Origin of the sequence: Paraburkholderia silvatlantica (assembly GCF_003096715.1) — a bacterium.
Taxonomy (GTDB): Bacteria; Pseudomonadota; Gammaproteobacteria; order Burkholderiales; family Burkholderiaceae; genus Paraburkholderia; species Paraburkholderia silvatlantica.
Genome location: NZ_QEOL01000026.1, coordinates 57,672 through 113,086 on the forward strand (window position 1 = coordinate 57,672; position 55,415 = coordinate 113,086).

A 55,415-nucleotide genomic window follows, 5' to 3' on the forward strand; every position below is an offset into this window, starting at 1 on the left:
CAACAGCTCTATCAGGCCAACAGCAAGGTGATCCAGACGGCGGCGTCGCTGTTCCAGACCCTGATCGGCATTTTCCAGTGAGGCGCTGACCCATGCGTATCGCGACTTCCCAGATTTTTTCCTCCAGTCTGTCCACGATGGAGAACCAGCAGGCTCAGCTCCTTCAGGTCCAGCAGCAGATCTCGACCGGCGTGGCGATTTCGAACCCGGCCGACAATCCGCTCGGCGCCGCGCAGGCCGTGACGCTTTCCGCCACGAGCGCGACGCTCACGCAGTACTCGTCGAACCAGACCACGGCGCTCACCGCGCTGCAGCTCGAGGACACGACGCTCACGAGCGTGACGAGCACGATGCAGAGCATCCACTCGCTCATCATCGAAGCGCAGAACGGTTCGCTCACGGACCAGGCGCGCCAGGCGATCGCCCAGCAGATGCAAGGCGACCGCAACCAGCTGCTCACGCTCGCCAATACCACGGACGGCGCGGGCAACTACATCTTCTCCGGCTTCCAGAGCACCTCGCAGGTGTTCTCGAACAAGCCGGGCGGCGGCGTGACCTACAACGGCGACGCGGGCCAGCGCGTGATGCAGGTGGCCGGCACGCGCAACATCGCGGTGGGCGACACGGGCACCTCGGTGTTCCAGAGCGTGCAGGCCGTGGGATCGGCCAACGTGGCCTCGGGCAGTTCGTCGAACAAGGGCACGGGCGTGATCAGCGGCGTGACGGTGACGGATCCGACCCAGGCGACCAACAACGACCACTACTCGATTGCGTTCGCCAACGATCCGACCACGGGCGCGCTCACCTACACGGTGACCGACAACAGCGTCAGCCCGGCGACCACGACGACCCCGGCCACCTACACCGAAGGCAATGCGATCCAGCTCGGCTCGGGCATGAGCGTGACGATGTCGGGTACGCCCGCCGCGGGCGATGCGTTCTCGGTCACGCCCGCCACGGCGGCGCAGAATACGGACGTGTTCGCGAGCATCGACAGCATCATCGCTGCGCTGAACACGCCCACGAGCGGCTCCCAGGCTGCGGTCGCGAACCTCAACAACGCGCTGAACACCGGCCTCACGCAGATCGGCAACTCGCTCTCGAACGTGATCACGGTGCAGGCTTCCGTGGGCGGCCGCGAGCAGGAGGTGAAGGCGCTGCAAACGGTCACGTCGACCAACTCGCTGCAGGTCACCTCGAACCTCGCCGACCTCACGAGCACCGACACGGTGGCCGCGATCAGCCAGTTCGAGCAGCTCTCGAACGCGCTCACGGCTTCGCAGAAGAGTTTTGCGGCCACGCAGAATCTCTCGCTGTTCCAGTACATCAATCCTTGATCGCGGGGCATTGAGCGGGGAAAAGAGAGCGGACTTCGGTCCGCTTTTTTATTGCCTTGTCCGCGCTGGCTAGGCTGGCTTCAACCCGGCGGCCACGCGGCCCATCTGATCGATGCCGCTGTCGAACAGGCGCGCGAAGTAGGGAATCAGGTTCGGCATCATGAGCTGGACGAGCAGCAGGCCCACGAGCATCGTCAGCGCGAAGCCGATCTGGAAGATGCCGATTTGCGGGGCCGCGCGGTTCAGAATGCCGAGCGACAGGTTGGTGATGAGAAGCGCGACCACCACCGGCAGCGAGAGCAGCAGGCCCGAGGTGAGGATCGTCGTGCCGTAGTTGGCGATCAGCTGCCAGCCCGAGGCGCCGAGCACGCTCGCCGTGACGGGCAGCGTCTGGAACGTGGCGACGAGCGCGGCGATCATCTGCAGATGGCCGTCGAACACGAGGAAGGCGAGCATCGCCATCATGTTCAGCCAGGAGGAAAGCGCGGGCGTGCTGGTGTTGGCCTGCGGGTCGAAGAAGCTTGCGAAGCCGAGCCCCATGCCGAGGCTCATCATGTCGCCGGCCGCGGTCACGACCGCCAGCACGAGCTGCATCGTGAAGCCGAGCGCCACGCCGATCAGGAACTGGTTGACGAGGATCCACACGCCCTCGGCGGAAAACACCGTGACCTGCGGCATGGCGCCGAGCGTGGGCGCGACGATCAGCGTGACGAAGCCCGCGAGGCCGATTTTCACGCGCGTCGGCACGGAGCGGTTGCCCAGCACGGGCGCGACCGCCACGAGCGCCAGAATGCGCGTGAACGGCCAGAGGAAGGCCGTGAGCCAGGCGTTGAGCTGCGCGTAGGTGACCGTAAACATCGTGTGCCGGAAGGGGGGCGCCGAAAGCGCGGAGGAGGGGCGGCCCGGACCGCGCCTAGCCTGCAAGCTGCGGAATGCTCGTGAAGATGCGGTGCATGTAGTCGAGCATCGTCGTGAGCATCCACGGCCCCGCGATCACGAGCGTAACCGCGATGGCAGCCAGCTTCGGGATGAACGAGAGCGTGGACTCGTTGATCTGCGTGGCCGCCTGGAAAAGGCTCACCACGAGACCCACCACGAGCGCGACGAGCAGGAGCGGCGCGGCAAGCAGGAGCGCCACATACATTGCCTCGTGCGAGAGCGTCATGACCATTTCAGGCGTCATGTCTGTGTCCTCAGGTAAAGCTCTGTGCGAGCGAGCCGATCAGCAGCTGCCAGCCGTCCACCAGCACGAACAGCATGAGTTTGAACGGCAGCGAAATCGTCGCGGGCGAGACCATCATCATACCCATCGACATCAGCACGCTCGCCACCACCAGGTCGATGATGAGAAACGGAATGAAGACCGTGAAGCCGATCTGGAAACCCGTCTTCAGCTCGCTCGTGACGAACGAGGGCACGAGCAGCGTGAGCGGCACGTCCTCGGGGCCCTGCATGGGCGCTGCGTGCGAGATGCGCGCGAAGAGCGCGAGATCGGACTCGCGGGTCTGCCGCAGCATGAAGGTCTTGAACGGCGCGACGCCGCGCGCCACGGCGTCGTCCAGCGAAATCGTGCCGGCCGCGAACGGCTTGTAGCCGTCGTTGTAGGCCTTGTCGAGCACCGGCGACATCACGAACAGCGTGAGAAAGAGCGCGAGGCCCACGAGCACCTGGTTGGGCGGCGTGGTTGTCGTGCCGAGCGCCTGGCGCAACAGCGAGAGCACGATGATGATGCGCGTGAAGCTCGTCATCATCAGCACCATCGCCGGCAGGAACGACAGCATCGTGAGCAGCAGCATCGTCTGCACGCTCAGCGAGTAGGTCGTGCCGCCGTTCGGGCCCGGGCTCGTGCTGAAGGCGGGCAGGCCTTGCGGGCCGCCCGCGCTTTGTGCGTGCGCGAGGTGCGGCAGCGCAAGGGCGAAGGCGCCCGCGCCGAGCATCAGCGCGAACGGGAGCGCCGTTCTGGCGATCTTCGCAAGGGTAGCCGCGCGCGCGTGGACGTCGCCGCCCGCGCCCGGCGCATGAAGGGAACTGCCGTGCATTTACTGCGCTCCGCCGTCGTGACGCATGAAACGCGCGTTGATGCGTTTGTTCGCCTCGCTTTTCAGCGCGTCACGAAAGCGCCGTGCGAAGGTGCCCGGGAGGGCGGGGGCGTTGGCAGCGGCGGCCGCGACGCCTGCGGGTAGCTCGCCCGCGGGCAGCGTGTGGAGCAGGCGCACGTTGCCGGGCGCGGCGCCCAGCACGAGCCAGGTGTCGCCGATCTCGACCACGGCCACGCGCTCCTTGCCGCCGAGCGATGCGCCGCCCACGGTCTTCACGAGCGCGTTCTGCGGGCCGCCTTGCAGGCCGAGACGCCGCGCGAGCCAGGCGCAGCCGAACACTACGGCGATCACGAGCGCGAGACCCAGCACCGTCTGCACGACCGCGCCGAACCCGAGCGAGGGGACCGCGCTGCCGGCGATCGCGGCGGAGGCGCCTGACGCACCCGATGCCGAGCGCGCCGCTTCGTTGACCGCCTGAAGGTCGGCGGCCCGCGCGCTCATGACCGCGAAAACGGCGGCGCCGGCGAGCGAGAGATGCACGGCGAGGCGCCACGAGAATCGCAGTACGCGCGCGCCGCGGGATTTGCGCGTGCGCTGCGCGTCGGTGCCGCGAACGGAGCCACGAACGGAGCCAGAAGCGGCGCCGGCAACAGCCTGGGGTTTCATCGGTTCAGCTTCCGGATCCGCTCGGACGGCGTGATGATGTCGGTGAGACGGATGCCGAACTTGTCGTTCACGACCACCACTTCGCCCTGGGCGATGAGACAGCCGTTCACGAGCACGTCCATCGGCTCGCCGGCCATGCCGTCGAGTTCTACGACCGAGCCCTGCGCGAGTTGCAGCAGGTTGCGGATGGCGATCTTGGTGCGGCCCAGCTCCACGGTCATCTGGACGGGAATGTCCAGAATCATGTCGATGTCGTTGGCCGTCCGGGTCGAATCGACCTTCGAGAGCGGCTGGAACACGGCCGTCGGTTGCGCGGCGGGCGCTTCGTTGCTGTTCTGCTCGGCAAGCGCGCTCGCCCAGTCGTCCATGGAGTCGGCGCCCGCCTCCTGCGCCGCGGCGTCGAACCCCGGGTCGAGCACCGGTTCGTCTGCGCTCGTGCCGTTGATGTCACTCATATCCACCTTCCTTCATCGTGTCGGCTGCGCTGATCATCTTCTGGACCCGCAACGCGTATTGACCATTGAAAATTCCGTAGCCGCACTCCATCACGGGCACGCCGTCCACCTTGGCGGTGATGTGCTCCGCGATGTTCATGGGCAGCACGTCGCCCTTCTTCATGTTCAGGATCTGCTCGAACGTGACGGGCACCTGCGCGAGGTCGGCCGTGAGCTCGACTTCGGCGGCCTGCACCTGCTGCGAGAGCACGCGCACCCAGCGGCGGTCCACGTCGAGCACTTCGCCTTGCAGCGGCGAGGAGAGCACGTCGCGGATCGGCTCGATCATCGAGTAAGGCATGCAGATATGCAGCGTGCCGCCCGTCGGCCCGAATTCGATCGAGAACTGCGTGACGATCACGATCTCGTTGGGCGTGGCAACGTTTGCGAACTGCGTATGCATTTCGGAGCGCACGTATTCGAACTGCAGCGGCCGCACGCTTTTCCACGCGCTCGTGTAGTGCTCGAACACGAGATTGAGCAGCTTGCCGATGATGCGCTGCTCGGTCTGCGTGAAGTCGCGGCCTTCCACACGCGTGTGAAAGCGCCCGTCGCCGCCGAACAGGTTGTCCACGACGAAGAACACGAGGTTCGGGTCGAACACGAACAGCGACGTGCCGCGCAGCGGCTTCACGTGCACGAGGTTCAGGTTCGTGGGGATCGGCAGGTTGCGGGTGAACTCGCTGTACTTCTGCACGCGCACCGGACCGACCGAGATTTCGGCGGTGCGGCGCATGAAATTGAAGATGCCGACGCGCAAGAGGCGCGCAAAGCGCTCGTTGATGATTTCGAGGCCGGGCATCCGGCCGCGAACGATACGTTCCTGCGTCGCGATGTTGTAGGGCCGTACGCCCTGCTTCTCGGAGCCGCCGGAATCGGAATCGACTTCGCCGGTGACGCCTTTGAGGAGGGCATCGACCTCCTCCTGGGACATGAACTCGTCGTGACCCATCGTCATGATGACTGGCCCTCCATCGCGGGAATCATGTCAGCCGCGCTCACTGGACGACGAATTCGGTGAACAGCACGTCGTCGACGTGCATCGGCTTCTCGTTTGCGCCCGCAGGCTGCGAGATCAGCACGGCGAGCTCCGTGGCGAGCGCACGCTTGCCGTCGAGCGGCGCGAGGTCGGAAGGATGCTTGTTCGAGAGCGCGAGCAGCAGGCGGCTGCGGATCTCGGGCATGCGCGCGACGAGCGCGTCCTGGGTGGCCTGGCTGTCGAGCTTGAGCGTGAGGCCGATGCGCAGGTAGTGCGACTCTCCGTCGTCGGACTGCAGATTGACGGTCATCGGCTCGAGCGCATAGTACACGGGCACGGCCGCCGCCGGCGCCGCTGCCGGCGTGGCCGGCGCGCTCGCCGCGTGGCGCGACATGAAGAACCACGTCGCGCCGCCCGCCGCCGCCGCGGCGAGGATCGCAATGAGCGCGATGAGGAGAATGCGCTTCATCGGTCCGGGTTTCGCGCTTTGGGGCGCGGCTTGCTGGGATGCGGTGGTGGTCGCCATGTCGAAAAGTCAGCCAGGATGCTTGCAAGGGTCCGGGGCGCCGACCAGGTGGTCAGTCCGGGCATGCTGCATTGTTCCGGCTTTTGCCTTTCAGCGATGGGAGGAATAGACGGGGGAATTCCGGCTATCTCGTGGTTTTGTTGCGCGCCGCGGCAAAGCGGGCGCGTCATGCGAGCGTAGGCCGAACGCAGGCAGCCGCCTGCGCGGCTGCGTTGCCCCAGGAGGCCGGGCGGGTCCCGCCGGGGCGAACGGACCGGGAAAGGACCCGGCGCGGGTCAGGCGAACGTGTCGATCAGACCGACTGAGCGCTGTGTGGCGCTCGCGACACCGCTCGTGTCGTCCACGGCGTCCGCCGCGGCGAGCGTGCTGCCCGAGCCCGCACCGGAACCGCCGGAGCGGCCCGAACCGCTGCCGTCCTGCTGCGCCTGCTGGTTCATCTGCCGCGAGAAGCCGTCGCTGACGCTCGCGCTGCCAAGGCCGATGCCGTTTTGCTCCATGGCCTCGCGCAGCTTCGGCAGGGCCGCCTCGACGGCTTCGCGCACCTGCGGGTGCTGTGAGACGAAGAGCGCGTGCGCGTGGGTGTCCGAGACCTGCAGAACGACCTGGAGCGGTCCGAGATCTTTCGGATTGAGCGTGAGTTCCGCCGACTGCTGGTGCGCGTTGGAGAGGAACACGACTTTCTGGCTGAGCGCGTCTTGCCAGTCGTTCGTGCCGACCGGCGGCGCGATCGACGCGGAGGCGGCCGCCGCTGCCGCCGGATTCGCTGTTGCGCTGGCCGCCTGGGCGGCCTGGGCCTGCGCGGCCGTCGCGGCGGCGACCGCTGCGGCCTGGTTCGCCGCGAGCGCGTCGGTCGCGGCGGTGTTCGCCGTGGCGTCGGTCTGCGTGGCGGCGCCTGCCTGCTGCTGCGCCGCTGCCGTGAGCGCGTCGGCTGCGGCTTTCGCTGCGTCCGTCGCGGTCGGCGTGGCGCCCTTGGCCGCGTCGCCGCTCGCGGCCGTGCTGAACGCCTTGCTTTGGGCGGTCGCGCTCAAATGCGAGGCGAAGCTGCTGACGATGTTCGAGCCCGAGGCCGTGCTGGCCGGGGTTGCGCCATTCGCAGCCGAGCCAGCCGTGCCCGTCGCATGCGTGGCGAGCGTACCCGCGCCGCCGCGCAACTGCGCGAGCGCGGCCTGCAGGGCGTCGTGCACCGACTTCGCGTTGCCGCTCGCGGCGCTGCCCGTGGCCGTGCCGTTGCCTGCCGCACCGGCGGCTGCCGTGGCGGCCGCTGCTGCTGCGGCGGCGGCGACGCCGGCGAGCGTGCTGTCGCTGCTCGTCTGACTGCTCGTCTGACTGCCGTCGGCATTCGCGGCGGTGCTCGTGCCGTCCTGGGCCGGCTGGACCTGCTGCGCTTGCTGGGCCTGAGCGGCGGCGGCTTGCGCGCCTGCGTCGGCGGCCTGCTTTTGCTGGGCTCGCGCGGCGGCGGCGCGGTGATCGGCGCTCGACGCGCCCTGCGAGCCCTGGCTCGAGTTCGAGCTCGAAGTCTGCGTGCTGCCGGTGCTGCTGGTGCTGTTCGTGCTGCTGCTTGGCGGCGCGCTGCTACTCGGCGCGTTCGAGTTCGGCTGCGCGGACGCCTTCGCCTGCGCGCTTTGCGCCGCCTGCGCGTTCTGGTTCGCCTGTGCGCTTTGTGCGTTCATCTGCTGCTGCAGCGCCTGGGCGAAATCCTGCCCCGACGCGTCCGCCTGGCTGATGGTGTTCGACGCGCTGTTCGATGCCGTATTGCCCGACACCGCATCCGTGGCGGCGCCGAACAGCGAAGAAAGGGAAGAGAGGAGCGACATGGCGGCCTCGAAAACGGATGACGTGTTACGGATGTTGCGACGTGCGCGTGCGCAGCACGCGGGCGGCGTGCTCGTCGGCGTCGCGCTGTTCGCGGCGGGCGTCCTTGCGGGCCTGCACATCGTCGTGGCGCGTTTGCAGGACCTCGTACGAGCCGAGCTTCTGCTTGCTGCGCTGCCACTCGGGCTTTGCGGCCTCCACGCGCGCGGTGGCCTGCTCGAGCAGGCGGCGCTGCTGTTCGATCGCCGCGTCGAGCGTGTCGATGAACGCCTGGAAGTTGCGCACGTTGCCCGCGGCCATGCCGCTGCGCGCCGATTCGGTGAAACGCGTGTGGTACTCGTCACGGTAGGTGATGAGCGCCTCGAGCTGCTTTTCGACCTCGCCGCGCTCGCGCTGCACGCGGCCGAGCTTTTGCGTGGCGGCGTCGACGTCGTCTTGTGCGAGGCCGATCAAGGTTTGCAGCGCGGTCTGTTTCGTCATGTCCTGGCTCCGATCAGCTGGCCGAGCATCTCGACGCTCTGATCATAGTTCGCGGTTTCGCGAAAACCCTGCTGAAGAAAGGCCTCGATGCGCGGATACAGCGCGATCGCGCGGTCGAGCACGGCGTCGCGCCCACTCACGTACGCACCCACGTTGATGAGGTCGCGGTTGCGCTGGTAGCGCGAAAGCATCTGCTTGAGCGCGCGCGTCTGGTTCAGATGCTGGTCGTCGATCAGCGCGGTCATCGCACGGCTGATCGAGGCCTCGATGTCGATGGCAGGATAATGCCCCGCCTCGGCGAGCGCGCGGGAAAGCACGATATGGCCGTCGAGAATCGCGCGCGCCGAGTCGGCGATCGGGTCCTGCTGGTCGTCGCCTTCGGTGAGCACGGTGTAGAACGCCGTGATCGAGCCGCCGCCCGCGGGGCCGTTGCCGGTGCGCTCGACGAGCGCCGGCAGCCTGGCGAATACCGAAGGCGGATAACCCTTGGTCGCGGGCGGCTCGCCGATGGCGAGCGCAATCTCGCGCTGCGCCATGGCGTAGCGCGTGAGCGAGTCCATGAGCAGCAGCACGTGCTTGCCCTGGTCGCGGAAATATTCGGCCAGCGACGTCGTGTACGCGGCGGCCTGCAGGCGCAAAAGCGGCGAAACGTCGGCTGGAGCGGCCACGACGACCGAGCGCGCAAGACCCTCCTCGCCCAGGATCTGCTCGATGAATTCCTTCACTTCGCGGCCGCGCTCGCCGATCAGGCCGATCACGGTGACTTCCGCACTCGTTGCGCGCGCCATCGTGCCGAGCAGCACCGATTTCCCGACGCCCGAGCCCGCGAAAAGGCCCATGCGCTGGCCGCGCCCGACCGTGAGCAGCGCGTTGATCGCGCGCACGCCCACGTCGAGCACCTTGTGGATCGGCTCGCGGTTCAGCGGATTGATGACGGGCGCGGTGAGCGGCGCGTCGGCTTCGGTGTTCAAGGGGCCGAGGCCGTCGAGCGGGCGGCCCGAGGCATCGACCACGCGGCCGAGCATGCCCCAGCCCACCGGCAGGCGCTTCGCGCCCGCTTTCGGGTCGGCGATCGGCGCGCTTTCCAGCGGCCAGACGCGCGCGCCGGGCAACAGGCCCGCGACTTCGGTCGTCGGCATCAGAAAGAGCTTGTCGCCGCCGAAGCCGACCACTTCCGCTTCGGCCATCGGCAACGAGCTGCCCGGCGGCAGTTCAATCATCACCTCGGCGCCCACGGCGAGGCGCAGCCCCACGGCTTCGAGCACGAGGCCCGCCGCGCGCGTGAGACGGCCGCAGCCGCGCAGCGGCAGGGCGAGTGCATTGCGCTCGCGCACGCCGCGCAGTTGCGCGTTCCACGAGGTCAGGAACGGGTTGGCCGGGTCGTAGTTCGCCGGCGGCACATAGGGTGCGCTCGCGGCTTTGGCATCGCCCGGCGCGCCGGTCGCGCCGCGATCGGTCAGGCCTGGCGGCGCATCGGCCGCGTCCGCGGCGAGCGCGGCATCGATCGCGTCGATGGCGCCCAGTTCGCGTGCCTCGCGCCGGGCCGGGACGTCGAGGTCGCCCACGAGCAGCGCGCCGAGCTGTGCGGGGTCGCTCGCGAGCGGGCCGAACGACGCGAGCGCGAGCTCCTGCTCGAGCGGCGTGAGTCCGCCCGTGTGGATTGCCTGATGGCTCGGCGGTTGCGGGTGATTCACCATGGCCGTGCCTTGCCGAGCGCGGCCGTCACGCGCTCCCAGCGCGTGCGGATGCTGGCGTCGGTTTCGCCCGTCGCGGCCTGCGCGCGGCAGCCGCCGCGCTCGATCGTCGGGTCGGTGCGCACGCTCCAGCCGCGCGTCTGAAGATCGTCCAGCAGATAGGCCTCGACGATCGGCAGATCGGCGGGGCTCACCACGAGTTGCGGAGAGCCGGTGAGCTGCGGCTCGGCCGCAAGCACTTCGCGCGCAACGGCGACGAGCGCCGTGGGGTCGTGCTGAACGTGCTGGCGCACGACCTGCTGCGCGATGTCGAGCGCGAGTTCCACGAGCGTCTCGGCCACGCCGGCCTGCGCCGTTTCGAGCGCATCGCTAAAGCGGCTGGCGAGCGCCGCGAGCTGCGCCGCCTGCGCGCGCGCCTCGGCCTGGCCCTGCTCGAAGCCCTGCTGGCGGCCCTGTTCGTGTCCGGCCTGATAACCGAGCGCCTGGCCTGCCACGTGGCCGGAGCGCAGCCCCTCCTGATGGGCCGCGTCGCGCAGCGCGCGGAGCTGGGCCTCGAACGCGGCCGTTTCGTCGGGCGTGGGCGGCGGCGGCGGGGGAGGCGGCGGGTCGAACGAGGCCATCTCCCAGCGCTGATACGCCGAGCGATGGCTGTTCGCGGAGCTCGTGTCAGACATAAGCGTCTTCTGCCTTGCCGCCTAGAACGATCTGGCCGCTCTCGGCGAGGTTGCGCACGATCTGCAGGATGCGGCGCTGCTGCGCCTCGACTTCCGAGACGCGCACCGGACCGCGCGCGTCGAGGTCTTCGGCGAGCAGTTCGGCCGCACGCTGCGACATGTTCGAAAGGAACTTGGTGCGCAGCGCGGGCGGCGCACCCTTGAGCGAAATGATGAGCGACTCCGACTCGACTTCCTTGAGCAGCAGCTGGATCGCGCGGTCCTCGAGGTCGAGCAGGTTTTCGAACACGAACATCTGATCGATGATCTTCTGCGCGAGTTCCGCGTCGTACTGACGGACGTTCTCGATCACCCCTTCTTCATGCTGGCTCGTCATGAAGTTGAGGATTTCGGCCGCCGTGCGGATGCCGCCCATCGGGCTGCGCTTGAGGTTGTCGCTGCCCGAGAGGAGGTTCGTGAGCACGTCGTCGAGTTCGCGCAGCGCCTGCGGCTGGATGCCGTCGAGCGTCGCGATACGCAGCAGCACGTCGTTGCGCAGGCGCTCGGTGAAGCACGAAGCGATTTCCGAGGCCTGGTCGCGGTCGAGGTGCACGAGAATCGTCGCGATGATCTGCGGGTGCTCGTTCTTGATGAGTTCGGCCACCGACCCCGAATCCATCCACTTGAGGCCCTCGATGCCGCTCGTGTCGCCGCCTTGCAGAATGCGGTCGATGATCGCGCCGGCCTTGTCCTCGCCTAGCGCCTTGTTGAGCACGTTGCGGATGTAGTCGCTCGAGTCGAGCGAGAAGGCCGTGTGCTGCTCGGCTTCCTTCACGAATTCCTGCAGCACGACTTCGATTTCTTCGCGCTTGACGTTCTTGAGCGCCGCCATGGCGGCGCCGATTTTCTGCACTTCGCGCGGACCGAGGAACTTGAAGACCTCGGAGGCCTCTTGCTCGCCGATCGACATGAGCAGCAGCGCGCTCTTGGTTGCGCCTTCAGCGTTCATCGTTCACCCAGCTTTTCACGACGGTTGCGACGATCTTCGGATCCTGGCGCGCGATGTTGCGCGCGTATTCCAGGTTGCGTTCGAACTTGTTCTTCTCGTTTTCGAAGGCGAGCAGGGCGGCTTCGTTGTCCGCGCTGTCTTCGCCTTGCGCGCCGGCGCCGCCGGCGCGCAAGGCTTCGGGGATGCCGTCGAGCAGCAGCGGCTCGCCGTCGGCCATGCCGGGCAGCGCGGGCGCAACGGGCTCGGGCGGCGGAAACGCGCGGCGCAGCGCCGGCTTCACCATCACGAAATAGAGGAAGAGCGCCACCGCGCCGATGCCGAGCCACGTCGCAACCTGCCTGGCAAGGGCGAGGATGTCGGGCTGACGCCACCACGGCAGGTTCGCATTCGGGTCGACTTCGGTCTGGAACGCGGCGTTCACCACGTTTACCGAGTCGCCGCGTTTGGCGTCGTAGCCCATGGCGTCCTTCACGAGCTGCTCGACCTGCGCGAGCTTCTGCGCGTCGAGCGGCTGCATGGTGGCGTGGCCGCGGGCGTCCATCTTCGGCTGGTAGTTCACGATCACGGCGACCGACAGGCGCTTCACGTCGCCCGGCGCCTGGCTGTAGTGGCGCACAGTCTTGTCGAGTTCGTAGTTGGTGGTGGTGTCGCGATGATCGGAGACCGGCACCGGAGCCGAGGCGCCGTTCGCACCCGCCGGCGCGTTGACCGGCGCCGAAGCCGGCTGCGGCGGCTGGTTCGTGAGCGCGCCGGGCACGCCGCCCGCGCCGCTTTGCTGCATTTCCGTCGAAATGTTCTGCTGCTGGCTGCGGATGGCGGCGGCCTGCGGGTTGCCGTTCGGACCGTAGGCTTCGGAGGTCTGCTCGAGCTTCGAGAAGTCGAGGTCGGCGCTCACCTGCGAGCGCGCGTTGCCGGCGCCGAAGAGGGGCGCGAGGATCGCGTCGATGCGCGCCTGGGTGTCGTGCTCGACCTGGCGCACGTACTTGAGCTGCGAGGCGTCGAGGCCCACGCCCGTGGCGCTCTGGGTGAGGAGGTTGCCATCCTGGTCGACCACCGTCACGTTGCGCACCGGCAGGTCCGGCACGGCCGAAGCCACCATGTGCGTGATCGCGGCAACCTGGCCGTCGTCGAGAATGCGGCCCGGATACAGGTTCACGAGCACCGAGGCCGAGGGCGCTTCGCGCTCGCGCACGAACACCGAAGGCTTCGGAATGGCCAGATGCACGCGCGCCGACTTCACGCTCGCGATCGACTGAATCGTTTGCTCGAGCTCGCCTTCGAGCGCGCGCTGGTAATTCACCTGTTCGGCGAACTGGCTGATGCCGAACTTCTGGTTGTCCATCAGCTCGAAGCCGACCGAGCCGTTCTTGGGCAGCCCCTGGGAGGCGAGGCGCAGGCGCATTTCGTTGACCTGCTCGGCGGGCACGAGAATGGCGCCGCCGGCGTCCGAGAACTTGTAGGGAACGTTTGCGGCCTGCAGCGCGGTAATGATCGCGCCGCCGTCGCGATCCGACAGGTTGCTGTAGAGCACCTTGTAGTCGGGCGCGCGCGACCACAGCACGAGACCCGCGACGACGGCCACGAGCACCGCGACGGCAAAAATGAGCGGCGCGCGCGGGTTGCCGCGCACGTGGCGCAATGACGAGAGCGAGCCAAGGCGTTGTGCGAAGCCGCCGCCGAGGTCTTCCGCGCCGCCCAGGCCTGCGCCCGCGCCAGCGCCGGGCGCGGCGCCCGCGCCAGAGGTGGCGAGGCCCATGCGGGCGTCGGGGTTGATCAAAGAATTGGCAGTCGAATCCATGCGACGGGTATCTCCGGGGGCTTCCAGGTCTCGCCTTGCACGGCGGAGACTTTCACGTGACGCATTATCCGGGGCCGCTGGCAAGCCGATTGCGCGAATAGAGCCGGGTTTTCCCCCTAGTTTCGGGCCTGCCGAAATGGGCCCGCTGCTATGCTCTCCTCCAGATTCGGCGCCCTGTCGGTGCGCCGTGCCGGCCGGACCCGCGGCATTGCTGCGGGATAGCTGAAACGCCGGCCCTGGGGCTCGTCCCCGGCATACCCCGCATGTCCCCTTTTCGTGGAGCAAACATGACCGTGCCAGTATCCCCGCTCACGTCCGCCCTGGCCCAAATGCAGTCGATGGCGGCCCAGGCGGCCGGCGGCCCCACCGCAGCCGACGAAAAGTCGGGCGCGGCCACGGCCGGCGGGTTCGCGGCGGCGCTCAAGTCGTCGCTCGACCAGATCAGCGACGCCCAGCAGAAGGCCGTTGGCGAGTCGCAGGCGTTCGAGCTGGGCGCGAACAACGTGTCGCTCAACGACGTGATGGTCGACATGCAGAAAGCCAACATCGGCTTCCAGTTCGGCCTGCAGGTGCGCAACAAGCTCGTGGCCGCCTACACCGACATCATGCAGATCCAGGTGTGACGGTGCCCGTGGCCTTTGCCCAGTCAACGCGCTAAAGCTTCTTCCCCTACGTTCCGATAACCCGGCTAGAAGAGTCCGCCGCCCGTGCTTCGCGCAGGGGCCCGGACGACCGCATTCAAGTCAAACGTATCAAGGAGAAGCGCCGATGTTTTCCCCAGCCCAATCTGGAGCCAACGCCTATGCACGTGTGGGCGTCGAAACGGGGGTCATGGGTGCGAGCCCGCACAAGCTCATCGTGCTCCTGTACCAGGGAGCGCGCCAGGCCATCGCGCAGGCACGTATGCATTTGCAGGCCGGCAACGTCGGCCCGCGTTGCGAGGCGATCGCCAAGGCGATCCGGATTGTCGAGAGCGGACTTCAGCTCGCGTTGAACGTCGAGGCGGGCGGCGAGATCGCCCAACGCCTGAATGCGCTGTACAGCTACATGACGAGGCGCCTGCTGGAAGCCAATATTAAACAGAGCGAGACCATGCTGGTCGAGGTCGATCGACTGCTGGCTACGCTCGAAGAAGCCTGGTTGGGGATAGCGCCGGAAGTGGCGAGGATGGCCGAACAGGCATCCTCGTCAGCGCCCGGCTCATTGACGAGATGAGTTCAAAAGCAGACTACTTCGCCCGCTACGAAGCGATAGCGGCCGTGTCGGAGCAGATGCTCCATGCGGCGCGCGATGCGCACTGGAACGATCTGATCGGCTTGCAGGAGGAGTACCGGATCCTCGTCGATGCCTTGAAGGACGCCGAAGCCGCGGTGCGGCTCACGGTTTCCGAACGGGCGCGCAAGTACGAGTTGATCCGCCAGATCCTCGCCGACGACGCCGCCATTCGCGATCTCGCAAGCCCTTGCATGGCACGGCTTTCGGCGCTCTTTTACGGCACCGTGCAACCCGCGCGGGTCTTGCAGGAAATCTACGGAGCCCGCTAGCGCGGCGCGTGGCGCCTCGCGAGACAACGGCGCGCAACGCCCCATGAACCGGCGGGTCAGCGCCTTGCGCAGATCCGGAACACCATGAACGGAATCGACACCGGAGCCGCCGCGCTCCTCGCGAGCCGCATCGCGGCGCTCACGCCGGTCGGGCCGCAGAGCGCCTCGGGCGCCGCGCAAACGGGCGTCTCCGCGCTCGCAACGGGCCCCGCCGCGCTCGCCGACACCGCCGCCAACACCGGCACGACGCAGGACTCCGCGCAGACCGTGCTTTCGGCGGTTGCGCTCGCGCTCGACGCCATCATCCGCTCGGGCGGCGAAGCGACACCCGCCGTGGTGGGCCGCGCGCCGCTCTGGGCCAGCCCCGCTGCGGACGCTGCGCCTGGCGGCGCGGCCACGTTGCCGCTGCCGGGTCTCGCCGGCGAAGCGCAGGCAGCGCAAGCCGCGTTGCTCGCGGACGTGGCGCTCGCGGCCCAGGGTCTGGCCGGCGAGGCGCTGGCCGGGGCGGCCGACGCCGGGACCGGCGCTTCCGCGCAAGCGGCGTCCTCGCAAAACCCGCAAGCCGGACAAACGGCTCAGGCCGCACAAGCTGCGCAAACCGCCGCCGCACAGGCCGGCCCGGTCGCCGCGCTCGCTGCGTCGCTCGCGCAGACGGTGAGCACGAGCGGACTCTTCTACGAAGCCCACCTCGCGCAATGGCTGCGCGGCCTGCTTTCGCCCGCCGAACTTGCCGACGAACCGCAGAACCGTCTGCTCGGCGCTCACTCGCAATTGCCGCTCGACTGGAGCCCGGCCGACGACGACATCGCCGACGTGCAATGGACCGAAACGTTCTCCGACGCGCCGGGCGCCGCACGCGGCGAAGCGGGCAATGCCCGCAATTCTGCAAACGCGATGAATGCCGCACTGGCGCGCGCCTTCCCCGGGCTCGCCGATCTGCACGGCGAAGCGCCTGCGAGCCAGGCCGAGGCGCGCGCGACGCTTGCCGAGACCCTGTTGCCCGCCATGCACGAGGCCGCCGCGCAGGCCGCCGGCCCGACGGTTCATCCGGCCGTGATTCCGCTTGTGCGCCAGCAGCTCGATCTGCTCGCGACCGGCGAGTTTCGCTGGAACGGCGAGGCGTGGCCGGGCGTGCGGGTGGACTGGAGCATCCAGCAAGACGACTACGATGCCCGCGACCCGCACCAGGGCGCAGGCGGTGCAGACGCCGACGATATTCCATGGCGCACGCGGCTCACGCTTGCGCTGCCGAAGCTCGGTACCGTCGATGCGGAACTCACGCTGACGGGCTCGACGCTCGCCGTGCGCGTGCAGGCGAACGCGGGCGGCGCCGCGCGCCTCACGGCGCAAAGCGAGTCGCTGCGCGGACGGCTCGAGGCGCTCGGGCTCACGCTCGCGGGGCTCTCGATCCGCGAGATCGGCAGCGGCGCCGCGGCGAGCCCCGCCGAGGCCGCAAGGGCCGCGAACGCCGCGAGTGCCTACGCCGCACAAACCACATCCACGGCGCAGACCGCGCAGGCTGGCGCCGCGGCAGATGCGCCCGCCGCACGACCGGGCGCCGACGCGACCGATCAACGCAACCACCGCCTCGACCACGATTGGGAGTTGTGATGAGCCGCACGCACCGCAAGAGCGCCGCCGCGCTCGCCTACGACGCCCCCGAAGGCGACGGCGCGCCGCGCGTGGTCGCGAAGGGCTACGGCCTTGTTGCGGAGATGATCGTGCAACGCGCGAAGGAAGCGGGCCTCTACGTGCACGAAGCGCCCGAGATGGTCTCGCTGCTCATGCGCGTGGACCTCGACGCGAAGATCCCGCCGCAGCTCTATCAGGCGGTGGCCGAACTGCTTGCCTGGCTGCACCGCCTCGAAGCGGGCGACGACGCGAAGGCCAACGCTGCCGCGCAGGCGCAGGCGCAAACCGCCGCGCCGGCCGGCGCCGCCCCACGCGATATCAGCGACATTCGCAGGATCGGCGGCACGCGCCCCGCGCTGCCCTTCAACCCTTCAACATCAACCTGATCAGCCAGGCGACGCGCTTGCCGTAGGGCGGCGCGATGAGCCCGCGCGCGTTCAGCCGCGCCTGGGTGAAGACGGGCTTCATCTTCGAGAACGTGACGAAGCCCTCGTAGCCGTGATACGCGCCCATGCCGCTCGCGCCGACGCCGCCGAACGGCAGTCCCTCGGCGGCGACATGCATGAGCGTCTCGTTCACCGACATCCCGCCCGCCACCGTTTCGTGCGTCACGCGCTCGACCGTGCGCGGGTCGTCGGCATAGAGGTAGAGCGAGAGCGGGCGAGGGCGCTCGTTCACGTAGCGCAACGCTTCGTCGAGCGTGTCGTAGGGCACGAGCGGCAAGAGCGGCCCGAAGATTTCCTCCTGCATGAGCGCCGTCTGTGCGCCGGCATTCGTCACGATGACGGGCGCGAAGCGCCGCGTGGCGGCGTCGTGCGCGCCGAGCGCGTGCAACTGGGCGCCGCTTGCCTGCGCTTCGTCGGCGAGGCGTTGCAGGCGCTCGAAGTGGCGCGCCGAGACGATCGACGTGTAGTCGCGGTTGTTCGCGAAGTCCGGATAAAGCTGAGCGAAGCGCGTGCGCGCGCGGGCGATGAACGCCGCCTCCTGCCCGCGCGGCAGCAGCACATAGTCGGGCGCGATGCAGGTTTGCCCCGCGTTCAGCGTCTTGCCGAGCAGCAGGCTGTCCACGGCGTAGTTCAGGCGCGCCGCTTCGCCGATGATCACGGGTGACTTGCCGCCCAGTTCGAGCGTGACCGGCGTGAGGTTCGCGGCAGCCGCGCGCATGACCTCGTGCCCCACGCGCGTCGAGCCCGTGAAGAGCAGATGGTCGAACGGCAGCGCGCTGAAGGCGGCGCCAACCGACGCGTCGCCGTTCACGACCGCCACGTGGTCGCGCGCGAAGGTCTTGCCGATCAGCGCCTCGAAGAGCGCGGAAGTGCGCGGCGTCAGCTCCGACATCTTGATCATGGCGCGGTTGCCCGCCGCGAGCGCGCACACGAGCGGGCTCGCGGCAAGCTGCAGCGGATAGTTCCACGGCACGACGATCCCCGCCACGCCGAGCGGCTGCGGCACCACCTTCGCGCGGCCCGGCAGCAGCCATTTGCCGACCGGTCTGCGGCGCGGCTTCATCCAGCGTGCGCCGTGCCTGAGCGCCGCATCGATCTCCTGCTTGAGGACGACGAATTCCGCGAGCGCGACCTCCGCCTTCGCGCGCTGGCCGAAGTCGGCGTTCATCGCGTCGGCGAGCGCGTCGCGGTGCGAGAACAGCACGTCGCGCAGCGCCTTGAGATGGCGCGCACGCGCGTCCCAGGACGGGAACGGGTCGCGCAGGAAGGCTTCGCGCTGCGCGGCGAGCAGCGTGTCGAGCGCGGCGCGCGGGTCTGCTGGCGCGTCGTGCGCACTGCGGGCGAAGTCTTCGGGCAGGTCCTGCTTCATGGTCGGTCCTCGTGGGTTCGCGCTCGCTGCGACGCGTGCGCGAACGGAAAAGTCGGCTCGTGCTATCGGATTAATGACATAAAACAAAGTTGTACAGTGCAATCGCTGAAAATATTGAATTTTTTGACTGACTTATATTGCAATCAACGAAGGTTGTATAGTGCAATCCTTGATTTTAAAGGGAAAATTCTAGAAATATCGTTTCGCATTTAATGCGGATATCCTCGCTCGCACGAGGATCTTCCGGGCAATTGTTAAATCGCGACGCAAGAGCGCGCCCGTATTTCGTGATGCTGCTTGAAGACGTGAAGATCTGCGGCGTCAATCCCGGCATGGCGAATTCGAAACTTGCTCAGGCGTCCACGCTCAATCACGTCGAGGCGGTCTCGATGATGTATGAGTGCATCACATGGCACTACCTGGACGGTAATATCAAATACACCGATTCATGGAATGAACGCGCATAAGCGGGGGGAGCAATGGCTGTCACCGGTAAATTCATTATCGATAACCAATGGCTGTCTCCGCTAACGATTAATGGCATTGGCACATTTCTGGCATATTCCGGGAATGATCAATACCGAAATAGGGGTGGCTGTACGATGATTCCTTCAAACGGTCCGATCCCTGCCGGAAAGTACTGGATCGTGGATCGCCCCACAGGCGGCTTCGGATCTCGCGCATGGGCCTCCATAAAGGACACGGTTAATTCAGCGATTGGAAGTCCGGTTGATCACGGTGAGTGGTTCGCACTTTATCGTGATGATGGTTTGATCGATGATTACACGTGGATCAACGGTGTGAAGCGCGGAAACTTCCGGCTGCATCCAGCAGGTGGCCAGGGTGTTTCGCTTGGCTGCATTACTCTGCCGAGCCGTGTCGATTTCCTGCGTATCCGCTCGGCGCTGCTGCGAACCGGGAAGATTGCGGCCGGTAAGCCGGGGATCAATGCTTATGGATCGATCGAGGTGGTCACATATGGGAATACTTGTCCGTAGGCTGTTGAAGGTCGCGCTGTTTGTCGGACTGTTCTGCCTGGCAGTGCCGTATATCCACACATACCCAATACCCATGCCAGCCAATCAGGCGCGCGCATGGCTGCACGCCGCCAACTGGCTCGGCATTCGTGACCCGGATGACCTGTACATCCCGATCATCCTGCTGGCTGATCTGATTGTGGCAACGCTTGTCTACTCCATGATCATGAAGCTATGGCGGCACTTCCGAAGTTAGCCTGAGTACCCCCCGCTCGCTGGGCGCCGGCAAACGCCGGGATCACGCCTGGCTCGACGCAAACGCCCGCTCGATGATGGCGGCATGGTCGAAGCGCGCCGGCAGCGTACCGAATACGCGGTCGCAGTCGGCGTCGTGCTCGTCGAGGCGCGTGGCGATGAACGCTTGCGCCATCTCCGGCGGAGCGTCGCGCAGCAGCATGGCCTGCGCGATCAGCACGATCTGCTGCGCGATGCGCCGCGCGCTCGCCTCGCGCGTGCCCGGCGCGCCGTTGAGCAGCACCGAGAGGCGGTCGAGCGCGGCGTTCAGAACCGGGTGAGTCTGCGCGTCGCGCCGCCACGCGAGAAAGAGCGCCTGAGCGGCATCGGCCTCGCGCTCCAGCGCACGCAGCACGTCGAGGCACATCACGTTGCCCGACCCCTCCCAGATCGAATTGACGGGCGCTTCGCGGTAGAAGCGCGCCATCGGCCCCTCTTCGACGTAACCGTTGCCGCCCCAGACTTCCATGGCCTCACCCGTGAACGCGAGCGTGCGCTTGCAGACCCAGAACTTCGCCGCGGGCGTGACGATGCGCCGCCACGCGCGCGCTTCGAGCGACTTGTCGTCGGTGTCGCCGGGTTGCGCGTCGGCGCTGTCCTCGAAGGCGCGCGCAAGACGCATGAAGAGCGCCGTCGCCGCTTCCGATTCGAGCGCGAGATCGGCGAGCACGTTTTGCATGAGCGGCTGCTCGGCGAGTACCCGGCCGAACGCACTGCGGTGGCGCGCGTGGTGGATCGCCTGCACGAGCGCCGCGCGCATCAGTGCCGCGCTGCCGATCACGCAGTCGAGCCGCGTGTAGTTCGCCATCTCGATGATGGTCGGCACGCCGCGGCCTTCGTCGCCGATCATCACGCCGTAGGCATCGAAGAACTCCACTTCGCTGCTCGCGTTCGAGCGGTTGCCGAGCTTGTTCTTCAGGCGCTGCACGTTGACCGCGTTTTTCGTGCCGTCCGGCCGGTAGCGCGGCACGAAGAAGCACGAGAGTCCGGGGACGCCCGAGCCGTCGTGCTCCGTGGTGCGCGCGAGCACGAGATGCGCGTCGCACTGCGGCGCCGAGAAAAACCACTTGTGGCCGGTGAGCAGATACGCCGCGCCGCGTCCGGTTTCGACGCCCGCCGCTCGCGCCTCGGTGCGGTTGCTGCGCACGTCCGAGCCGCCTTGCTTCTCCGTCATACCCATGCCGATCATCATCGAGCGCTTCTGCGCGAGTGGCAGATCGCGCGCGTCGTACTCGCGCGTGTAGAGCGGCGCACGCAGCGTTTCGAACAGCGCCGGTTCGCGCTGCAGCACGGCAATGCTCGCGAACGTCATGGTCAGCGGGCACAACGACCCCGATTCGATCTGTGCGTGCAGGAAGTAGCCCGCGCAGCGCGCGGCCATCGCGCCCGGCCGCGGGTCAGAATACGGCAGCGCGTGCAGCCCTTGCTCGCGCAGCAGCGCGAGCAGCTCGTGCCAGGCGGGGTGGAATTCGATCGCGTCGATCCGCTCGCCGCGCGGGCTGTGCGTGTGCAGTTCGGGCTCGTGGCGGTTGGCGAGGTCCGCGAGCGCGAGGGTTTGCGCCTTGCCGAGCGTCTCGCCGTGGCACACGAGCGTTTCGCGGTGCCAGTCCGCGCCCGCGCGCGCGAGGGCCTCGCCGAGTGCGGCGTCGGTGGTGAAGAGGTTGTAGTCGGCGAGCGGCGGCGCCTGGTTCGTCACTTCGTGAGTCGTGCCGGGGCGATGCGTGACTTCCGTCGGGTTCATCTGCTTGTCTCCGATGCAAGGCTGAACCGCCTTCCATCATAGGCTTCGATCCGCCGTCGGGTTTAGAGGGGAGGCTCTGACATAAAAGCTGACCTCGGAATCGGACGCTTCCTACAATGCGCCATTGAAGCCGAAAACGAACGAGCGTGCAAATGGCGCGCCAGGGCCTCGCACGGGGCAAGGGGCGGCAAGGGGCGGCCTCGCATGGGGCCGTAGTAAGCGCTAACCGCGGCCGACAGGACGGAGACGATGCCATACGACTACATCATCGTAGGCGGCGGCTCGGGCGGCGCGTCGCTGGCGGGGCGCCTCGCCGAGCGTTGCCCGCAGGCGAGCATCGCGCTCGTCGAGGCCGGACCGCACACCGCGCGCAATCCGTTCGTCAACATGCCGCTCGGTGTCGCCGCGCTCGTCCCGTTTCGAACGAAAAACAACTACGCCTATGAAACCGTGCCGCAGCCTGGACTCGCCGGACGGCGCGGTTACCAGCCACGCGGCCGCGGCTTCGGCGGCTCGAGCATCATCAACGCGATGATCTACACGCGCGGCCATCCGCTCGACTACGACGAGTGGGCGCAGCTTGGCTGCACGGGCTGGGCGTGGCGCGACGTGCTGCCGTACTTTCTGCGCGCCGAGGACAACGAGCGCGGCGCGAGCGCCTGGCATGGCGCGGGCGGCCCGCTAGGCGTGGCCGACCTGCACGAGCGCAATCCGGTGGCTGCGCGCTTCGTCGAGGCCGCGCGCGAGGCGGGCTTTCGCCTGAACGACGACTTCAACGGCGAGGAACAGGAGGGCGTCGGCTTCTATCAGGTGACGCAGCGCGGCGGCGAACGCTGCACGGTGGCGCGCGCGTATCTGTATGGGCGCGAGCGGCCGAACCTGGATCTGATCGCCGACGCGACGGTCCTGCGCGTGAGCTTCGACGGCGCGCGCGCGAGCGGCGTGGAGCTTGCGCGCGGCGGCGCGATCGAGAGGCTGCAGGCGCGCGCCGAGGTGATCCTCGCGGCGGGCGCGTTCAACTCGCCGCAGTTGCTGATGTGCTCGGGCATCGGCCCCGCCGACGAACTGCGCGCGCTCGGCATCGAGGTGCGCCACGATGCGCCCGAAGTCGGCCGCAACCTGATCGACCATATCGATTTCACCTTCAACAAGCGCGTGCATTCGAGCGACACCGTGGGCTACTCGCTGCGCGGCGTGGCGCGCATGACCGCAGGGCTCGTGCGTTATCTGCGCGAGCGGCGCGGCATGCTCACGACCAACGTGGCGGAGGCAGGCGGCTTCCTGAAGAGCCGCCCCGAACTCGACCGGCCCGACCTGCAGCTGCACTTCTGCACGGCGCTCGTCGACGATCACAGCCGCCGCCTGCATTGGGGCCACGGCTATTCGCTGCACGTGTGCGTACTGCGCCCGGCGAGCCGCGGCACGCTCACGCTCGCGAGCGCCGACGCGCGCGTGGCGCCCTTGATCGACCCGCGCTTTCTGTCCGATCCGCGCGACCTCGACGCGCTAGCGCAGGGCGCGCGCCTCGCGCGGCGCATCCTCGACGCGAGCGCGCTGGCGCAGCTGGGCGGCCGCGAACTCTACACGCACGCCGAGCAGAGCGACGCGCAGTTGCGAGAGACGATCGCGCGCCATGCCGACACGATCTATCACCCCGTCGCGACCTGCCGCATGGGCGGCGACGCGCGCTCCGTCGTCGATCCGCAGTTGCGCGTGCGCGGCGTGACGGGTCTGCGCATTGCCGACGCCTCGGTCATGCCGACACTCATCGGCGGCAACACGAATGCGCCGTGCGTGATGATCGGCGAGCGGGCCGCCGACTTCATCGCACAAGCGCGGTACGAGAGCGATCCGGCGCCTCAGTGCGTCGACGCCTGACGCTGCGCCTTTCCTGTCGCCCGGCCCTTGCTCATCGCAGCCTTCAGGCTGGCTTGCCCGGCTGCTTCTCCATCCCCGGCGGATGCACGAAGTCATCGAGAAACGTGAAGGGCTTGCCATACTCGGCGCGCGCGACGTCGAGCCACGCGCGCGCCGCATGCGAGAGATAGCCGCTGCGCTTCCAGCCGATCGCCATGTCCCAGGTGATTTGCGGCTCGCTCACGGGCAAGCAGGTGAAGCGCGCGGCGTCGAGCCGGCGCACGTACGGCGCGGGCAGCAGCGCGATGCCCACGCCCGCAAGCACGAGCGCCGCCATCAGGTCCCAGTGGCCGCTGCGCCCCACGACCTGCGGCACGAAGCCGGCCGTGCGGCACGCGCCCAGCACCACGTCGTTGAGCGCCAGGCTTTCGCCGTAGAACACGAACGGCTCGCCGGCCAGCTCCGCGAGCGGCACGGCGAGCTTGTTGTCCCAGCGCGAGCCGCGCCGCGCGACGAGCCACAGCAGCTCGTGCGAGATCGGCAAGACGTCGATGAGCGCGGGATCGACGGGCAGCAGCACGCCGCCCAGCTCCAGCTCGCCCGAGATCAGCGCGGCTTCGATGGCGCGCGAGCCCTGCTCGAAAAGCTTCAGCTCGATCTTCGGATAGCGCTGGCGGAAGGTGGCGATGGCGGGCGTAAAGAGCGAGCCGCCCATCGGCGGAATGCCGATGGTGAGTTCGCCACGCCCGAGCGTGCCGAGATCGGCGAGTTCGGCCTGCAGCTGCGCCTGCGCGGCGAGCACGTCCTGACCGCGCTGGTAGACGATGCGGCCGGCGTCGGTGAGCACCATCTGGCGCGCGTCGCGCAGCAGGAGCTGCGTGCCGGTCTCGTCTTCGAGCGCCTTCACCATCTTGCTGATGGTCGGCTGCGTGACATGCAGTTTTTCGGCCGCGGCGGTGAAGCTCTGTTGCCGCACCACCTCGATGAAATAGCGAAGCGCGCGCAGTTCCACGTTCGGGACTCCACAAATGGGCAAGAAACACGCTCAGCCGGGTGCTGAGTTGGTGCATTCCAATATGGAATGTAGCAGATGATTCCAAGTCATTATACTTATAATTAGATGGCCCCTATACTGACTTCCATTCCAGTGTCACTTAGGGTTTGCCATGACTTCACCGACCACGACCGCGAAAGTCTCTGAACGCGCCGAGCGCAACGTCGGCAACGTGGCGAGCCTCGGACGCCGTATCGGCCGCATTGCCGTGCAATCGGCGCTGCTCGCGGGCGTCTGGTACGCCGCCGACGCCCTCACGCGCTTCACGCACCTGCCGGTGCCGGGCGGCGTGGTGGGCCTCGTGCTGCTGCTCGCGCTGCTCTTTTGCGGCGGCGTCACGCCGCGCTGGGTAAAGGCGGGCGCCGACTGGCTGCTCTCCGACATGCTGCTGTTCTTTATCCCGGCCGCCGTCGCAGCCGTGAAATACGGCGGCCTCTTTCGCGCCGACGGCTGGCGTCTCGCGCTCGTCGTGGTCGGCGGCACGTTGATGGTGATGGTGGCCGTGGCGTTCGCGGTCGAACAGGCCGCGAAGCTCGAGAGGCGCCTAGCGCTGCGCCGCGTGCGCGATTCGCGGCACGCGCGCCATCTGGTGCGGGCTTGAGGCCGCAATGTCCTGAATAGAGTGAGGGTGATTGCGTCATGAACACGTTTTATTCGTCCCTGTTCGCCGACGACGCGGCGCGGCTCATCGCCGCCGGCTGTTTCATCCTTACCGTTGCGCTCTATTTCGCTTCGAAGGCCCTCTATGCGCGCTTTCGCTCGCCGTGGCTCACGCCGCTCGTCGCGGTGCCCGCGGTGCTCGGCGTGTTCGTGCTGGTGCTCCATATTCCGTACCCCGTGTACTTCCGGGACACGCGCTGGCTCATGTGGCTGCTCGGCCCGGCGACCGTGGCCTTCGCGGTGCCGATCTACGAGTACCGCGACCTGCTGAGGCGCCACTGGATCTCGCTCACCGTTGGCGTGACCGTCGGCATCGTGGTGGCGGTAGGCGGCTCGCTCGCGCTGGCCAAGCTCCTGCACCTTTCGCCCGATCTGCAGCGCAGCCTGATGACGCGCTCGATCTCCACGCCGTTCGCGCTCGCGGTGTCGGACAAGATCCACGCGCCGCGCGACCTCACCGCGCTGTTCGTGATCGCCACGGGCGTGTGCGGCATGCTGTTCGGCGAACTCGTGCTCGGCCTCGTGCCGCTGCGCACGCGGCTGGCGCGCGGCGCGCTCTTTGGCGCGGCGGCGCACGGCGTGGGCACGGCGAAGGCGCGCGAGCTGGGCAGCGAAGAAGGCGTGGTGGCGAGCCTCACGATGATGATCGCGGGCGTGGTGATGGTGCTGCTCGCGCCGGCGCTCGGGTTTCTGCCGGTTTGAAGTCCAGCGGGCGCGTTCGCGCCCGCTTTATCGCGTAGGCGCATATCGCCTACGCGCACGTCGCCCACGCGCATGTCGCCCACGCGCGGACGCCATCCCGATTTGCTACAATCTCGGCTCGCTTTCGAGGAGCGTTGCGACGGGTTTTCTGTAACCCGCCAGGCTCGAAAGTGCTTCAATCCGGTTGAATCCACTGAATCAACCGCACTGAAACGGCGCTCACGTCTTTAATTTCTAGTCACTTTTAGAAAGGAGGGCGTGATGAACGCCGCAGTTCCGCAAGATCAAGCCAAAGATTTCGTCGTCGCCGATATGTCGCTCGCCGGCTGGGGCCGCAAGGAGCTCGACATCGCCGAGACCGAAATGCCCGGCCTCGTGCAGATTCGCGAAGAGTACAAGGCGCAGCAGCCGCTCAAGGGTGCACGCGTTGCCGGTTCGCTGCACATGACGATCCAGACGGGCGTGCTGATCGAGACCCTGAAGGCGCTTGGCGCCGACGTGCGCTGGGCCTCGTGCAACATCTTCTCGACCCAGGACCACGCCGCCGCCGCGATCGCGCAGGGCGGCACGCCGGTGTTCGCGTTCAAGGGCGAGTCGCTCGACGAGTACTGGGAATTCTCGCACCGCATCTTCGAATGGCCGAACGGCGAGTTCGCCAACATGATCCTCGACGACGGCGGCGACGCAACGCTCCTGCTGATCCTTGGCTCGAAGGCCGAAAAGGACCGCTCGGTCATCGCGAGGCCGACCAACGAAGAAGAAGTCGCGCTGTACAAGTCGATCGAAAAGCATCTCGAGATCGACCCGGCGTGGTACTCGAAGCGCCTTGCGCACATTCAGGGCGTGACCGAAGAAACCACGACCGGCGTGCACCGCCTGTACCAGATGGAAAAGGACGGCCGCCTGCCGTTCCCGGCCATCAACGTGAACGACTCGGTCACGAAGTCGAAGTTCGACAACCTGTACGGCTGCCGCGAGTCGCTCGTAGACGGCATCAAGCGCGCAACCGACGTGATGATCGCCGGCAAGATCGCCGTGGTCGCCGGTTACGGCGACGTGGGCAAGGGCTGCGCGCAATCGCTGCGCGGCCTCGGCGCCACGGTGTGGGTCACGGAAATCGATCCGATCTGCGCGCTGCAGGCCGCGATGGAAGGCTACCGCGTCGTGACGATGGAATACGCTGCCGACAAGGCCGACATCTTCGTGACGGCCACGGGCAATTATCACGTGATCGGCCATGACCACATGAAGGCGATGCGCCACAACGCGATCGTCTGCAACATCGGCCACTTCGACTCGGAAATCGACGTCGCGTCCACGCGCCAGTACCAGTGGGACAACATCAAGCCGCAGGTCGACCACATCATTTTCCCGGACGGCAAGCGCGTGATCCTGCTGGCCGAAGGCCGCCTCGTGAACCTGGGCTGCGCCACGGGCCACCCGTCGTTCGTGATGTCGAACTCGTTCACGAACCAGACGCTCGCGCAGATCGAACTGTTCACGCAGGGCAAGAAGTACGAGAACAAGGTGTACGTGCTGCCGAAGCACCTGGACGAAAAGGTTGCGCGTCTGCACCTCGCGCGCATCGGCGCGAACCTGACCGTGCTGTCGGACGACCAGGCTTCGTACATCGGCGTCGACAAGAACGGTCCGTTCAAGCCGAACCACTACCGTTACTGATCGATACAACGCGGATGCTGACCCCAATCCCCGCACACGTAACGCGTGGGGACCGCGGGCGGCATCCGCCGCCGGCACCTGGCGACACAAAAGCAAAGACGCAAAAGGAGTCCTTATGACCGTGCTGCTGACCTGGCTGATCAACGCGCTTGCGCTCCTGATCATCACCTGGCTCGTTCCGTCGATCCATATTCGCAGTTTCGGCACCGCGCTCATCGTCGCGATCGTGCTCGGCCTCATCAACGCCGTGCTGCGTCCGCTGCTGATCGTGCTCACGCTGCCGGTGACCATCCTCACGCTCGGCCTCTTCATCCTCGTGGTGAACGCGTTGTGCTTCTGGCTGGCGGCGTCGCTCCTCAAGGGCTTCGAGGTGTCGGGCTTCTGGTCGGCATTTTTCGGCTCGATCCTGTACAGCATCGTGTCGTGGCTGCTTTCGGCGCTGATTTTCGGCAACCGCAGCCTCGGCTGATGCGGGTCCGGGCCGCCCACGTTCGCGGCCCGGCCTCACTGGCCTCATCAACATGAAACCGATCGAACTCTCATTCGAATTCTTCCCGCCGAAGACGCCGGACGGCGTGGAAAAGCTGCGCGCCACGCGCGCCCAGCTCGCCACGCTCAAGCCGAAGTTCGTCTCGGTGACGTTCGGCGCGGGCGGCTCGACGCAACAGGGCACGCTCGACACCGTCGTCGATATCGCGAAGGAAGGCGTCGAGGCGGCGCCGCACCTGTCGTGCATCGGCTCTTCGAAAGAGGACCTGCGCGCCATTCTCGGCGAGTACCGTTCGCACGGCATCCGCCACATCGTGGCGCTGCGCGGCGACCTGCCCTCGGGCATGGGCGCGATGGGCGAACTGCGCTACGCGTCGGAACTCGTCGCGTTCATCCGCGAGGAAACCGGCGACGCGTTCCACATCGAAGTGGCCGCCTATCCCGAGTACCACCCGCAGGCGCGTTCGCCGCGCCACGACCTCGAAGCGTTCGCGCAAAAGGTGAAAGCGGGCGCCAACTCGGCGATCACGCAGTACTTCTTCAACGCCGATGCGTATTTCCGCTTTGTCGACGACGCGAAGAAGCTGGGCGTGGAGATCCCCATCGTGCCCGGCATCATGCCGATCACGAACTACTCGCAGCTCATGCGTTTTTCGGAAATGTGCGGCGCCGAAGTGCCGCGCTGGGTCGCGAAGCGGCTGGAAAGCTTCGGCGACGATCGCGACTCCATTCGCGCGTTCGGGCTCGACGTGGTGACCGACCTGTGCCGCCGTCTCGTCGAGGCGGGCGTGCCGGGCATCCACTTCTACACGCTCAACGCGGCGCCGGCCACCAAGGCCATTTGCGAGCGGCTCGGGTTCTAGGGCGCCCGCTCCCGGCCCCGCAAGCGGCGACAAACCGCGCGGTTCCCGGACTCCCGGGCCGCGCGGTTTTCTTTTGGGCAGCGCGATCCGGACGATTGCGGGTGACGTGTCCCAGGCGCTCAGGCCCGCCCGGCAGCGCGCGTCATTTCGGCACGCTATTGTCGGGTTCCGGCGCAATAAAAAGGGGCAAGGTCACGCTGCATCGCACCATGCGGCAACAAATGAACCTGTCAACCCGGCGTTTTCCACAGGCGACGGGACTTTTTGGCTTGCTTGTGACCGCGGCACGTGCTCAAGTAAGATCCCGCTACGCTGGCGAAAGCCGGCATTGAACTGGAGGAAACATGAAAGAAAACAAACTGTTGCGAGCTGCCCGATTGACGTCTCTCGTGGCGCTCGCAGCGGCATCGATTGCCGGGGCCCCGCTCGCGCACGCCGCGCAAAGCATTCCGAACAAGACGCTCGTCTACTGCTCGGAAGGCAGCCCCGCTGGCTTCGACCCCGCCCAGTACACGACCGGCACCGACTTCACCGCGAACACGTTTACTGTCTACAACCGCCTCGTCGAGTTCGAGCGCGGCGGCACCAAGGTCGAACCGGGCCTCGCCCAGTCGTGGGACGTTTCCCCGGACGGCAAGACCTACACGTTCCATCTGCGTCATGGCGTGAAGTTCCAGACCACCGCGTTCTTCAAGCCCACGCGCGAATTCAATGCGGACGACGTCGTGTTCTCGTTCGAGCGCATGCTCGACCCGAACAATGCGTTCCGCAAGGCCTACCCGGTGTCGTTCCCGTACTTCACCGACATGGGCCTCGACAAGCTGATCGCGAAGGTCGAAAAGGTCGATCCGTACACGGTCAAGTTCACACTGAACGAGCCGAACGCGCCGTTCATCCAGAACATGGCGATGGAATTCGCCTCGATCCTTTCGGCTGAATACGCGGATCAACTGATGAAGGCCGGCAAGGCCGCCGACATCAACCAGTTCCCGGTCGGCACGGGTCCGTTCATCTTCAAGAGCTATACGAAGGACGCGACGATCCGCTACGACGGCAATCCCGACTACTGGAAGCCGGGCGCCGTGAAGCTCTCCAAGCTGATCTTCTCGATCACGCCGGACGCCAGCGTGCGCGTGCAGAAGATCAAGCGCGACGAATGCCAGGTGATGAGCTATCCGCGTCCCGCCGACATCGCGCCGCTGAAGGCCGAGCCGAACATCGCGATGCCGTCGCAGCCGGGCTTCAACCTGGGCTACCTGTCGTACAACGTCACGCATAAGCCGCTCGACAACGCCGATGTGCGCCACGCGCTCGACATGGCGATCAACAAGAAGGCGATCATCGACTCGGTGTACCAGGGTGCGGGCCAGCTCGCGACCAACCCGATGCCGCCGACCCAGTGGTCCTACTACAAGAACCTGCCGGCCAATGCGTACGATCCGGAAAAGGCCAAGGCGCTGCTCGCCAAGGCCGGTCTCTCGAGCGGCTTCGAAATCACGCTGTGGGCCATGCCCGTGCAGCGCGCCTACAACCCGAACGCACGCCTGATGGCCGAAATGATCCAGGCCGACTGGGCGAAGATCGGCGTGAAGGCGAAGATCGTCACGTATGAGTGGGGCGAGTACATCAAGCGCGCGCACGCCGGCGAAGACGATTCGATGCTGATCGGCTGGACGGGCGACAACGGCGACCCCGACAACTGGCTCGGCACGCTGCTCGGCTGCGAAGCCGTGAACGGCAACAACTTCGGCAAGTGGTGCTACAAGCCGTTCGACGACCTGATCCAGAAGGGCCGTCAGACCTCGGACGTGGCGCAGCGCACAAAGTACTACCAGCAGGCGCAGCAGATTTTCGCGCAGCAACTGCCGTTCTCGCCGATCGCTCACTCGACCGTCTACCAGCCGGTCAGCAAGAAGGTGACCGACATGCGCATCGAACCGCTCGGCTACGCGCGCTTCGACGGCGTGGGCATGCAGTAACGATAATCGGGTAAGACTTTCCGCTCGGTCCGCACATCAGCCAGGACCGGCGGAAAATGGTCCGGCGACCGGGGTCACGAGCCCCTGTCGCCGGTTGCGTTTCATTTCAAGCTTTTGGGGGAACACCACATGTTCCGCTTCGTATTGCGCCGCATCGGCATGGTCATACCCACGTTCATCGGTATCACCATCCTTGCGTTCGCACTCATCCACCTGATTCCGGGCGACCCCATCGAAGTGATGATGGGCGAGCGCGGCGTCGATCCGCAAATGCACGCCGAGGCGATGCACCGCCTGGGGCTCGACGAGCCCCTGCCGATGCAGTATGTCCACTACGTCTGGCACGCCGTGCACGGCAATCTCGGCACCTCGATCATCACCAACACGAGCGTGATGGGCGAGTTTCTCGCGCGCTTTCCCGCCACCGTCGAGCTGTCGGTCTGCGCGCTCATTTTCGCGCTCGCGATCGGCCTGCCCGCCGGCGTGTTCGCGGCGCTGCGGCGCGGCACCGTCGTCGATCACGGCGTCATGGGCACCGCGCTCACCGGCTACTCCATGCCGATCTTCTGGTGGGGGCTCATCCTCATCATGGTGTTCTCGTCGAAGCTCGGCTGGACGCCCGTGTCGGGACGCATCGCGGTGGAATTCGACATTCCGCACGTGACCGGCTTCATGCTGATCGACTCGCTCCTGCCCGGCACCGACGAAGGCGCGTTCAGGTCGGTGCTGAGCCACCTGATCCTGCCGGCCATCGTGCTCGGCACGATTCCGCTCGCCGTCGTTGCGCGCATGACGCGCTCTTCCATGCTCGAAGTGCTGCGCGAGGACTACATCCGCACGGCGCGCGCCAAGGGCCTTTCGCCCGTGCGCGTGATCGTCGTGCACGCGCTGCGCAACGCGCTCATCCCCGTGGTGACCGTGATCGGCCTGCAGGTCGGCACGCTGCTCGCGGGCGCGGTGCTCACCGAAACGCTGTTCTCCTGGCCCGGCATCGGCAAATGGCTGATCGACGCGATCAGCCGGCGCGACTATCCGGTGGTGCAAGGCGGCATTCTCATGATCGCGACGCTCGTGATCGTCGTGAACCTGTTCGTCGATCTGCTGTACGGCGTGCTCAACCCGCGCATTCGACATACGAGGTAAGCGAGCCATGACCATGCAAACCCCGCAACACACCATTCAAAACGAGGAGGCATGATGGCTGACATTCAGAACACCGTGCCTCGCGCCGTCACGCCGCCTTCGGGCCGCGCGCTCGTGCTGCGCGAATTCTGGGCGAACTTCTCGCGCAACAAGGGCGCCGTGGGCGCCGGCGTGATCGTGCTCGCGCTCATCTTCATCGCTATCTTCGCGCCGCTCATCGCGCCGCACAGCCCCATCGAGCAATACCGCGACTACGTGAAGATTCCGCCCGCGTGGCTCGACGGCGGCAACTGGAAGTTCATTCTCGGCACCGACGAAGCGGGCCGCGACATCCTCTCGCGTCTCATGTACGGCGCGCGGCTTTCGCTGTGGATCGGCTGCGTCTCGGTGCTGCTCGCGCTGATTCCGGGCATCGTGCTCGGGCTCGTGGCTGCGTTCTTCGAGAAGTGGGCCGATACGCCCATCATGCGTCTCATGGACGTGTTGCTCGCGCTGCCCTCGCTGCTGCTCGCGGTAGCCGTGGTCGCGATCATCGGTCCTGGGCTCACGAACACCATGCTCGCCATCGCGATCGTGGCGCTGCCCGGCTACGTGCGTCTCACGCGCGGTTCGGCGCTGGGCGAACTGCACAAGGAGTATGTGACCGCTTCGCGGGTGGCCGGTGCCGGCACGCTGCGCCTGATGTTCTCGCAGGTGCTGCCCAACTGTACGGCCCCGCTCATCGTGCAGGCGACGCTCGGTTTTTCCTCGGCGATTCTCGACGCCGCCGCGCTCGGCTTCCTCGGCCTCGGCGTGCAGCCGCCGCGTGCGGAGTGGGGCGCGATGCTCGCCTCGGCGCGCGACTATATCGACAGCGCATGGTGGATCGTCACGATGCCGGGTCTGTCCATCCTCATTTCGGTCCTCGCGATCAACCTGCTCGGCGACGGGCTGCGCGACGCGCTCGATCCCAAGCTCAAGCGGATGGCCTGACATGAACAAAGAACTTTTGAGCATCCGCAATCTGGCGGTGAACTTCAACGGCCTGCCCGCCGTGGACCGCGTGAATCTGTCGGTCGCGCCGGGCGAAGTGCTCGGCATCGTCGGCGAATCGGGCTCGGGCAAGAGCGTGACGATGATGGCGCTGATGGGCCTCATCGACGCCCCCGGCAAGGTAAGCGCCGACTCGATCACGTTCGACGGCCGCGATCTGCTGGGCGCCACCGGCAAGGAGCGCCGCAGCATCGTCGGCAAGGACATCGCCATGGTGTTCCAGGACGCGCTCACGAGCCTGAACCCGAGCTATACCGTCGGCTATCAGATCAAGGAAGTGCTGAAGCTGCACGAAGGCCTGCGCGGCTCGGCGCTGCATGCGCGAGCTTTGGAACTGCTCGACCAGGTGGGCATTCCCGACGCGAAGAACCGCATCGACAACTTCCCGCACCAGATGTCGGGCGGCATGAACCAGCGCGTGATGATCGCGATGGCCGTGGCCTGCAACCCGAAGCTGCTGATCGCCGACGAGCCCACCACGGCGCTCGACGTGACGATCCAGGCGCAGATCATGGAACTGCTCGTGCGTCTGCAGAAGGAGCGCGGCATGGCGCTCGTGCTGATCTCGCACGATCTGGCCGTGGTGTCCGAAGTCGCGCAGCGCGTGGCTGTCATGTACGCGGGCGAGATCATCGAAACGAACCGCGTGCCGGACATCTTTTCGCGTCCGCATCATCCGTACACGGAAGCGCTGCTCGCGGCGATTCCCGAGCACAACAAGGGGGCGGTGCGTCTCGCCGCGCTGCCCGGCATGGTGCCCGGCCGCGACGACCGGCCGGGCGGCTGTCTTTTCGCGCCGCGCTGCAAGTATGTGGTGGACGACTGCATGAAGGCGCGGCCCGCGCTCGACGCGGTGACCGACCGCCTCGACCCGGGCGGCGGCCATGCGCAAGTGCGCTGCATCAAGCCGCTGAATGCGGCGCTGACTCAATCCAGCGGAGGCGCGCGATGAACGCAGTCCGGCAACACGCGGCTCATCAGGACCATCAGGACGATAAGGTTCTCATCGCCGACGATCTCAAGAAGCATTACACCGTCAAGCGCGGCATGTTCGGCTCGGGCACCGTGAAGGCGCTCAATGGCGTGTCGTTCTCGCTCACGCGCGGGCGCACGCTCGCCGTGGTGGGCGAGTCCGGCTGCGGCAAATCGACGCTCGCGCGCCAGCTCACGATGATCGAGCCGCCGACCGCGGGCAAGCTGACCATCGACGGCGAGGACGTTGCGCACGCAAACGCCGCGAAGATCGCCGCGCTGCGCCGCCGCGTGCAGATGGTGTTCCAGAACCCGTTCGCCTCGCTCAATCCGCGCAAGACCGTGGAGCAGACGCTCGGCGAGCCGCTCGCCATCAACACGCGGCTCACGGCGAGCGAGCGCGCGGACCGCATCGCGCACATGATGCGCATCGTCGGCCTGCGGCCCGAGCACGCCAAGCGCTATCCGCACATGTTCTCGGGCGGCCAGCGCCAGCGCGTGGCGATCGCGCGCGCCATGATTCTCGACCCGCAGATCGTCGTGGCCGACGAGCCGGTTTCCGCGCTCGACGTCTCGATCCAGGCGCAGATTCTGAACCTGTTCATGGACTTGCAGGAGCAGTTCCGCACGAGCTACGTGTTCATCTCGCATAACCTGGCCGTGGTCGAGCACATTGCCGACGACGTGATGGTGATGTATCTGGGCGGCGTGGCGGAACTCGGCGACAAGCACACGGTCATCTCGCGGCCGCGCCATCCGTACACGCGTTCGCTGCTCTCGGCCACGCCCGCGATCTTCGAAGCGGACCGCCGCGTGAAGATCAAGCTCGAGGGCGAATTGCCTTCGCCGCTCAACCCGCCGTCCGGTTGCACGTTCCACCAACGTTGTCCATACGCGATCGACAGGTGTCGTAAGGAAGTGCCTGCACTTCGCGAAGTGGACGGCCGTCAGGTATCCTGCCATCGTGCAGAGGAGGTGGGGGAAGAGGATGGGCGGCCCATGCCGGCCTGAAGCGACGGCGGCGCGTCGTTTGATTGCTGCGCGCCGCCAGTTGACGGGCGGCCGTCGCGCCGCCTTTTTCACTGGTTTTTCCACCGTTTTCTGCGCCGCTCTTTCCATCATTCCGGCAGCCGCTCTTGCCGTGGTTGCCGGGCTGTATACGGCTGGTCGTGTGACATTCGGTGTAGCTTCGGGTTTGGCAGTGGCAGTTGCGGTGGCGTTGCGTGCGGCGTTGAAGACGGCGTCGGGCGGGGCGCTGCGCGCAGCGCCGCACTTGCTGGCGCTGGCGCTGGCGATCGCGCTCGGCGCGCTCGCAGGCGCTTCGGGCCCGGCGTTCGCTGGCGGCGCCGTCGCCAACACGCCCGGGGTGCACCCGGCCGTGCCCATGCCGCCAAGGGCTGCGCGCGGCGCCAACGGCGGCATTCCCGGCTTTCACGCTGCGCCCGCTGTGCCGAGCTACGCGTCGGGCACGACGGCTGGCGGCCCGGTGCGCACCCAGCCTGCGCGCATGCCGTTCTACGTCGCCACGCGCGGCAATCTCACGATCTATCTGCTCGGCACGCTGCATGTGGGCGACCCGGCCGACTACCCGCCCGGCCAGCCGTTTCGCCCGCAGATTCTCGCGGCGCTCGCCGCGTCGCCCATTCTCGCGCTCGAGCTTTCCCCCGACGATCTGCTCGTTTCCCAGGACGACGTCTCGAAATACGGGGTGTGCAAACGGCCCTGCCTGCCGGGCCTGTTGCCCGAACCGCTCTGGCAGAAACTCGAGGCGCGCATGCGCGGCAATCCGGAGGCGCTCGCCGAGATCCGCAAGATGCGGCCGTGGCTCGCCTCGCTGCTCGTGGAAACCTACGATTCGCTGAGCGCCGGCCTGCAGACCGAGTACGGCACCGAGGCGCAGCTGCAGAACGTGTTCCTGCGCTGGAAGGGCCGCCGCATCGTCGGGCTGGAGACGCTCGCCGAGCAGATGCGCGCCTTCACGAACCTGAGCCTCGCGCAGCAGCGCGAGATGCTCGCGCAGGACCTGGCGCAGACGCCGGCGCAAAACGTATCCGACGTGCAGACGCTTCTGCACCTGTGGCGCGTGGGCGACGCGGACGCGATCGCCGCGTGGGAATCGGCGCGCACCGAAAAGCTCTCGCACGACGCACGGGTGGCGGCGTCGGTCGACAACCGCATCGTCTACGAGCGCAATCGGCGCTTCGTTTCGCGCATGCAGCAGTACGTGGCGCCCAACAAACCGCTCTTCGTTGCTGTCGGCGCGCTGCACCTGGGCGGCCCTAAAGGCGTGCTCCAGCTGCTGCGCCAGCGTGGGTTCAACGTCGACCCGGGTTGAACCGGGTTGGGCCGGGTTGAGCCGGGTTGAGCCGGGTTGAGCCGGGTTGGGCCGGGTTGGGTCATTCGCGCTCGCGCGCGGTCTGAATGCAGGCAAGCCGGCTTTCGCCGGCTTTTTTTACAACGGCATGCGTACGCGTTGTCAAAACCCGAACACATTCAGCAGCACGATATTCGCCGCGAGTATGCCGAGCGCCGTGGGCACCTGCACGCGGATCACCGCGTTCTTGTCGGGCAGCTCCAGCAGCGCCGCGGGCACCATGTTGAAGTTCGCGGCCATCGGCGTCATGAGCGTGCCGCAGTAGCCGGAGAACATGCCGATGGCGGCCATCATCGCCGGATTGACGTGGAACACGCCCACCAGCACCGGCACGCCCACGCCGCCCGTCATCACCGGAAAGGCGGCGAAGCCGTTGCCCATGATGATCGTGAAGAGCGCCATGCCCACGCAATACACCACGACGGCGACGAAACGCACGTCCATGTTGATGTACGACGTCGTGACGTGCGCCACGGCCTTGCCCACGCCCGCGTCCGAGAACACGAGGCCGAGCATGCCGAGCATTTGCGGCAGGACGGCGGCCCACGAGAGCGCGTCCACGAGGCGGCGCGTTTCCTTCATCGACTGGCCGACGCTGTCGCGCGTGATGAGGCAGGCAATCACGAGCGCGATCACGCAGCCAATGCCGAAGCCGATCAGCGTGACGTTCTTCGGGTCGATGAGCGGTGTGCCGCCGAATACGAGATGGCTGGCCGCGAGCGTGAGCACGACGGTAATGACGGGAATGGTGAGCGCGGGCACGAAGAGCTTGTTGCCCAGCCGTTTCGCGCTCGCCATGCGCGTTTCGAGCGCGAGCACCTTGGGATGGGCGGCCGTCACGCCGCCGAGACCCGCGATCAGCGCCATGGCGAGCACGAGCACGCCCACGACTTCGGCGGGCAACAGGTCGCCGACGAGAAAGATGAGCGCATAGAGCAGCCAGAAGCCGCCCGCCGTGAAGCGGCGCGGATGCTCGCGGTCCATCACGATCATGCCGCCGACGATGAGCAGCACGATGCCGAGCAGCCAGAAGAGCCAGTTGAGGGTGAGTGTCATGCTTCGTCTCCTTGTGCACGGTCCGCAGGCGCAGCCTTGGCGTCGCTCGTGCCGCGCATGGCGCCCAGCTCGCGTTCGAGCTTGCGGTCGAGCAGCCAGAGCCGCGCGCCGTGAATCAGAAACGCGCAGATCGCCGTGGGAATGCCCCAGAAAGCCACGTGGATCGGCTCGACCGACACGCCCGCTTCCTTGAGCAGCGTGACCATCAGCACGATCGCGCCGAACGCGACGAAGATGTCCTCGCCGAAGAAGAGGCCCACGTTGTCGGTTGCGGCCGAGTAGGCGCGCAGCTTGTAGCGCACGGCGTCGGAGAGCTTGCCGAAGCGGTTTTCGGTGGCGCCTTCGGCCATCGGCGCGATGAGCGGGCGCACCATCTGCGGATGGCCGCCGAGACCCGTCAGGCCGACGGCGGCAGTCAGCTCGCGCACGAGCAGATAGACGATGAGCAGACGCCCGGCGGTAGCCGCCTTGATGCTGCCGATCCAGATCTGCGCGCGCTCACGCAGGCCGTGGCGCTCCAGCAGCCCGATCACGGCGAGCGGCAGCAGGATGATGAGGGGAATGTTGCGGGTCTTGATGAAGCCGGTGCCGATGGCGGCGAGAATCTTCGCGACCGGAAAGCCTCCGGCGAAACCGGTGACGACGGCCGCCGCGGCGACGATCAGCATCGGATTGAAGCGTAACAGGAAGCCGGCGATGATGACGGCCACGCCGATCAGCGGCCATAAGTTGACGGTGCTCTGCATGTAGATCTCCAAACGTATTGGCTTGTCGTTGATTGCCGCGGGTAGCGGCGTTGACTTCGCGGCTCTGATGGCCGTTCGTACAACTACGAACCTGCTGGGTACAACTACGCCCGGCAAGCTTGCGCTGCCGAGGGATTGCCTTGTGAAAACCTTCGGTGATACGGCTCGAGCCGCGCGCGGCGCATGCCGCGCGCTTTGCTGCATCAAAGCGTGCGTCAGGCTGCGCCGGCCCCCGCCGCGCGCACGCCGATGCCCGCGTCGTCGAGCGCCGTGCGGATGCGCCGCGCGAACGCGAGCGCGTGCGGGCCGTCGCCGTGCAGGCAAATGGTCTGCGCGTTGAGCGGCACCCAGGCGCCGTTCACGGCCTGCACGCGCTGCTCGCGGATCATCGCGAGCGTGCGCGCGAGCACGGTGTCTTCGTCGTCGAGCAGCGCGCCCGGCTCGCTGCGCGGCACGAGCGAGCCGTCCGCGCGATAACCGCGGTCGGCGAACACTTCCTCGATCGCCACGAGCCCGGCCTCGCGCGCCGCCGTGACGAGCCCGCTGCCCGCGAGCGCGAACACCGTCACGGACGGATCGAAGTCGTGCACGGCGGATACGATCGCCCCGGCGATCTGCGGGTCACGCGCCGCCTGGTTGTACAGCGCGCCGTGCGGCTTCACGTGGGCGATGCGTCCGCCTTCGGCCTGGGCGATCGCCGAGAGCGCGCCGAGCTGATACAGCACGCCCGCGTAGATTTCCTCGGGCGGCAGGTTCATCTCCTTGCGGCCGAAGTTCTCGGGGTCGTTGAAGCTCGGATGCGCGCCGATCGACACGCCTTTCTCCACGGCCCAGCGCACGCATTCGCGCATGGCATTGGCGCCGCCCGCGTGCCAGCCGCACGCGATGTTGGCGGAGCTCACGAGGTCGAGCAGCGCCTCGTCGGAGCCGCAGCCTTCGCCGAGATCGGCGTTCAGATCGATGGTGGTCATGATGTCTTCCTCTTACTGCTCGTCTTACCGATGGTGCCTGAAAATCACGCGCTCGCGCTTGAAACCCCGCTTGAAACCCCGCTTGCAACCCCATTCGCGCGGCGGCTTGCAAAGCGCTCGTCGTGCATGGCGATCGCGGCGTCGATCTGCCGCAAATACGCCCGTTCCTCTTCCAGCGCCGCGCGCGCGGCGGCCGGCGTCGCTTCCACGAAACGCACGCCAGCGGTGAGCCGCACCTGGGCAAGCTTCCACCAGTCGGCGCGAATCACCGAGCCGATCTTCGGGTAGCCTCCCGTGGTCTGCGCGTCGGCCATCAGCACGATGGGCTGGCCGCTCGGCGGCACCTGGATCGTGCCGGGCAGCACGGCGTGCGAGAGCAGGTCCGCGCCGCTCGCGCGCGCGAGCGGCGTGCCCGTGAGCCGAAAGCCCATGCGGTTGCTGTTGGGCGTGATCTGCCATTCGTCGGACCAGAGCGTGCGCTGCGCCTCGGGTGTGAAGCTGTCGTACTCGGGGCCGCGCAGCACGCGCACGGGCACGGCCCACGCCATGCCGTCCGGATGGCGTGGGCGCCGGTGATGCGGCTCGTCCGCCAGTGCGAAGCTGCACCACACGGGCGCCTTCACGCCGAAGGCCGGCGCACCCGGGTCGAGCGCCGCGCGCTCGCGGCCGGGCGCGAACGAGGCGCCCGTGGCGAGACGGTCGCCGTCCTTGAGCGCGCGGCCCGCAAGGCCGCCGAAGCCTGCCGCGAGGTCGGTGCTGCGCGAGCCGAGCATGGGCAGCACGTCGATGCCGCCGGCCGCGCACACGTAGGCGCGCATGCCGCGCTTCGCGCCGTTCAGCACGAGTTCCTCGCCGGCGGCCACGGGCAGGCTCCACCACGACCAGACCGGGCGGCCGCCTAGCGTCGCGCCGAAGTCCGTGCCGGTGATGGCTACGCGCGTGGCGCGTGCGAAGCGCAGCGCGACGGGGCCGAAGGTGATTTCCAGGCCGGCGGCGTCGGGCCGGTTGCCGACGAGGCGGTTGCCCACCTCGAGTGCGAGCGTATCGAGCGCGCCGCCGGTGGCGACGCCCAGATGCCGGTAGCCGGGGCGGCCGAGATCCTGGACCGTGGTGAGCAGGCCCGCGCGTAATACTTCGATCATGCGTGGAGCTCCGCGATGGTGAAACGCACGCGGTCGCCCGGCATGAGCAGCGTTGGCGGATTGCGCGAAGGATCGAACAGCTTCGCGGCGGTGCGGCCGATCAGTTGCCAGCCGCCTGGCGAGGCGGCCGGATAAATGCCCGTCTGCTCCCCGCCGATGCCCACCGAGCCGGCGGGGACGGCAAGGCGCGGCTCGCGGCGGCGCGGCGTGTGCAGCTGGGGTTCGAGGCCGCCGAGATAGGCGAAGCCGGGCTGGAAGCCGAGGAAGAACACCGTGTAGACGCCTGCGGCATGGCGCGCGGCGACGTCGGCGGCGGTGAGCGCGCAATGCTGCGCGACGGCTTCGAGATCGGGGCCGTCTGCGCCGCCGTAGACCACAGGGATCTCGACTTCGCGGCCGGCTTCGCTTGCGTCTTCGGCGTCGCGCCACGCGTCCCGAAGCGCACCGGCGAGCGCCACGGCGTCGGCCGCGAGCGGGTCGAAGGTGATCGTCAGGTTGTTCATGCCGGGCACGACTTCGCGCACCGGCGCCCAGCCGCGCGCGAGCGCGGCGACGGCCCAGACGCGGCGCTGGACCTCGAGCGTGGCGGGCGGCGGCGCTTCGCAGACGAGCGCTTCGTCACCGAGAGGAAAAATGCGAGGGTCAGAATTCGGCATGTTGGATCGGTTAAGGGACGGTTCGACCGGTCGAAAATAAGCGCGCGGAGATACCCGGGCGGGGCCGGTGCCGTTCCTTTCTAGAGTACGTTGTCGATAAATTATCTACAAATTATCAATAAGCGTTTTCGCCAGGCGCACGGCAAACGCGCTGCAATTACACTCACGCCACGCCGCTTTGCCTTTTCGAATACCGACTACCGGGTTATCTGCCATGTCGCGCCAGCCGACCAAGATCGTTTCGTCCGAACATCTCGTCTCCGAGTCGAGCGCCGAGCTTTCCGAGTTCGAGTACGCGCTCATCATGGCGAGCAATGCGTTCAACCGCTGGATGGTGCGCTGCATGTCGGCGGCGGGCGTGAAGGACATGACGCCGATCGAGGTGTCGCTGCTCCATCACGTCGGCCATCGCGAGCGGCGCAAAAAGCTCGCGGATATCTGCTTCGTGCTCAACATCGAGGACACGCACGTGGCCACGTATGCGTTGAAGAAGCTTGTCTCCAGAGGGTATGTAAAAAGCGAAAAGACCGGCAAGGAAGTCTTCTTTTCGATCACGCCGGAAGGCCAGCAACTGTGCCTGCGCTACCGCGACGTGCGCGAGAGCTGCCTCATCGCGACGCTCAAGGAAAGCGGCCTCACGAACCAGCAGATCGGCGAAGCCGCGCAACTCATGCGCAACGCGTCGGGGCTCTATGACACGGCTGCGCGCGCGGCGGCTTCGCTCTGAGCAGCCTGGGCGCGCTCAGCGCTCACGCGAACGTTGGCAAAGATGCGTGGCGGCTTCGGTCACCACGGCGTCGAGCGGCAGGTCGTGCGCCTCGCGCGCGAGCACGCCGTCGTCGATGCGGCATGCTTCATATGCAATGCCAACCGTGACGGGCAACGCAACGCCGGGCCAGGCGGCCAGCGTGCGGTCATAGTAGCCGCCGCCGTAACCGAGGCGATAGCCGTCGCGATCGAAACCCACGCAGGGCACGAAGAGAAGATCGGGCACAATCGCTTCCTGCGATTGCGGTTCGAGGATCCCGTGATGGCCTTCGCGCATCGGTGCGCCGGGCGCCCAGGCGTGAAAGACGAGCGGCGCGTGGCGTTCGGCAATGGCGGGCAGGGCGGCGCGGCGTGACGCATCGGCGGCGAGCCAGGCGGTGATCCAGGCGCGCGCATCGAACTCGCCGCGCAGCGGCCAATAGAACCCGATCGAGAGCGGCGAAAATTGCGCCACGAGCGCATCGAGACGAACCGCGAGCGCCGCACCGGTTGCCACGTCGGCGGCCGCCTCGATTCGCAGGGGTTGCAGCCTTGCACGCCAGTCCTTTTTGGATTCCGTGTGAGGGTTGCGTGCTATGCTTGGGTTCACCTCGCGCTCCAGAAATAACGATGTCCAAACGCCTTGTCCGAGTATATCGCGTGGTCGGTCTCGCACTGACTGCCGCGGCACTCGTAGCATGCAGCACGGCGGACGCCGTGCGCCCCGTCGCACTGCCCGTAGGCGCAGTCCTTTCCAGCGACGATCAGACTTTCATCCAGCTTCGCGAAGCCGCGCGCAACAACGATTCCGCGCGCGCCGCGCAACTCGCTGCGATGATTCCCGATTACCCCGCGCCGTCGTACCTCGAATACTTCCAGCTCAAACCGCAGCTGTTCGATTCGCAGGGCCACGCGCGCATCGACGCGCCTGACGCGCCGGTGCTGTCGTTCCTGCAGCGCTACGACGGCCAGGCGATCGCCGACCGCATGCGCAACGATTATCTGACCGTGCTCGGCGCGCGCCACGACTGGGCGAACTTCGACCAGCAATATGCGCGCTTCGTGCTCAACGACGACACGCAGGTGAAGTGCTACGCGCTGGAGTCGCGCGCGGCGCGCGGCGAGAACGTCGTGAACGACGCGCGTGCACTGCTCACCGAGCCGCGCTATTACGGCGACGGCTGCGTCGATCTCATCACCGCGCTTGCCATCAAAGGCCAGTTCTCGAACGACGACGTCTGGCAGCAGATCCGCCTCGCCTACGAGCAGAACCAGACTTCGACCGGCGCAAGGCTGCTCGACGGCCTTTCGCAGCGCCCCGACCCCAGCGCGTTCAGCCAGGCCGTGAGCACGCCGCCGCTCACGCTCGCGCAAGGCGTTACCGGCGATCCGCAGTCGCATCAGCTCGCACTGCTGGCCGTCACCGTGATGGCGCGCAACGACCCGGCCATGGCGGCGGCCACGTTCGCCGCCGTCGCGCCGCAACTCACCTCGCCGGAGCGGGCGATCGGCTGGGGCACGATCGGCTATCAGGGCGCCTTGAAGCGTCTGCCCGCCGCGCTCGACTGGTACCGCCTCTCGGCCAACGCGCCGCTCTCGAACCCGGCTTACGAATGGCGCACGCGCGCCGCGCTGCTGGGCGGCGACTGGACCATGGTGCGCTGGTCGATCGAACAGATGCCGGCCGCGCTGCGCGCGCAACCGTCGTGGGTCTACTGGCACGCACGCGCGCTCAAGCAGGCGGGCGAAACGGCGCAGGCGAACCAGGAATTCGCGTCGATCTCGCAGGGCTATCACTTCTATGGCCAGCTCGCCACCGAAGAACTCGGCCAGAAGATCACCATCCCGCCGAAGACCACGGTGAGCGACGCCGAAATTGCCCAGGTTGCGCAAACGCCGGGCTTCGCGCTCGCGCAGCGCTTCTACGCGCTGAATCTGCGCCTCGAAGGCAATCGCGAATGGAACTGGCCGCTGCGCGGCATGAGCGACCGGCAGCTGCTCGCCGTCGCCGAATACGCGAAGCGCATCCAGCTGCTCGACCGCACCGTCAACACGGCCGACCGCACGCAAACGGAGCACGACTTCTCGCTGCGCTATCTCGCGCCGTTCCGCGACGTGGTGGAGCGCGACGCGCAAACCAACGGCCTCGACGTCGAATGGGCCTACGGGCTCATTCGCCAGGAATCGCGTTTCATTCTCAATGCGAAGTCGGGCGTGGGCGCGAGCGGCCTCATGCAGATCATGCCGGCCACGGCGCAGATGGTGGCGAAGAAGATCGGCCTCGGGCCTCTCTCGCGCGATCAGCTCAACGATCTCGACACCAACATCCTGCTCGGAACGAACTATTTGTCGATGATCTACAATCAGTTCGACGGCTCCGCCGTGCTCGCCACCGCGGGCTACAACGCCGGGCCGGGCCGCCCGCGCGCATGGCGCCAGAGTTTGCCGGGCGGCGTCGAGGGCGCCATCTTCGCGGAAACCATTCCGTTCCAGGAAACCCGCGATTACGTGAAAAACGTGTTGTCGAACACGGTCTACTATGCGGCGCTGTTCGAGGGCCGTCCGCAATCGCTGAAGGCGCGTCTCGGCTATATCTCGCCGTAAGTGCCTGGCCGTCACGCCGCGCCGCTTCCCTTCATACGGAAACGCGCGGCACGACGGCACGCCGCGTGCTCCGCCTGGTGGCTGGCGCGCTGCGGGACGAACCGGACCTCGTACGCGGCGGCGCCGTCTGCCCGAGGAGGTCGAAGATGCGACATCAAGCCATTGCGGTCATCGGCGGTTCGGGATTCATCGGCAGCCATCTCGTCAACGCGCTCGTCGAGGCGGGCAAGGACGTGCGCGTCGCCACCCGCCGCCGCTACAACGCCCGCCATCTCACCCTGCTGCCCGTCGACGTGATCGAGGCCGACGTGTCCGATCCGGTCGCGCTCGCGGCTTTCGTCGAAAATGCGGACGCGGTCATCAATCTCGTCGGCACGCTCAACGGCGGGCGCGGCGATCCCTACGGGCCGGGCTTCGCGAAGCTGCACGTCGACCTGCCCACGAAGATCGTCGCCGCCTGCGAGGGCAAGGGCGTGCATCGCCTGATCCACATTAGCGCCCTCGGCGCCGACCCGCGCGGGCCGAGCATGTATCTGCGCTCAAAGGGCGACGGCGAGAAGGCCGTGCACGCGGCCACGGCACTTGCCACCACGATCTTCCGGCCTTCCGTCGTGTTCGGTCCCGAGGACACCTTCCTCAACCGTTTCGCGCTCCTGCAGCGGCTCTTTCCGATGATTCCGCTCGCGATGCCCGACGCGAAGTTCCAGCCGGTGTTCGTGGGCGATGTGTCGAAGGCGATCGTCAACGTGCTCGATCTCGACGCCGCGAGCGGGCACACTTACGAACTCGGCGGCCCGACCGTCTACACGCTCGAGCAGTTGCTGCAGTATTGCGGCGAAGTCGTGGGGCGGCACGCGCGCATCATGCGGCTGCCCGACGCATTCGGGCGTTTGCAGGCGCTCTCGTTCGAGATGGCGCCGGGCGTGCCGGTGCTCACGCGCGATAATCTCGATTCGATGAAGGTGGACAGCGTGCTGACCGGGCCGCTCGCACCCGAACTCGATATCGAGCCCGCGAGCATCGAGGCGATCGCGCCGCTCTATCTCGCCGACGCCTCGCTGCGCTCGCGGCTGAACATCTTTCGCGCCAGTGCCGGCCGTTAGCCCGAAAGCGGACGATCAGCCGGCGCTCTTTCAACTCACAACGGTCATTTGGACAATGAAGCTCGTAATCGGAGACAAGAACTATTCGTCGTGGTCGATGCGCCCGTGGGTGCTGCTCAAGCACTTCGGCATTGCGTTCGAGGAGGTGCTGATCGAGCTCGACGAGCCGGCCACCAAGTCGTCGATCCTCGCGTTCTCGGCCTCGGGCAAGGTGCCGTGCCTCGTCGGCGACGACGGCTTTGCCGTGTGGGATTCGCTCGCAATTGCGGAAACGCTCGCCGAGCGCTTCGCGCAGCACGCGCTGTGGCCGCGCGACGCGAACGCACGCGCCCGTGCGCGCAGCGTGAGCGCGGAGATGCATGCGGGCTTCGGCGAACTGCGCAACCACATGCCGATGAACATCCGCAAGGTGAAGCCGGGCGCGGGAGCGACGCCGGGGGCGCTCGCCGACGTCGCGCGCATCGACGCGCTCTGGCGCGAGTGCCTCGCCGCGAGCGGCGGGCCGTTCCTGTTCGGCGCATTCGGCATTGCCGACGCGATGTACGCGCCGGTCGTCATGCGCCTGAACAGCTACCAGCCGAAGCTCTCGCCCGAAGCGGCGGCGTACGCGCAGCGCGTGAGCGCACTGCCCGCGGTGGCCGAGTGGGTCGAGGCGGCGCGCCGTGAAACGCACATCGTCGCCGACGACGAACGCGACGACGAATGAAGATCTATGTCGTAGGCGGAGCGATCCGCGACGAGATGCTCGGGCTGCCCGTGCGCGACCGCGACTATGTCGTGGTGGGCGCGACGCCCGAGCAGATGGCCGCGCAGGGCTATCGTCCGGTGGGCAAGGACTTTCCGGTCTTTCTGCATCCCGAAACGCACGAGGAGTACGCGCTTGCGCGCACCGAGCGCAAGACGGCGGCAGGCTATCACGGCTTCCAGTTCTACTATTCGCCCGACGTGACGCTCGAGGAAGACCTCGCGCGGCGCGATCTCACCATCAACGCGATGGCGCAGGAAATGCAGCCGGGCGGCGTGCTCACGGGAGACGTCGTCGATCCGTTCGGCGGCGCGCGCGACCTCCAGGCGCGCGTGTTTCGCCACGTGAGCGAGGCGTTTCTCGAAGACCCCGTCCGCATTCTGCGCATCGCGCGCTTTGCCGCGCGTTTCGCCGATTTCACCGTCGCGCCCGAAACGCTCGACCTCATGCGCGAGATGGTCGCTTCGGGCGAAGTCGATGCACTCGTGCCCGAGCGCGTGTGGCAGGAAATCGCCCGCGGTCTCATGGAAGCCAGGCCTTCGCGCATGTTCGAGGTGCTGCGCGATTGCGGCGCGCTCGCGCGCGTGCTGCCCGAGGTCGACGCGCTGTGGGGCGTGCCGCAGCGTGCCGACTATCACCCGGAAATCGACACGGGCGTGCACGTGATGATGGTGATCGACCATGCGGCCGCGCAGGGGTACACGCTGCCGGTACGGTTCGCCGCGCTCACGCACGATCTCGGCAAGGGCACGACGCCCGAGGAGGTGCTGCCGCGTCACATCGGCCACGAAGGGCGCAGCGTGGAGCTGCTCAAGCCGCTGTGCGACCGCCTGCGCGTGCCCAACGACTGCCGCGAGCTGGCGGTGCTGGTCGCGCGCGAGCATGGGAATGTGCACCGCGTGATGGAGATGGGCGCGGCGGCGGTCGTGCGCATGCTCGAACGTTGCGACGCGCTGCGCAAACCCGCGCGTTTTGCCGAGGCGCTGCAGGCCTGCGAAGCGGATTTGCGCGGGCGGCTGAACTGGGAGAACGCGCCTTATCCGCAAGCGGAGCGCCTGCGCGTGGCGCTCGTGGCCGCGCGCGGCGTGGATGCGGGGGCGATTGCGCGCTCGATCGAACGCGGCGGCGCCGGGAAGATCAAGGAAGCGGTGCACGAGGCGCGCGTGGCGGCGGTGGAAGGCGCGCTCGCTACGGCTTGATCCGTTGCGCGCGCTCGCTCAGAGCACGCGCACGATAAACGAAAGCGCCATCGACAGCACGAGCGTCGACATGAACGGCAGCGGATATTCGCGGCCGAAAATGCGCAGGGTGACGTCGCCGGGCAGCCGCCCGATGCCGAGCTTTTTGAGCCACGGCTGGGCGCTCGAGAGAATCGCCACGGCGATGAAGGTGGTGAGGAACCAGCGGATCATGATCGCGTGGCCTGAGCGTCAGAGCGTGTGGCTGCGGTCGCCGCGCGCGAACGCCGCGATGGTCGCGTCGATGCCGCGCGAAAACGCGATCACCTTGAACAGCTCGCCCATCTCGCTTTCCGAAACGAGTTTCTGCACCGCGTTCGCGGCGGGCAGGAAGCGCTGCGCATCGCGCGGATCGATCTCGCCCAGCACCTCGGTAATGCCCGCGTTCATCAGAAAGCGCGCCTGCGTGGTGTAGCCGAGCAGGTCCGCGCCCGCTTCGACGCCCGCTTCGGCAATACCCGTGAATTCCACGTGCGCGGTGATGTCCTGCAAACCGGGATAAAGGAACGGGTCGCCATGTGCACGGTGCCGGTAGTGGCACATCAGCGTGCCTTGCGCGCGCTGCGCGTGGTAGTACTCGTGGCGCGGAAATCCATAGTCGATGAAGAACGCCGCGCCGCGCCGGAGCATCGCGCAAACCGTGCGCGTGAAGGCGAGTGCGGCTTCGTGCGTTTCGGTCACGTAGTCTTCGCTGCCTTCCACGCCCGCGAGCGCGCTCTCGGGCCAGTTTGCGTCGCGCCCCGAGTTCGCCGGCTGATCGGAAAAGACGAAGGCGCCTGCTGAGTTTGCGCTCACGCCGCGCTCGTGCCAGACGGCGTCCTTGCGCGCGAACAGACGCACCGGCATCGCGTCGAGCACCTCGTTGCCGATCACGACGCCTTCGAACTGCGTGGGCAGCGCATCGAGCCACGACACGCGATCGAGCAGCGCCGGCGCGAGCGCCGCGAGGGTCTTGCGCTGGCGCTCGCGCAGCTCGCCCGACAGATCGACGATGGCGTAGGCGTCGAACGCCACGCGTGCGGCGTCGAGTGCGAGCATCACGCCCGCCGCGAGGCGGCCCGTGCCCGCGCCGAATTCCATCAGACGGCGCGTGCCGCTGGCGGCGAGCGCTTCGCCCACGGCGCGCGCGAGGGTCGCGGCGAAGAGCGGCGAAAGCTCGGGCGCGGTCACGAAGTCGCTGCCGTCATCGGCGAAGAGGCCGAACTTGCGTGCCCCGCCGCCGTAGTAGCCGAGTCCCGGCGCGTAGAGTGCGCGCTCCATGTAGCGGTCGAATGGGAGCCAGCCGCCCGCCGCCGCGATCTCGGCGCGCAAGGTGGCCGCGAGCGCCTCCGACTGCGCGAGCGCGATCGGCTCGGGAACAGGTAAACTATCGGGTTCGTGAGCTTTCGGATTCATCCCGGCATTGTAAATGAGCGCAACTCCCGGCATCCGCCCGGCTGACGCCGCCAAAAGCGCATCCGGCGAAGGATCGCGCCCCGATTCTGACGCAGCGGCGCCCGTCGTGCTGGTGACGGGCGGCGCGCGCCGCATTGGCCGCGAGTTCTCGCTCGGCTTTGCGGCGCGCGGCTGGGACGTCGCGGTCCATTACGGCGAGTCGCGCGAGGCCGCCGACGAAGTCGTCGCGCAGATCGCGGCGCTGGGCCGCCGGGCCGTGGCGCTGCATGCCGATCTCGGCGACGAAGCCCAGGTGGCGCGGCTCGTGCCGGATTGCGTAGCGGCGCTCGGTCGTCCTGCGTGCGTGCTCAACAATGCCTCGCGCTTCGACGAGGACACCGCGCAGGATGTGGGCTACACGAAGCTGCTGCAGCTCATGGCGATCAACGTGGGGGCGCCGCTCGTGCTCTCGCGCGTGCTGCACGAGGCAACGCCCGAGGCGGCGGTGGACGACGAGACGCTGCGCACGTGTGTGATCAACGTGCTCGACCAGAAGCTGTACAACATGAATCCCGACTATCTGTCGTACACGCTGACGAAGGCCGCGTTGCAGAACGCCACCGTCGCGCTTGCCCAGGCGCTCGCGCCGAAGGTGCGCGTGGTGGGGCTCGCACCCGGCCTCACGCTGCAGTCGGGCGACCAGACGCCGGAGAGCTTCGCCGCCGCGCACCAGGTCACGCCGCTCAAGCGCGCGTCGCGACCCGCCGATCTCGTGGAAGCCGCGCTGTATCTCGCGCGGGCGACTGGCGTAACCGGCACGACGCTCGTCGTGGACGGCGGCCAGCACCTCGTCCCGCTGCCGCGCGACGTGATGTTTTTGACGGGCGGCTGACGCCCAAACGTGAGTTGCATCGATATTTGCAACTAAATGCATAGCGCCGCTGCGCGCAGGACTGCGAGCGAGCGGTGCTGACGAAGACAAAGGAACGCAAGCCGCCGCGCACGAGCGGTTTGCAGACCGGCTGAACGACCGCCGGGCGCGCCGCGCCGGCCTACGTGCGAGAGAACGCACGCTTTTATCGACTGGAACCTGTATGTCCACCGTTTTGCTTCACCCCCGGCTCGCCGATTGCCGCCGGCTTTTCCTGCGCGACTACGAAGTGCACATCAACATCGGCGTGCACGACTTCGAGAAGCGCGGCGAACAACGCGTCGTCATCAATATCGATCTGTTCGTGCCGCTCGCTTCGACCACGCCGCACGAGGACAAGCTGCGCGAAGTCGTGGACTACGACTTCATGCGCTCGACTGTTGCGCAGCGCGTGGGCCGCGGCCATATCCATCTGCAGGAGACGCTCTGCGACGATCTCGCCGCGGCGCTGCTTTCGCATGAACTCGTGCGCGCGGTGCGCGTCTCGACCGAGAAGCCCGACGTTTATCCGGACTGCGACGCGGTGGGCGTCGAGGTCTTTCGCATCAAAGAGGACTGATTCATGAACGCCCCCGAAACGCTCCCCGTCGGCGAGGACGCCGCGACCGAAGAGACGGGCCGCCAGGCGCTCACGCGCCGCGAGCAGAAGGAAGCCTACGAGAACAACAAGCTGTTCAAGCGCATCGTGCGTCAGGTCGGCCAGGCGATCGGCGACTACAACATGATCGAGAACGGCGACAAGGTCATGGTCTGCCTGTCGGGCGGCAAGGACAGTTACGCCATGCTCGACGTGCTGTTGCGCCTGCGCGAGCGCGCGCCGATCGACTTCGACATCGTGGCCGTGAACCTCGACCAGAAGCAGCCGGGATTCCCGGAGCACGTGCTGCCCGAATATCTCGACCGTGTGGGCGTGCCGTACCACATCGAGAACCAGGACACGTACAGCATCGTCAAGCGCCTCGTGCCCGAGGGCAAGACGACATGCTCGCTGTGCTCGCGCCTGCGCCGCGGCATTCTGTACCGCGTGGCGGGCGAACTGGGCGCGAACAAGATTGCGCTCGGCCATCATCGCGACGACATTCTTCAGACGCTGCTGCTGAACCTGTTCTACGGCGGCAAGCTCAAGGGCATGCCGCCCAAGCTGCAGTCGGACGACGGCAAGAACGTCGTGATCCGGCCGCTCGCCTACGTGAAGGAAACCGATCTCGAGAAGTACGCGGTGCTGCGCGAATTCCCGATCATTCCGTGCAACCTGTGCGGCAGCCAGCCGAACCTGAAGCGCGCGGAGATGAAGGCGCTGATCCGCGAGTGGGACAAGCGCTTCCCGGGCCGCGTGGAGAACATGTTCAACGCGCTCGGCAACGTCGTGCCTTCGCACCTCATGGATGCGAACCTGTTCAACTTCGCGGACCTGCGCGCGACGGGCGTGGCCGATCCGGCCGGCGATATCGCGTTCGACGAGGAACCGTGCGCGACCGACCCGGCGCCTGCGCAAGGCACGGCAATCAGGTTCACGCCGCTCGACAATCTCTAAAGCCGCGCGTTTCAAGCCGGCCTCGCGGTTTGCCTCAAACGCTCCGACCCCGCATCGGAGCGTTTTTTTTGCTTTTGGCCGCGGGTCCGAAGAAAAGCAGTTGTAAAACAATGTTTTCCGGGCCACGAGAGCCTGGCCGGCCGGCGTGTCGGGGATATCCCGCATGCTAAAATCAGCCGCTTCATTCCTCATCCAGTCACCGATGCAATGAACATCGTGATCCTCGCGGCAGGCATGGGCAAACGCATGCACTCCGCGCTGCCGAAAGTGCTCCATCCGCTCGCCGGCAAGCCGCTCCTCTCGCACGTCATCGATACTGCCCGCACGCTGTCGCCCACGCGGCTCGTCGTCGTGGTCGGCCATGGCGGCGAGGCCGTGCGCGAAGCCGTCGGCGCGCCCGACGTCCAGTTCGCGCTGCAGGCGCAGCAGCTCGGCACGGGCCACGCGCTCGCGCAGGCGCTGCCGCTGCTCGACGCGAACGTGCCCACGCTCGTGCTCTACGGCGACGTGCCGCTCACGCGCGCCTCCACGCTCAGGCGTCTGGTCGACACCGCCGGCGCTGCAGGGGAAAAGACGGGCTACGGCATCCTCACCGTCACGCTCGACGACCCGACCGGTTACGGGCGCATCGTGCGCGACGCGGCAGGCCAGGTCGAGCGCATCGTCGAGCAGAAGGACGCAAGCGTTGAGCAACGCCAGATCGCCGAGATCAACACGGGCATCGTCGTGACGCCTACCGCGCCGCTCGCGGGCTGGCTCGCCGCGCTGAAGAACGACAACGCGCAGGGCGAGTATTACCTCACCGACGTGGTGCAAGCCGCGATCGCCGCCGGTCATCCGGCCGTGACCGCGCAGCCCGACGCCGCATGGGAAACGCTCGGCGTGAACAGCAAGCAGCAGCTGGCCGAACTCGAGCGCGTGCATCAGCGCAACGTGGCCGAGGCGCTGCTCGTGGCGGGCGTGACGCTCGCGGACCCGGCGCGCCTCGACGTGCGCGGCTCGCTCAACTGCGGGCGCGACGTGTTCATCGACGTGAACTGCGTGTTCGAAGGCGAGGTGACGCTGGCGGACAACGTGAGCGTGGGCCCGAACTGCGTGATTCGCAGCGCGTCGATCGGCGCGGGCACGCGCGTGGACGCCTACACGCATATCGAAAACGCGGCGGTCGGCGCGAACGCTGTGCTGGGTCCCTATGCGCGTCTGCGTCCCGGCGCGAAGCTCGCCGACGGCGTGCACGTAGGCAACTTCGTCGAGGTGAAGAACGCGAACATCGGCGTGGGCTCGAAGGCGAATCACCTGAGCTACGTGGGCGACGCGGATGTCGGCGCGGGCGTGAACATCGGCGCGGGCACCATCACCTGCAACTACGACGGCGCGAACAAGCACCGCACGATCATCGAGGACAACGTGTTCGTGGGCTCGGATACGCAGCTCGTCGCGCCCGTGCGCGTGGGCCGCGGCGTGACCATCGCGGCGGGCACGACGGTGTGGAAGGACGTGCCGGAAGCCACGCTCGCACTCAACGAGAAGACGCAGATCGCGAAAACCGGCTACGTTCGGCCGGTGAAGAAAAAGAACTGAACGGTTGAAACCCGGCGCCGCTCGCGCGAAAGTGACAGCGCGCGCGGCGCCCACGCCTCTCATTGCAAAGGATCGAATCCATGTGCGGCATCGTCGGCGCGGTTGCGCTTCGTAACATCGTTCCCGTCCTGATCGAAGGACTGCGGCGCCTCGAATATCGCGGCTACGACTCGTGCGGCGTGGCCGTCGTGACGGCCGACGGTCCGCAGCGCGTGCGCAGCGTCGCGCGCGTGGCCGAACTCGACGACCAGGTGCGCGAGGCGCACTTCGAAGGCGTGACCGGCATCGCGCATACGCGCTGGGCCACGCACGGCGCACCCACGGTGAACAACGCGCACCCGATCTTCTCGCGTGACGCGCTCGCGATCGTGCATAACGGCATCATCGAGAATTACGAGTCGCTGCGCGAAATGCTGCGCGCGAAGGGCTACGAATTCGTTTCGCAGACCGACACCGAAGTCATCGCCCACCTGATTCACAGCCTTTATCAAGGCGACCTGTTCGCCGCCGTGCGCGCCGCCGTGCAGCAGCTCGCGGGCGCGTATGCGATCGGCGTGGTGCACAAGAGCCAGCCGCATACGGTGGTCGGCGCGCGCGCCGGTTCGCCGCTCGTGGTGGGCTACGGCAAGGGTGAGAACTTCATTGCGTCGGACGGCCTGGCCATCGCGGGCAGCGCGGAGCACATCAGCTATCTGGAAGAAGGCGATGTGTGCGAGATCACGCTGGAAGGCGTGCGTATCGCCGATCGCGCCGGCCACCTCGTGACGCGCGAAGTGCGTGACGTGCAGGCCTATGGCGCTTACGGCGGCGCGGTCGATCTCGGCCCGTATCGCCACTACATGCAGAAGGAAATCTTCGAGCAGCCGCGCGCGATCTCCGACACCATTCCCGCCACCGACGCCTTCACGCCCGACCTCTTTGGCGAGAACGCGCTCGAGGTGTTCAAGGGCATCGACAGCATCCTGATTCTCGCGTGCGGCACGAGCTACTACGCGGGCCTCACGGCGAAGTACTGGCTCGAGTCGGTGGCGAAGATCCGCACCGATGTCGAGATCGCGAGCGAATACCGCTATCGCGAGTCGGTACCGGATCCGCGCGCACTCGTCGTGACGATCTCGCAGTCCGGCGAAACCGCCGACACGCTCGCCGCGCTCAAGCACGCGCAGTCGCTCGGCATGGCGCACACGCTCGCGGTGTGCAACGTGGGGACGAGCGCGATGGTGCGGCTCACCGCACTCAAGTTCCTCACGCACGCCGGGCGCGAGATCGGCGTGGCGTCGACGAAGGCGTTCACCACGCAGCTCGTCGGCCTGTTCATTCTCGCCGTCACGCTCGGCAAGCTGCGCGGCCAGGTGAATGCCGAACAGGAAGCGACGTACCTGACGGAGCTGCGCCACCTGCCGGCCGCGCTCAACGGCGTGCTCGCGCTGGAGCCGCAGATCATTGCATGGTCGGAGGAGTTCGCGCGCAAGGAAAACGCGCTGTTCCTCGGGCGCGGCCTGCATTACCCGATCGCGCTCGAAGGCGCGCTCAAGCTCAAGGAAATCTCGTACATCCACGCCGAGGCGTATCCGGCGGGCGAACTCAAGCACGGTCCGCTCGCGCTCGTGACCGAGGCGATGCCCGTGGTGACGGTGGCGCCCAACGACGCGCTGCTCGAAAAGCTCAAGTCGAACATGCAGGAAGTGCGCGCGCGCGGTGGCCAGCTGTACGTGTTTGCCGACGCCGATACGCACATCACGAGCGAAGACGGCATCCACGTGATCCGCATGCCGGAGCATTACGGACTGCTCTCGCCGATCCTGCACGTCGTGCCGCTGCAACTGCTCGCGTATCACACGGCGTGCGCGCGCGGCACCGATGTGGACAAGCCGCGCAATCTCGCGAAATCGGTGACGGTGGAGTGAGGTTGTTCGCGCGCTGATCGCGTCGTTTGAAAAAAGGGGATGCCATTGCGGCATCCCCTTTTTATTGATCGATCGCAGCAGGAGGCGTTCAGAGGCCGCTCAGAGGGCTGCCGTGGTTCCGTACATAGGCCCGGCTGGCCGCACGCGCTGCACCGCCCCTGAGGGCGCGCGACGCGCTCGCCGGGACCCTGCGCCGGTCCGCCGTGGCGACCCTCTGCCGAAACGCCGCTGGACGGTCATAATGTCGCCGTTCGATCAAGGAGGCGAAAGTGGCAAACGTGGCGCAATCCCGGCAACCGGCGCGGTCCGGCAGACCCCCCCGCCTGTTCGTGTTTTCCGGTGCGGGGCTGTCTGCGGAAAGCGGCATTTCGACGTTCCGCACCGGCGACGGCATCTGGTCACACGCGAGCATCGACGAAGTCTGCAATTACCTCACGTGGCGCCGCAACCGGCCCGCGGTGTTTCGTTTCTACAACCAGCGCATCGCCGAATGCGGCGACGCGCGCCCGAACGCCGCCCACGAACGGCTCGCGAAGTGGCAGGACGCCTGGGGCACGGAGCGCGTGCATCTCGTCACGCAGAACATCGACGACATGCTCGAGCAGGCCGGCGCGCGCCAGGTGACGCATCTGCACGGCGACATGATTTCGCTTCTGTGCACCGACTGCGACTATCGCTTTCCAGCCTCCGGCCGCGCGCTCGATCCGCAAGCCGCCTGTCCGTCGTGCGGGCAGGTGGAGGGCGTCAAACCCGGCGTGGTGTTCTTCAACGAGGCCGCGCCCGAG

At 67.1% G+C, this 55,415-nt stretch carries 57 protein-coding genes and 1 riboswitch (2 of these 58 cut by a window edge); of the genes, 33 read left to right on the forward strand and 24 right to left on the reverse strand.

All coding sequences use genetic code 11. The features are described 5' to 3' along the window. Positions 1–81: the final stretch of a flagellar hook-associated protein FlgK gene (gene flgK / locus C7411_RS28745; RefSeq protein ID WP_110387270.1), read on the forward strand. It extends 1,947 nt beyond the left edge of the window; the window shows 81 of its 2,028 coding nt (coding positions 1,948–2,028); its start codon lies off the left edge, out of view; the stop codon is at positions 79–81. Positions 82–92: 11 nt separating this feature from the next. Next, positions 93–1,337, forward strand: a complete 1,245-nt coding sequence (flgL, locus tag C7411_RS28750; RefSeq protein ID WP_110387271.1) for a flagellar hook-associated protein FlgL — start codon at positions 93–95, stop codon at positions 1,335–1,337. A gap of 69 nt (positions 1,338–1,406) precedes the next feature. Here flgL and fliR read toward each other — a convergent pair whose 3' ends face one another. The 13 genes from fliR to fliF all read right to left on the reverse strand — a co-directional run bounded on the left by fliR (position 1,407) and on the right by fliF (position 13,487). After that, entirely contained in the window at positions 1,407–2,195 is a 789-nt protein-coding gene (fliR, locus tag C7411_RS28755; RefSeq protein WP_110387272.1) for a flagellar biosynthetic protein FliR, read from the reverse strand. A gap of 55 nt (positions 2,196–2,250) precedes the next feature. After that, positions 2,251–2,520 carry a flagellar biosynthesis protein FliQ gene (gene fliQ / locus C7411_RS28760; protein WP_110387273.1) on the reverse strand — a complete coding sequence of 90 codons (270 nt, stop codon included), beginning with the start codon at positions 2,518–2,520 and terminating at the stop codon, positions 2,251–2,253. Positions 2,521–2,530: 10 nt separating this feature from the next. Next, positions 2,531–3,274: a flagellar type III secretion system pore protein FliP gene (gene fliP, locus C7411_RS28765; protein ID WP_243413386.1), complete on the reverse strand. Its 744-nt coding sequence runs from the start codon at positions 3,272–3,274 to the stop codon at positions 2,531–2,533. A 102-nt stretch (positions 3,275–3,376) separates the two neighbouring features. Beyond that, the gene (gene fliO / locus C7411_RS28770) at positions 3,377–3,877 is read right to left on the reverse strand and encodes a flagellar biosynthetic protein FliO (RefSeq protein ID WP_110387342.1); all 501 of its coding nucleotides are present in this window, start codon (positions 3,875–3,877) and stop codon (positions 3,377–3,379) included. Between the two features lie 161 nt (positions 3,878–4,038). Beyond that, positions 4,039–4,497, reverse strand: coding sequence for a flagellar motor switch protein FliN (fliN, locus tag C7411_RS28775; protein ID WP_042269040.1), 459 nt, complete (start codon positions 4,495–4,497; stop codon positions 4,039–4,041). Further along, complete coding sequence (fliM, locus tag C7411_RS28780; RefSeq protein WP_110387343.1) at positions 4,490–5,488, reverse strand: flagellar motor switch protein FliM; 999 nt, start codon at positions 5,486–5,488, stop codon at positions 4,490–4,492. Before fliM ends, fliN begins: the two co-directional genes overlap by 8 nt. A 46-nt stretch (positions 5,489–5,534) precedes the next feature. Then, positions 5,535–6,041 carry a flagellar basal body-associated protein FliL gene (fliL, locus tag C7411_RS28785; protein ID WP_110387275.1) on the reverse strand — a complete coding sequence of 169 codons (507 nt, stop codon included), beginning with the start codon at positions 6,039–6,041 and terminating at the stop codon, positions 5,535–5,537. 275 nt (positions 6,042–6,316) lie between these two features. Further along, positions 6,317–7,855: a flagellar hook-length control protein FliK gene (locus tag C7411_RS28790; RefSeq protein WP_110387276.1), complete on the reverse strand. Its 1,539-nt coding sequence runs from the start codon at positions 7,853–7,855 to the stop codon at positions 6,317–6,319. 25 nt (positions 7,856–7,880) lie between these two features. Continuing rightward, positions 7,881–8,333: a flagellar export protein FliJ gene (fliJ, locus tag C7411_RS28795; RefSeq protein ID WP_110387277.1), complete on the reverse strand. Its 453-nt coding sequence runs from the start codon at positions 8,331–8,333 to the stop codon at positions 7,881–7,883. Beyond that, entirely contained in the window at positions 8,330–10,030 is a 1,701-nt protein-coding gene (gene fliI / locus C7411_RS28800) for a flagellar protein export ATPase FliI (protein ID WP_110387278.1), read from the reverse strand. The genes fliJ and fliI overlap by 4 nt, the downstream gene beginning before the upstream one ends. Next, positions 10,024–10,701 (reverse strand): flagellar assembly protein FliH, encoded by a 678-nt coding sequence (fliH, locus tag C7411_RS28805; protein ID WP_110387279.1) that lies wholly within the window; start codon positions 10,699–10,701, stop codon positions 10,024–10,026. The genes fliI and fliH overlap by 7 nt, the downstream gene beginning before the upstream one ends. Beyond that, entirely contained in the window at positions 10,694–11,689 is a 996-nt protein-coding gene (fliG, locus tag C7411_RS28810; protein ID WP_110387280.1) for a flagellar motor switch protein FliG, read from the reverse strand. The genes fliH and fliG overlap by 8 nt, the downstream gene beginning before the upstream one ends. After that, positions 11,679–13,487: a flagellar basal-body MS-ring/collar protein FliF gene (gene fliF / locus C7411_RS28815; RefSeq protein ID WP_110387281.1), complete on the reverse strand. Its 1,809-nt coding sequence runs from the start codon at positions 13,485–13,487 to the stop codon at positions 11,679–11,681. The genes fliG and fliF overlap by 11 nt, the downstream gene beginning before the upstream one ends. Positions 13,488–13,774: 287 nt before the next feature. Here fliF and fliE point away from each other — a divergent pair, with 287 nt between their 5' ends. From fliE to C7411_RS28840, 5 genes are all read left to right on the forward strand, one after another. Next, a complete protein-coding gene (gene fliE / locus C7411_RS28820; RefSeq protein WP_042269057.1) occupies positions 13,775–14,110 on the forward strand; it encodes a flagellar hook-basal body complex protein FliE in 336 nt (111 codons plus the stop codon). A gap of 145 nt (positions 14,111–14,255) precedes the next feature. Further along, positions 14,256–14,702 carry a flagellar export chaperone FliS gene (gene fliS / locus C7411_RS28825; RefSeq protein ID WP_110387282.1) on the forward strand — a complete coding sequence of 149 codons (447 nt, stop codon included), beginning with the start codon at positions 14,256–14,258 and terminating at the stop codon, positions 14,700–14,702. Beyond that, positions 14,699–15,031, forward strand: a complete 333-nt coding sequence (locus C7411_RS28830) for a flagellar protein FliT (protein ID WP_042269062.1) — start codon at positions 14,699–14,701, stop codon at positions 15,029–15,031. The genes fliS and C7411_RS28830 overlap by 4 nt, the downstream gene beginning before the upstream one ends. Before the next feature lie 84 nt (positions 15,032–15,115). Continuing rightward, entirely contained in the window at positions 15,116–16,642 is a 1,527-nt protein-coding gene (gene fliK / locus C7411_RS28835) for a flagellar hook-length control protein FliK (RefSeq protein WP_110387283.1), read from the forward strand. Continuing rightward, on the forward strand, positions 16,642–17,049 hold the full coding sequence (locus C7411_RS28840; RefSeq protein WP_110387284.1) for an EscU/YscU/HrcU family type III secretion system export apparatus switch protein: 408 nt from the start codon (positions 16,642–16,644) through the stop codon (positions 17,047–17,049). Before fliK ends, C7411_RS28840 begins: the two co-directional genes overlap by 1 nt. On the opposite strand, the gene C7411_RS28845 is transcribed toward C7411_RS28840, so the two are convergent. Continuing rightward, positions 17,027–18,478 (reverse strand): coniferyl aldehyde dehydrogenase, encoded by a 1,452-nt coding sequence (locus C7411_RS28845; RefSeq protein WP_110387285.1) that lies wholly within the window; start codon positions 18,476–18,478, stop codon positions 17,027–17,029. The genes C7411_RS28840 and C7411_RS28845 overlap by 23 nt on opposite strands. A gap of 287 nt (positions 18,479–18,765) precedes the next feature. Here C7411_RS28845 and C7411_RS28850 point away from each other — a divergent pair, with 287 nt between their 5' ends. From C7411_RS28850 to C7411_RS38805, 3 genes are all read left to right on the forward strand, one after another. Further along, positions 18,766–18,945 carry an Hcp family type VI secretion system effector gene (locus tag C7411_RS28850; protein ID WP_243413381.1) on the forward strand — a complete coding sequence of 60 codons (180 nt, stop codon included), beginning with the start codon at positions 18,766–18,768 and terminating at the stop codon, positions 18,943–18,945. A 12-nt stretch (positions 18,946–18,957) separates the two neighbouring features. Beyond that, positions 18,958–19,476 carry a DUF2778 domain-containing protein gene (locus C7411_RS28855; protein ID WP_110387286.1) on the forward strand — a complete coding sequence of 173 codons (519 nt, stop codon included), beginning with the start codon at positions 18,958–18,960 and terminating at the stop codon, positions 19,474–19,476. A 73-nt stretch (positions 19,477–19,549) separates the two neighbouring features. Next, complete coding sequence (locus C7411_RS38805; protein ID WP_309147592.1) at positions 19,550–19,711, forward strand: hypothetical protein; 162 nt, start codon at positions 19,550–19,552, stop codon at positions 19,709–19,711. 42 nt (positions 19,712–19,753) lie between these two features. Here C7411_RS38805 and C7411_RS28865 read toward each other — a convergent pair whose 3' ends face one another. Continuing rightward, positions 19,754–21,490 carry an isovaleryl-CoA dehydrogenase gene (locus tag C7411_RS28865; RefSeq protein ID WP_110387288.1) on the reverse strand — a complete coding sequence of 579 codons (1,737 nt, stop codon included), beginning with the start codon at positions 21,488–21,490 and terminating at the stop codon, positions 19,754–19,756. Between the two features lie 249 nt (positions 21,491–21,739). Here C7411_RS28865 and C7411_RS28870 point away from each other — a divergent pair, with 249 nt between their 5' ends. Then, positions 21,740–23,368, forward strand: coding sequence for a GMC family oxidoreductase (locus tag C7411_RS28870; RefSeq protein ID WP_110387289.1), 1,629 nt, complete (start codon positions 21,740–21,742; stop codon positions 23,366–23,368). Between the two features lie 43 nt (positions 23,369–23,411). Here the strand turns inward: C7411_RS28870 and C7411_RS28875 are convergent, their stop codons facing one another. Next, positions 23,412–24,359 carry a LysR family transcriptional regulator gene (locus C7411_RS28875; RefSeq protein ID WP_110387290.1) on the reverse strand — a complete coding sequence of 316 codons (948 nt, stop codon included), beginning with the start codon at positions 24,357–24,359 and terminating at the stop codon, positions 23,412–23,414. Positions 24,360–24,513: 154 nt separating this feature from the next. On the opposite strand from C7411_RS28875, the gene C7411_RS28880 reads away from it, so the two are divergent. The 11 genes from C7411_RS28880 (at position 24,514) to C7411_RS28930 (ending at position 36,256) form a co-directional block, all read left to right on the forward strand. Next, positions 24,514–25,002: a CidA/LrgA family protein gene (locus tag C7411_RS28880; protein ID WP_110387291.1), complete on the forward strand. Its 489-nt coding sequence runs from the start codon at positions 24,514–24,516 to the stop codon at positions 25,000–25,002. A 38-nt stretch (positions 25,003–25,040) separates the two neighbouring features. Next, complete coding sequence (locus tag C7411_RS28885; RefSeq protein WP_110387292.1) at positions 25,041–25,763, forward strand: LrgB family protein; 723 nt, start codon at positions 25,041–25,043, stop codon at positions 25,761–25,763. Between the two features lie 120 nt (positions 25,764–25,883). After that, positions 25,884–25,991, forward strand: a riboswitch (S-adenosyl-L-homocysteine riboswitch). A 33-nt stretch (positions 25,992–26,024) separates the two neighbouring features. Continuing rightward, on the forward strand, positions 26,025–27,443 hold the full coding sequence (ahcY, locus tag C7411_RS28890; RefSeq protein ID WP_110387293.1) for an adenosylhomocysteinase: 1,419 nt from the start codon (positions 26,025–26,027) through the stop codon (positions 27,441–27,443). A gap of 115 nt (positions 27,444–27,558) precedes the next feature. Continuing rightward, positions 27,559–27,912, forward strand: a complete 354-nt coding sequence (locus tag C7411_RS28895) for a phage holin family protein (RefSeq protein WP_028203399.1) — start codon at positions 27,559–27,561, stop codon at positions 27,910–27,912. A 52-nt stretch (positions 27,913–27,964) separates the two neighbouring features. Then, entirely contained in the window at positions 27,965–28,795 is an 831-nt protein-coding gene (gene metF / locus C7411_RS28900; RefSeq protein ID WP_110387294.1) for a methylenetetrahydrofolate reductase [NAD(P)H], read from the forward strand. A 344-nt stretch (positions 28,796–29,139) separates the two neighbouring features. Beyond that, positions 29,140–30,774, forward strand: coding sequence for an ABC transporter substrate-binding protein (locus C7411_RS28905; RefSeq protein ID WP_110387295.1), 1,635 nt, complete (start codon positions 29,140–29,142; stop codon positions 30,772–30,774). Between the two features lie 129 nt (positions 30,775–30,903). Next, a complete protein-coding gene (locus tag C7411_RS28910; protein ID WP_110387296.1) occupies positions 30,904–31,917 on the forward strand; it encodes an ABC transporter permease subunit in 1,014 nt (337 codons plus the stop codon). Positions 31,918–31,971: 54 nt separating this feature from the next. After that, the gene (locus C7411_RS28915) at positions 31,972–32,889 is read left to right on the forward strand and encodes an ABC transporter permease subunit (RefSeq protein ID WP_110387344.1); all 918 of its coding nucleotides are present in this window, start codon (positions 31,972–31,974) and stop codon (positions 32,887–32,889) included. A gap of 1 nt (position 32,890) precedes the next feature. Beyond that, complete coding sequence (locus tag C7411_RS28920; protein WP_110387297.1) at positions 32,891–33,901, forward strand: ABC transporter ATP-binding protein; 1,011 nt, start codon at positions 32,891–32,893, stop codon at positions 33,899–33,901. Next, complete coding sequence (locus C7411_RS28925; RefSeq protein WP_110387298.1) at positions 33,898–34,932, forward strand: peptide ABC transporter ATP-binding protein; 1,035 nt, start codon at positions 33,898–33,900, stop codon at positions 34,930–34,932. The genes C7411_RS28920 and C7411_RS28925 overlap by 4 nt, the downstream gene beginning before the upstream one ends. Positions 34,933–35,134: 202 nt before the next feature. Beyond that, a complete protein-coding gene (locus C7411_RS28930) occupies positions 35,135–36,256 on the forward strand; it encodes a TraB/GumN family protein (RefSeq protein ID WP_373682679.1) in 1,122 nt (373 codons plus the stop codon). 141 nt (positions 36,257–36,397) lie between these two features. On the opposite strand, the gene C7411_RS28935 is transcribed toward C7411_RS28930, so the two are convergent. The 5 genes from C7411_RS28935 to pxpB all read right to left on the reverse strand — a co-directional run bounded on the left by C7411_RS28935 (position 36,398) and on the right by pxpB (position 40,866). Next, positions 36,398–37,351 carry a DUF979 domain-containing protein gene (locus tag C7411_RS28935; protein ID WP_110387299.1) on the reverse strand — a complete coding sequence of 318 codons (954 nt, stop codon included), beginning with the start codon at positions 37,349–37,351 and terminating at the stop codon, positions 36,398–36,400. Beyond that, positions 37,348–38,097, reverse strand: a complete 750-nt coding sequence (locus C7411_RS28940; protein WP_110387300.1) for a DUF969 domain-containing protein — start codon at positions 38,095–38,097, stop codon at positions 37,348–37,350. The genes C7411_RS28935 and C7411_RS28940 overlap by 4 nt, the downstream gene beginning before the upstream one ends. Before the next feature lie 215 nt (positions 38,098–38,312). Then, entirely contained in the window at positions 38,313–39,068 is a 756-nt protein-coding gene (gene pxpA, locus C7411_RS28945) for a 5-oxoprolinase subunit PxpA (RefSeq protein ID WP_110387301.1), read from the reverse strand. A gap of 44 nt (positions 39,069–39,112) precedes the next feature. Continuing rightward, on the reverse strand, positions 39,113–40,210 hold the full coding sequence (locus C7411_RS28950) for a 5-oxoprolinase subunit C family protein (RefSeq protein WP_110387302.1): 1,098 nt from the start codon (positions 40,208–40,210) through the stop codon (positions 39,113–39,115). Further along, on the reverse strand, positions 40,207–40,866 hold the full coding sequence (pxpB, locus tag C7411_RS28955; RefSeq protein ID WP_110387303.1) for a 5-oxoprolinase subunit PxpB: 660 nt from the start codon (positions 40,864–40,866) through the stop codon (positions 40,207–40,209). Before pxpB ends, C7411_RS28950 begins: the two co-directional genes overlap by 4 nt. Before the next feature lie 214 nt (positions 40,867–41,080). Between pxpB and C7411_RS28960 the strand changes: the two genes are divergently transcribed. Continuing rightward, positions 41,081–41,593, forward strand: coding sequence for a winged helix DNA-binding protein (locus C7411_RS28960; protein WP_110387304.1), 513 nt, complete (start codon positions 41,081–41,083; stop codon positions 41,591–41,593). Positions 41,594–41,608: 15 nt separating this feature from the next. On the opposite strand, the gene C7411_RS28965 is transcribed toward C7411_RS28960, so the two are convergent. Next, positions 41,609–42,223, reverse strand: coding sequence for a 5-formyltetrahydrofolate cyclo-ligase (locus C7411_RS28965; protein ID WP_373682677.1), 615 nt, complete (start codon positions 42,221–42,223; stop codon positions 41,609–41,611). A 20-nt stretch (positions 42,224–42,243) separates the two neighbouring features. Between C7411_RS28965 and C7411_RS28970 the strand changes: the two genes are divergently transcribed. The 4 genes from C7411_RS28970 (at position 42,244) to C7411_RS28985 (ending at position 47,264) form a co-directional block, all read left to right on the forward strand. Then, positions 42,244–44,217 carry a lytic transglycosylase domain-containing protein gene (locus C7411_RS28970; RefSeq protein ID WP_110387305.1) on the forward strand — a complete coding sequence of 658 codons (1,974 nt, stop codon included), beginning with the start codon at positions 42,244–42,246 and terminating at the stop codon, positions 44,215–44,217. Between the two features lie 146 nt (positions 44,218–44,363). Then, positions 44,364–45,320 carry a complex I NDUFA9 subunit family protein gene (locus C7411_RS28975; protein ID WP_110387306.1) on the forward strand — a complete coding sequence of 319 codons (957 nt, stop codon included), beginning with the start codon at positions 44,364–44,366 and terminating at the stop codon, positions 45,318–45,320. 55 nt (positions 45,321–45,375) lie between these two features. Beyond that, complete coding sequence (locus C7411_RS28980; RefSeq protein ID WP_110387307.1) at positions 45,376–46,026, forward strand: glutathione S-transferase family protein; 651 nt, start codon at positions 45,376–45,378, stop codon at positions 46,024–46,026. Further along, positions 46,023–47,264, forward strand: a complete 1,242-nt coding sequence (locus tag C7411_RS28985) for a multifunctional CCA addition/repair protein (protein ID WP_110387308.1) — start codon at positions 46,023–46,025, stop codon at positions 47,262–47,264. Before C7411_RS28980 ends, C7411_RS28985 begins: the two co-directional genes overlap by 4 nt. 18 nt (positions 47,265–47,282) lie before the next feature. Here C7411_RS28985 and C7411_RS28990 read toward each other — a convergent pair whose 3' ends face one another. Both C7411_RS28990 and C7411_RS28995 read right to left on the reverse strand, forming a co-directional pair. Further along, the gene (locus C7411_RS28990) at positions 47,283–47,477 is read right to left on the reverse strand and encodes a DUF2905 domain-containing protein (protein WP_110387309.1); all 195 of its coding nucleotides are present in this window, start codon (positions 47,475–47,477) and stop codon (positions 47,283–47,285) included. Between the two features lie 18 nt (positions 47,478–47,495). Continuing rightward, on the reverse strand, positions 47,496–48,698 hold the full coding sequence (locus tag C7411_RS28995; protein WP_110387347.1) for a class I SAM-dependent methyltransferase: 1,203 nt from the start codon (positions 48,696–48,698) through the stop codon (positions 47,496–47,498). 13 nt (positions 48,699–48,711) lie between these two features. Here C7411_RS28995 and C7411_RS29000 point away from each other — a divergent pair, with 13 nt between their 5' ends. The 6 genes from C7411_RS29000 to C7411_RS29025 all read left to right on the forward strand — a co-directional run. Continuing rightward, complete coding sequence (locus C7411_RS29000) at positions 48,712–49,569, forward strand: SDR family oxidoreductase (protein WP_110387310.1); 858 nt, start codon at positions 48,712–48,714, stop codon at positions 49,567–49,569. A 202-nt stretch (positions 49,570–49,771) separates the two neighbouring features. Next, positions 49,772–50,167, forward strand: coding sequence for a dihydroneopterin aldolase (locus C7411_RS29005; protein WP_042269113.1), 396 nt, complete (start codon positions 49,772–49,774; stop codon positions 50,165–50,167). A gap of 3 nt (positions 50,168–50,170) precedes the next feature. Continuing rightward, positions 50,171–51,142, forward strand: coding sequence for a tRNA 2-thiocytidine(32) synthetase TtcA (gene ttcA / locus C7411_RS29010; protein WP_110387311.1), 972 nt, complete (start codon positions 50,171–50,173; stop codon positions 51,140–51,142). 207 nt (positions 51,143–51,349) lie between these two features. Further along, the gene (gene glmU, locus C7411_RS29015; protein ID WP_110387312.1) at positions 51,350–52,723 is read left to right on the forward strand and encodes a bifunctional UDP-N-acetylglucosamine diphosphorylase/glucosamine-1-phosphate N-acetyltransferase GlmU; all 1,374 of its coding nucleotides are present in this window, start codon (positions 51,350–51,352) and stop codon (positions 52,721–52,723) included. A gap of 80 nt (positions 52,724–52,803) precedes the next feature. Further along, positions 52,804–54,630: a glutamine--fructose-6-phosphate transaminase (isomerizing) gene (gene glmS, locus C7411_RS29020; protein WP_110387313.1), complete on the forward strand. Its 1,827-nt coding sequence runs from the start codon at positions 52,804–52,806 to the stop codon at positions 54,628–54,630. Positions 54,631–54,899: 269 nt separating this feature from the next. Further along, positions 54,900–55,415 carry the 5' portion of an SIR2 family NAD-dependent protein deacylase gene (locus C7411_RS29025; protein ID WP_243413382.1) on the forward strand. The gene runs 252 nt beyond the window's last position, so 516 of the gene's 768 nt are visible here — the first part of the coding sequence; it begins with the start codon at positions 54,900–54,902; the stop codon falls past the right edge of the window.

Bases quoted from the DNA above. Each gene is read 5' to 3' on its own strand.
- flgL (WP_110387271.1), top strand. From the start codon at position 93: ATGCGTATCGCGACTTCCCAGATTTTTTCCTCCAGTCTGTCCACGATG.
- fliR (WP_110387272.1), bottom strand. From the start codon at position 2,195: ATGTTTACGGTCACCTACGCGCAGCTCAACGCCTGGCTCACGGCCTTC.
- fliQ (WP_110387273.1), bottom strand. From the start codon at position 2,520: ATGACGCCTGAAATGGTCATGACGCTCTCGCACGAGGCAATGTATGTG.
- fliP (WP_243413386.1), bottom strand. From the start codon at position 3,274: ATGCTCGGCGCGGGCGCCTTCGCCCTTGCGCTGCCGCACCTCGCGCAC.
- fliO (WP_110387342.1), bottom strand. From the start codon at position 3,877: ATGAGCGCGCGGGCCGCCGACCTTCAGGCGGTCAACGAAGCGGCGCGC.
- fliN (WP_042269040.1), bottom strand. From the start codon at position 4,497: ATGAGTGACATCAACGGCACGAGCGCAGACGAACCGGTGCTCGACCCG.
- fliM (WP_110387343.1), bottom strand. From the start codon at position 5,488: ATGGGTCACGACGAGTTCATGTCCCAGGAGGAGGTCGATGCCCTCCTC.
- fliL (WP_110387275.1), bottom strand. From the start codon at position 6,041: ATGGCGACCACCACCGCATCCCAGCAAGCCGCGCCCCAAAGCGCGAAA.
- C7411_RS28790 (WP_110387276.1), bottom strand. From the start codon at position 7,855: ATGTCGCTCCTCTCTTCCCTTTCTTCGCTGTTCGGCGCCGCCACGGAT.
- fliJ (WP_110387277.1), bottom strand. From the start codon at position 8,333: ATGACGAAACAGACCGCGCTGCAAACCTTGATCGGCCTCGCACAAGAC.
- fliI (WP_110387278.1), bottom strand. From the start codon at position 10,030: ATGGTGAATCACCCGCAACCGCCGAGCCATCAGGCAATCCACACGGGC.
- fliH (WP_110387279.1), bottom strand. From the start codon at position 10,701: ATGTCTGACACGAGCTCCGCGAACAGCCATCGCTCGGCGTATCAGCGC.
- fliG (WP_110387280.1), bottom strand. From the start codon at position 11,689: ATGAACGCTGAAGGCGCAACCAAGAGCGCGCTGCTGCTCATGTCGATC.
- fliF (WP_110387281.1), bottom strand. From the start codon at position 13,487: ATGGATTCGACTGCCAATTCTTTGATCAACCCCGACGCCCGCATGGGC.
- fliE (WP_042269057.1), top strand. From the start codon at position 13,775: ATGACCGTGCCAGTATCCCCGCTCACGTCCGCCCTGGCCCAAATGCAG.
- fliS (WP_110387282.1), top strand. From the start codon at position 14,256: ATGTTTTCCCCAGCCCAATCTGGAGCCAACGCCTATGCACGTGTGGGC.
- C7411_RS28830 (WP_042269062.1), top strand. From the start codon at position 14,699: ATGAGTTCAAAAGCAGACTACTTCGCCCGCTACGAAGCGATAGCGGCC.
- fliK (WP_110387283.1), top strand. From the start codon at position 15,116: ATGAACGGAATCGACACCGGAGCCGCCGCGCTCCTCGCGAGCCGCATC.
- C7411_RS28840 (WP_110387284.1), top strand. From the start codon at position 16,642: ATGAGCCGCACGCACCGCAAGAGCGCCGCCGCGCTCGCCTACGACGCC.
- C7411_RS28845 (WP_110387285.1), bottom strand. From the start codon at position 18,478: ATGAAGCAGGACCTGCCCGAAGACTTCGCCCGCAGTGCGCACGACGCG.
- C7411_RS28855 (WP_110387286.1), top strand. From the start codon at position 18,958: ATGGCTGTCACCGGTAAATTCATTATCGATAACCAATGGCTGTCTCCG.
- C7411_RS38805 (WP_309147592.1), top strand. From the start codon at position 19,550: ATGCCAGCCAATCAGGCGCGCGCATGGCTGCACGCCGCCAACTGGCTC.
- C7411_RS28865 (WP_110387288.1), bottom strand. From the start codon at position 21,490: ATGAACCCGACGGAAGTCACGCATCGCCCCGGCACGACTCACGAAGTG.
- C7411_RS28870 (WP_110387289.1), top strand. From the start codon at position 21,740: ATGCCATACGACTACATCATCGTAGGCGGCGGCTCGGGCGGCGCGTCG.
- C7411_RS28880 (WP_110387291.1), top strand. From the start codon at position 24,514: ATGACTTCACCGACCACGACCGCGAAAGTCTCTGAACGCGCCGAGCGC.
- C7411_RS28885 (WP_110387292.1), top strand. From the start codon at position 25,041: ATGAACACGTTTTATTCGTCCCTGTTCGCCGACGACGCGGCGCGGCTC.
- ahcY (WP_110387293.1), top strand. From the start codon at position 26,025: ATGAACGCCGCAGTTCCGCAAGATCAAGCCAAAGATTTCGTCGTCGCC.
- C7411_RS28895 (WP_028203399.1), top strand. From the start codon at position 27,559: ATGACCGTGCTGCTGACCTGGCTGATCAACGCGCTTGCGCTCCTGATC.
- metF (WP_110387294.1), top strand. From the start codon at position 27,965: ATGAAACCGATCGAACTCTCATTCGAATTCTTCCCGCCGAAGACGCCG.
- C7411_RS28905 (WP_110387295.1), top strand. From the start codon at position 29,140: ATGAAAGAAAACAAACTGTTGCGAGCTGCCCGATTGACGTCTCTCGTG.
- C7411_RS28910 (WP_110387296.1), top strand. From the start codon at position 30,904: ATGTTCCGCTTCGTATTGCGCCGCATCGGCATGGTCATACCCACGTTC.
- C7411_RS28915 (WP_110387344.1), top strand. From the start codon at position 31,972: ATGGCTGACATTCAGAACACCGTGCCTCGCGCCGTCACGCCGCCTTCG.
- C7411_RS28920 (WP_110387297.1), top strand. From the start codon at position 32,891: ATGAACAAAGAACTTTTGAGCATCCGCAATCTGGCGGTGAACTTCAAC.
- C7411_RS28925 (WP_110387298.1), top strand. From the start codon at position 33,898: ATGAACGCAGTCCGGCAACACGCGGCTCATCAGGACCATCAGGACGAT.
- C7411_RS28935 (WP_110387299.1), bottom strand. From the start codon at position 37,351: ATGACACTCACCCTCAACTGGCTCTTCTGGCTGCTCGGCATCGTGCTG.
- C7411_RS28940 (WP_110387300.1), bottom strand. From the start codon at position 38,097: ATGCAGAGCACCGTCAACTTATGGCCGCTGATCGGCGTGGCCGTCATC.
- pxpA (WP_110387301.1), bottom strand. From the start codon at position 39,068: ATGACCACCATCGATCTGAACGCCGATCTCGGCGAAGGCTGCGGCTCC.
- C7411_RS28950 (WP_110387302.1), bottom strand. From the start codon at position 40,210: ATGATCGAAGTATTACGCGCGGGCCTGCTCACCACGGTCCAGGATCTC.
- pxpB (WP_110387303.1), bottom strand. From the start codon at position 40,866: ATGCCGAATTCTGACCCTCGCATTTTTCCTCTCGGTGACGAAGCGCTC.
- C7411_RS28960 (WP_110387304.1), top strand. From the start codon at position 41,081: ATGTCGCGCCAGCCGACCAAGATCGTTTCGTCCGAACATCTCGTCTCC.
- C7411_RS28970 (WP_110387305.1), top strand. From the start codon at position 42,244: ATGTCCAAACGCCTTGTCCGAGTATATCGCGTGGTCGGTCTCGCACTG.
- C7411_RS28975 (WP_110387306.1), top strand. From the start codon at position 44,364: ATGCGACATCAAGCCATTGCGGTCATCGGCGGTTCGGGATTCATCGGC.
- C7411_RS28980 (WP_110387307.1), top strand. From the start codon at position 45,376: ATGAAGCTCGTAATCGGAGACAAGAACTATTCGTCGTGGTCGATGCGC.
- C7411_RS28985 (WP_110387308.1), top strand. From the start codon at position 46,023: ATGAAGATCTATGTCGTAGGCGGAGCGATCCGCGACGAGATGCTCGGG.
- C7411_RS28990 (WP_110387309.1), bottom strand. From the start codon at position 47,477: ATGATCCGCTGGTTCCTCACCACCTTCATCGCCGTGGCGATTCTCTCG.
- C7411_RS28995 (WP_110387347.1), bottom strand. From the start codon at position 48,698: ATGAATCCGAAAGCTCACGAACCCGATAGTTTACCTGTTCCCGAGCCG.
- C7411_RS29000 (WP_110387310.1), top strand. From the start codon at position 48,712: ATGAGCGCAACTCCCGGCATCCGCCCGGCTGACGCCGCCAAAAGCGCA.
- C7411_RS29005 (WP_042269113.1), top strand. From the start codon at position 49,772: ATGTCCACCGTTTTGCTTCACCCCCGGCTCGCCGATTGCCGCCGGCTT.
- ttcA (WP_110387311.1), top strand. From the start codon at position 50,171: ATGAACGCCCCCGAAACGCTCCCCGTCGGCGAGGACGCCGCGACCGAA.
- glmU (WP_110387312.1), top strand. From the start codon at position 51,350: ATGAACATCGTGATCCTCGCGGCAGGCATGGGCAAACGCATGCACTCC.
- glmS (WP_110387313.1), top strand. From the start codon at position 52,804: ATGTGCGGCATCGTCGGCGCGGTTGCGCTTCGTAACATCGTTCCCGTC.